General features: G+C 35.8%; 50 protein-coding genes and 1 other RNA gene. All 51 read right to left on the bottom strand.

What is annotated here, in order from left to right; genetic code table 11:
* Positions 1-32 precede the first annotated feature (32 nt).
* A complete protein-coding gene (locus tag DW761_RS03800; protein WP_233509479.1) occupies positions 33-899 on the bottom strand; it encodes a type IV secretory system conjugative DNA transfer family protein in 867 nt (288 codons plus the stop codon).
* On the bottom strand, positions 886-1,461 hold the full coding sequence (locus tag DW761_RS03795) for a hypothetical protein (RefSeq protein ID WP_117455926.1): 576 nt from the start codon (positions 1,459-1,461) through the stop codon (positions 886-888). The genes DW761_RS03800 and DW761_RS03795 overlap by 14 nt, the downstream gene beginning before the upstream one ends.
* The gene (locus DW761_RS03790) at positions 1,461-1,766 is read right to left on the bottom strand and encodes a hypothetical protein (RefSeq protein WP_117455928.1); all 306 of its coding nucleotides are present in this window, start codon (positions 1,764-1,766) and stop codon (positions 1,461-1,463) included. Before DW761_RS03790 ends, DW761_RS03795 begins: the two co-directional genes overlap by 1 nt.
* An 80-nt stretch (positions 1,767-1,846) precedes the next feature.
* Positions 1,847-2,830 carry a serine hydrolase domain-containing protein gene (locus tag DW761_RS03785; protein WP_117516450.1) on the bottom strand — a complete coding sequence of 328 codons (984 nt, stop codon included), beginning with the start codon at positions 2,828-2,830 and terminating at the stop codon, positions 1,847-1,849.
* Positions 2,831-2,920: 90 nt separating this feature from the next.
* Entirely contained in the window at positions 2,921-3,268 is a 348-nt protein-coding gene (locus tag DW761_RS03780; RefSeq protein WP_117456133.1) for a hypothetical protein, read from the bottom strand.
* Between the two features lie 12 nt (positions 3,269-3,280).
* Positions 3,281-4,135 carry a conjugal transfer protein TrbL family protein gene (locus tag DW761_RS03775; protein WP_117456135.1) on the bottom strand — a complete coding sequence of 285 codons (855 nt, stop codon included), beginning with the start codon at positions 4,133-4,135 and terminating at the stop codon, positions 3,281-3,283.
* Positions 4,136-4,144: 9 nt separating this feature from the next.
* Positions 4,145-4,489, bottom strand: coding sequence for a DUF3852 domain-containing protein (locus DW761_RS03770; RefSeq protein WP_117456137.1), 345 nt, complete (start codon positions 4,487-4,489; stop codon positions 4,145-4,147).
* Positions 4,482-4,787, bottom strand: coding sequence for an AbrB/MazE/SpoVT family DNA-binding domain-containing protein (locus DW761_RS03765; RefSeq protein WP_233513015.1), 306 nt, complete (start codon positions 4,785-4,787; stop codon positions 4,482-4,484). Before DW761_RS03765 ends, DW761_RS03770 begins: the two co-directional genes overlap by 8 nt.
* Positions 4,750-5,166 (bottom strand): hypothetical protein, encoded by a 417-nt coding sequence (locus DW761_RS03760; protein WP_117456139.1) that lies wholly within the window; start codon positions 5,164-5,166, stop codon positions 4,750-4,752. The genes DW761_RS03765 and DW761_RS03760 overlap by 38 nt, the downstream gene beginning before the upstream one ends.
* Positions 5,159-6,100, bottom strand: coding sequence for a DNA adenine methylase (locus DW761_RS03755; protein WP_117456140.1), 942 nt, complete (start codon positions 6,098-6,100; stop codon positions 5,159-5,161). Before DW761_RS03755 ends, DW761_RS03760 begins: the two co-directional genes overlap by 8 nt.
* A 23-nt stretch (positions 6,101-6,123) precedes the next feature.
* The gene (locus DW761_RS03750; RefSeq protein WP_117456142.1) at positions 6,124-6,693 is read right to left on the bottom strand and encodes a hypothetical protein; all 570 of its coding nucleotides are present in this window, start codon (positions 6,691-6,693) and stop codon (positions 6,124-6,126) included.
* Between the two features lie 87 nt (positions 6,694-6,780).
* A complete protein-coding gene (locus tag DW761_RS03745; protein WP_117516448.1) occupies positions 6,781-10,611 on the bottom strand; it encodes a SpaA isopeptide-forming pilin-related protein in 3,831 nt (1,276 codons plus the stop codon).
* A gap of 196 nt (positions 10,612-10,807) precedes the next feature.
* On the bottom strand, positions 10,808-11,536 hold the full coding sequence (locus DW761_RS03740) for a CAP domain-containing protein (RefSeq protein WP_117456146.1): 729 nt from the start codon (positions 11,534-11,536) through the stop codon (positions 10,808-10,810).
* Positions 11,537-11,714: 178 nt separating this feature from the next.
* On the bottom strand, positions 11,715-12,296 hold the full coding sequence (locus tag DW761_RS03735; RefSeq protein WP_117456148.1) for a sugar O-acetyltransferase: 582 nt from the start codon (positions 12,294-12,296) through the stop codon (positions 11,715-11,717).
* Between the two features lie 611 nt (positions 12,297-12,907).
* On the bottom strand, positions 12,908-13,153 hold the full coding sequence (locus DW761_RS03730; RefSeq protein WP_117456150.1) for a heavy-metal-associated domain-containing protein: 246 nt from the start codon (positions 13,151-13,153) through the stop codon (positions 12,908-12,910).
* Positions 13,154-13,229: 76 nt separating this feature from the next.
* A complete protein-coding gene (locus DW761_RS21810; protein WP_158552369.1) occupies positions 13,230-13,403 on the bottom strand; it encodes a FeoB-associated Cys-rich membrane protein in 174 nt (57 codons plus the stop codon).
* A 20-nt stretch (positions 13,404-13,423) separates the two neighbouring features.
* Complete coding sequence (gene feoB, locus DW761_RS03720; protein WP_117456153.1) at positions 13,424-15,841, bottom strand: ferrous iron transporter B; 2,418 nt, start codon at positions 15,839-15,841, stop codon at positions 13,424-13,426.
* Positions 15,842-15,917: 76 nt separating this feature from the next.
* Complete coding sequence (locus DW761_RS03715; RefSeq protein WP_117456156.1) at positions 15,918-16,139, bottom strand: FeoA family protein; 222 nt, start codon at positions 16,137-16,139, stop codon at positions 15,918-15,920.
* Positions 16,140-16,159: 20 nt separating this feature from the next.
* Positions 16,160-16,372, bottom strand: a complete 213-nt coding sequence (locus DW761_RS03710; protein WP_117456158.1) for a FeoA family protein — start codon at positions 16,370-16,372, stop codon at positions 16,160-16,162.
* A 542-nt stretch (positions 16,373-16,914) separates the two neighbouring features.
* Positions 16,915-17,217 carry a MazG nucleotide pyrophosphohydrolase domain-containing protein gene (locus tag DW761_RS03705; protein WP_117453070.1) on the bottom strand — a complete coding sequence of 101 codons (303 nt, stop codon included), beginning with the start codon at positions 17,215-17,217 and terminating at the stop codon, positions 16,915-16,917.
* Between the two features lie 308 nt (positions 17,218-17,525).
* Positions 17,526-17,908: a transfer-messenger RNA gene (gene ssrA, locus DW761_RS03700) on the bottom strand.
* A gap of 52 nt (positions 17,909-17,960) precedes the next feature.
* Positions 17,961-18,410, bottom strand: a complete 450-nt coding sequence (smpB, locus tag DW761_RS03695; RefSeq protein ID WP_178695168.1) for an SsrA-binding protein SmpB — start codon at positions 18,408-18,410, stop codon at positions 17,961-17,963.
* 26 nt (positions 18,411-18,436) lie between these two features.
* Positions 18,437-20,605, bottom strand: coding sequence for a ribonuclease R (gene rnr, locus DW761_RS03690; protein ID WP_117453068.1), 2,169 nt, complete (start codon positions 20,603-20,605; stop codon positions 18,437-18,439).
* 58 nt (positions 20,606-20,663) lie between these two features.
* The gene (gene secG, locus DW761_RS03685; RefSeq protein WP_117453067.1) at positions 20,664-20,894 is read right to left on the bottom strand and encodes a preprotein translocase subunit SecG; all 231 of its coding nucleotides are present in this window, start codon (positions 20,892-20,894) and stop codon (positions 20,664-20,666) included.
* 95 nt (positions 20,895-20,989) lie between these two features.
* The gene (locus DW761_RS03680; protein ID WP_117453066.1) at positions 20,990-21,433 is read right to left on the bottom strand and encodes a chemotaxis protein CheW; all 444 of its coding nucleotides are present in this window, start codon (positions 21,431-21,433) and stop codon (positions 20,990-20,992) included.
* Positions 21,426-23,441, bottom strand: a complete 2,016-nt coding sequence (locus DW761_RS03675; protein ID WP_117516447.1) for a chemotaxis protein CheA — start codon at positions 23,439-23,441, stop codon at positions 21,426-21,428. Before DW761_RS03675 ends, DW761_RS03680 begins: the two co-directional genes overlap by 8 nt.
* A 17-nt stretch (positions 23,442-23,458) precedes the next feature.
* Positions 23,459-24,385 carry a diguanylate cyclase domain-containing protein gene (locus tag DW761_RS03670; protein ID WP_117516446.1) on the bottom strand — a complete coding sequence of 309 codons (927 nt, stop codon included), beginning with the start codon at positions 24,383-24,385 and terminating at the stop codon, positions 23,459-23,461.
* A gap of 23 nt (positions 24,386-24,408) precedes the next feature.
* Positions 24,409-24,888: a chemotaxis protein CheD gene (locus tag DW761_RS03665; RefSeq protein WP_117453063.1), complete on the bottom strand. Its 480-nt coding sequence runs from the start codon at positions 24,886-24,888 to the stop codon at positions 24,409-24,411.
* Positions 24,881-25,504, bottom strand: a complete 624-nt coding sequence (locus tag DW761_RS03660) for a chemotaxis protein CheC (protein WP_117453062.1) — start codon at positions 25,502-25,504, stop codon at positions 24,881-24,883. The genes DW761_RS03665 and DW761_RS03660 overlap by 8 nt, the downstream gene beginning before the upstream one ends.
* A 5-nt stretch (positions 25,505-25,509) precedes the next feature.
* The gene (locus DW761_RS03655) at positions 25,510-25,881 is read right to left on the bottom strand and encodes a response regulator (protein ID WP_117516445.1); all 372 of its coding nucleotides are present in this window, start codon (positions 25,879-25,881) and stop codon (positions 25,510-25,512) included.
* Positions 25,878-27,572 carry a methyl-accepting chemotaxis protein gene (locus DW761_RS03650; RefSeq protein ID WP_117516444.1) on the bottom strand — a complete coding sequence of 565 codons (1,695 nt, stop codon included), beginning with the start codon at positions 27,570-27,572 and terminating at the stop codon, positions 25,878-25,880. Before DW761_RS03650 ends, DW761_RS03655 begins: the two co-directional genes overlap by 4 nt.
* A gap of 16 nt (positions 27,573-27,588) precedes the next feature.
* Positions 27,589-28,062 (bottom strand): chemotaxis protein CheD, encoded by a 474-nt coding sequence (locus DW761_RS03645; protein WP_117453059.1) that lies wholly within the window; start codon positions 28,060-28,062, stop codon positions 27,589-27,591.
* Entirely contained in the window at positions 28,059-28,649 is a 591-nt protein-coding gene (locus DW761_RS03640; RefSeq protein ID WP_117516443.1) for a chemotaxis protein CheC, read from the bottom strand. The genes DW761_RS03645 and DW761_RS03640 overlap by 4 nt, the downstream gene beginning before the upstream one ends.
* Positions 28,646-29,011, bottom strand: coding sequence for a response regulator (locus DW761_RS03635; protein WP_117453057.1), 366 nt, complete (start codon positions 29,009-29,011; stop codon positions 28,646-28,648). The genes DW761_RS03640 and DW761_RS03635 overlap by 4 nt, the downstream gene beginning before the upstream one ends.
* Positions 28,983-30,008: a CheB methylesterase domain-containing protein gene (locus DW761_RS03630; RefSeq protein ID WP_117516442.1), complete on the bottom strand. Its 1,026-nt coding sequence runs from the start codon at positions 30,006-30,008 to the stop codon at positions 28,983-28,985. Before DW761_RS03630 ends, DW761_RS03635 begins: the two co-directional genes overlap by 29 nt.
* Complete coding sequence (locus tag DW761_RS03625) at positions 29,998-30,813, bottom strand: CheR family methyltransferase (protein WP_158553740.1); 816 nt, start codon at positions 30,811-30,813, stop codon at positions 29,998-30,000. The genes DW761_RS03630 and DW761_RS03625 overlap by 11 nt, the downstream gene beginning before the upstream one ends.
* A complete protein-coding gene (locus tag DW761_RS03620) occupies positions 30,806-31,210 on the bottom strand; it encodes a chemotaxis protein CheW (RefSeq protein WP_117516440.1) in 405 nt (134 codons plus the stop codon). The genes DW761_RS03625 and DW761_RS03620 overlap by 8 nt, the downstream gene beginning before the upstream one ends.
* Positions 31,207-33,558, bottom strand: a complete 2,352-nt coding sequence (locus DW761_RS03615; protein ID WP_117516439.1) for a putative bifunctional diguanylate cyclase/phosphodiesterase — start codon at positions 33,556-33,558, stop codon at positions 31,207-31,209. Before DW761_RS03615 ends, DW761_RS03620 begins: the two co-directional genes overlap by 4 nt.
* On the bottom strand, positions 33,548-33,988 hold the full coding sequence (locus DW761_RS03610) for a hypothetical protein (protein ID WP_117516438.1): 441 nt from the start codon (positions 33,986-33,988) through the stop codon (positions 33,548-33,550). The genes DW761_RS03615 and DW761_RS03610 overlap by 11 nt, the downstream gene beginning before the upstream one ends.
* Positions 33,989-34,144: 156 nt before the next feature.
* Positions 34,145-35,443 (bottom strand): phosphopyruvate hydratase, encoded by a 1,299-nt coding sequence (gene eno, locus DW761_RS03605; RefSeq protein ID WP_117516437.1) that lies wholly within the window; start codon positions 35,441-35,443, stop codon positions 34,145-34,147.
* 88 nt (positions 35,444-35,531) lie between these two features.
* Positions 35,532-35,720: a hypothetical protein gene (locus DW761_RS03600; protein ID WP_117453050.1), complete on the bottom strand. Its 189-nt coding sequence runs from the start codon at positions 35,718-35,720 to the stop codon at positions 35,532-35,534.
* 67 nt (positions 35,721-35,787) lie between these two features.
* Entirely contained in the window at positions 35,788-36,354 is a 567-nt protein-coding gene (nusG, locus tag DW761_RS03595; protein WP_117453049.1) for a transcription termination/antitermination protein NusG, read from the bottom strand.
* A 15-nt stretch (positions 36,355-36,369) separates the two neighbouring features.
* Complete coding sequence (secE, locus tag DW761_RS03590; protein ID WP_117453048.1) at positions 36,370-36,546, bottom strand: preprotein translocase subunit SecE; 177 nt, start codon at positions 36,544-36,546, stop codon at positions 36,370-36,372.
* 12 nt (positions 36,547-36,558) lie between these two features.
* Positions 36,559-36,708 (bottom strand): 50S ribosomal protein L33, encoded by a 150-nt coding sequence (gene rpmG / locus DW761_RS03585; RefSeq protein WP_117453047.1) that lies wholly within the window; start codon positions 36,706-36,708, stop codon positions 36,559-36,561.
* A gap of 52 nt (positions 36,709-36,760) precedes the next feature.
* On the bottom strand, positions 36,761-37,363 hold the full coding sequence (locus DW761_RS03580; RefSeq protein ID WP_117453046.1) for an RNA polymerase sigma factor: 603 nt from the start codon (positions 37,361-37,363) through the stop codon (positions 36,761-36,763).
* A gap of 19 nt (positions 37,364-37,382) precedes the next feature.
* Positions 37,383-38,105, bottom strand: coding sequence for a 23S rRNA (guanosine(2251)-2'-O)-methyltransferase RlmB (rlmB, locus tag DW761_RS03575; RefSeq protein WP_117453045.1), 723 nt, complete (start codon positions 38,103-38,105; stop codon positions 37,383-37,385).
* A gap of 4 nt (positions 38,106-38,109) precedes the next feature.
* Entirely contained in the window at positions 38,110-38,490 is a 381-nt protein-coding gene (locus tag DW761_RS03570) for a Mini-ribonuclease 3 (RefSeq protein WP_117516436.1), read from the bottom strand.
* Positions 38,490-39,824 carry a cysteine--tRNA ligase gene (cysS, locus tag DW761_RS03565; protein WP_117516435.1) on the bottom strand — a complete coding sequence of 445 codons (1,335 nt, stop codon included), beginning with the start codon at positions 39,822-39,824 and terminating at the stop codon, positions 38,490-38,492. Before cysS ends, DW761_RS03570 begins: the two co-directional genes overlap by 1 nt.
* A gap of 278 nt (positions 39,825-40,102) precedes the next feature.
* The gene (locus DW761_RS03560; protein ID WP_117453042.1) at positions 40,103-40,282 is read right to left on the bottom strand and encodes a hypothetical protein; all 180 of its coding nucleotides are present in this window, start codon (positions 40,280-40,282) and stop codon (positions 40,103-40,105) included.
* Between the two features lie 117 nt (positions 40,283-40,399).
* Positions 40,400-41,413: a type I glyceraldehyde-3-phosphate dehydrogenase gene (gap, locus tag DW761_RS03555; RefSeq protein ID WP_117453041.1), complete on the bottom strand. Its 1,014-nt coding sequence runs from the start codon at positions 41,411-41,413 to the stop codon at positions 40,400-40,402.
* A 250-nt stretch (positions 41,414-41,663) separates the two neighbouring features.
* A complete protein-coding gene (locus DW761_RS03550) occupies positions 41,664-42,968 on the bottom strand; it encodes an esterase/lipase family protein (protein ID WP_117516434.1) in 1,305 nt (434 codons plus the stop codon).
* Between the last annotated feature and the right edge of the window lie 73 nt (positions 42,969-43,041).

The raw sequence follows: 43,041 nt of genomic DNA, 5'->3' as shown, positions 1-43,041 counted from the left end.
AATGGATAGGGTAGCTGACAACCAGCAATTTACTATGCGACTTCTTGTCGCACCTCATGTTCAGGATCTAAGGTTATCAGTGTGAACCCCTGTTCACGCAGATTACAGAGAATGAGTTTCAGAAGATATGATTTTCCCTGTCCTGAGTTACCAAGAATCAGGATATTGGCATTTGTCTTATCATCACTTCGTCTATTAAAATCTACGATGATATTAGAACCGAATTTATCGGCTCCTAGATAGATGCCATGTGGATCTGTCTTACCAGAATAATTGAAAGGGAACAGATTCGCTACACTTGTTGCAGGCAGTACCCTCTCAAACTGTTCTTTGAACATATCTCTACCGCTTGGCATAACTGCGTGAAATCCTTCCTTCTGTCGTAATATCAGCCTGTCTACGTTCAGCTTACTTCGTACCAGTTCTGTAAGTGTTTCCGTCTGTAATAGTTTCAATGCTTCATAATCATTTGCAGTAAGTTCCAAATATACAGCACAATGGATGAGCGGTTCTCGAGAGCGATGCATATTCGCAATTAGATCCATAACATCCTGTAGATTGCTTTGTGCAGTGATGGACTCCTGCAGATCCTGTGTGTTTCCTTGCTTCATACGGTTCTTATTAGCGGCATTCCCAATAATCTTTTTTTCTTCTGCAGGAGTCACCTGTCTGGCATAAACATGAAGTGTTAAGCCATCTTTTTCGCCAAGATAACGAAGAAGCGCTTGTTCTTCTGTGGCTGTTGGGTATTCTCTTAATGCCCACACACAGCGATATGTATTGCCACAGATATAATACTCACTATAAAACCGAATCACAGAGGGAGAGATCATGTCCAAAAATTCTTGGATATGCACTTCTTCTGGGGGAATTACCTTTTTCTTTTTAAACAGTTTCATCTGTGTACCACCTCTCTCCATCAATATCTTCAAAACGATCTGTTGTCACATTCTGTTCAAAATACACAGCCAGCATTCCTTTCAGATCATCTTTAGAAGCACGTTTTACTGTTAAATTCTGTAGTTTGATTAGCTTCTCGATTCTATGAATCAGCTGCATGATTTCCACCTGATCATTCGGCTTGATCCGAACAGCAAGCAGGAACAATCGAGCAGTTGCAGTCTGAATCTGGATCTTATCCAGATGTAATAGATCTTTATTTAACAACTGAATCACTTTCTCATTCTTTTCTTCCTCGATTCGCTTTCTTAGAAAAATCTTATTTTCCTCAAAGTTATCCCTGCTGTTCAACGAGATCATTTCCAGATCTGCCAATCCTTTTAACACATTCGTCAAAGCAAAAATCTTACTTCCGATATTCTCATGACTCATTACGGACAGGTTCTGAGGCTGGATAATAAAAAAGACAATCTCATCTCCGCCATACTGCTGTAAGCTGAAGTCTGTGATTGTCTTCGTATTCACCAATTCTCTCGTTGATTGTTTTTTCTTCTTTTTCATCAGTGACCTCCCTTCTTGCCAATCTCCATATCAATTGAATCAACATTTGATAATGACCAATGAAAAAATTGCTGGCTGAAAATAAAAAAGGCACAGGCATATTTGATAAAATCAAAGATACTTGTGTCTTGATATCGTATTGTCAAAAATGCATAACAGGCAACCAATGCAACAGGCAGGTAAAAGTTTACTTGCGTGATTGCCATTACTGAAAAGATAGCACCTATTCCGATGATTCCAATATCTGTCAGATACCAGAGCCATAAAGTTGGCTTTCCTTTCAGATTATCTGGATACATATACATCTTTCTATCATTCCTTTCTGTATATTTAAATAAAGCGACCATATTATGATTGCTAATCTTAATTTATAAACTGTAATTTGTTATTCTAAAACAAATGGCTCAATATATTCTCTTATGAATTGAACTCTATCAAATACCAAAGGCTTGAATGTTGCCGTAACAGAGATTACAATGTTCTTTTCAGTATTAACATATATTACATTTCCACTGTCACCAATGGCAGAATATATTTTCTCTTCTTCGTCTATAATCCACCACAAAAAGCCATATTTCATAAATCCAAATTTTTCATCAGTAGTTAAATATGGTGTAGTTATTTTTTCTATCCATTCGGTTGATACAATTCTTTTGTTATCATAGATACCTTTATCAAGGCACATTTGTCCTATTTTAGCCATATCTTCTGCCGATAAACAGAGCCCAAAACCTGATGATACAATTCCTTTGTTATCGCAAAACCAACCATTTTCTTTTGGCTCTTTTGAAGTCACAAAGCCAATATGTTCCTCTTTGTTTTTTACTGTATAAAGATGTCTTTCTTTTATTTCAAGAGGCTTGAATAAATATTCATTGGCAAATTCCAATGTTGTCATATTACTTACTTTGGTTATTATTGTACTCAATATATGTATGCCGAGTGTTGAATACTTAAACTCACCTATAATACCGCTTTTACCGCCGAGTAAATCAAGGACTGCTTTTGACCAATCCTCACTCGTGCATACTTTTGTCCAAGGCTCCGACTTGTATTTATATGGTGCGGTCATTGTAAGCAAATGATATAAAGTAATATTGTGTATGGTCTTTTCTCCTCTTTTAAGCACATAGTCGGGGAAAAAATCCAATACTTTTTGATGGATACTTTTAATCATACCTTTATCAATAGCAATTCCAATAAGTATGGCTATAATGCTTTTTGTTACCGAAGCAATATGAATGTTATCGTCTGCATTAAAATCATTCCAAGTATCACTATAAATAATGTTGCCGTTTTTGAGCACTACCATTTGGCATATATTAGGTTGTTGTTCTCCTATAACACGATGCAATTCCTCTTTATTCATTTAACTTCATCCCACTTTCAAATTCTAATTTATAGGGTTATTATACGCTTTAACTGTACCATATACAAGGTAAGAAAATTCACATTAATATTATCTTTTTATATGCTCAAAACAAATATCATCTCTTATCAAAGATAATTCTCTCATCATATCCATATATATTGCTCGTAATCTTCCTTTTGGATATTTAAGTTTTTTATGATATTTGTAATTTTCGAACATATAAGAAAGATGTCTTGCTCTATGCTGAGCAATCTCTCTATTAGATTCATCAGGGTAGAAGCAATCAATATAGACTTCTTTAGTATTTAATAGAATCTCTTTCTTAATTTGATCGTAGATTTCAATATCTCCAAAATTACCGAAGTGTGTAATAAATGGGCAAAGTTCATTTCCATCAAGATCAATGGAATAGTTAATTTCATCGATGTAAGCCATATATCTTCTCATTTACTTAACCGCACCTGCAATCGTTCTGGTAATAGACATAGCTGCTTGTGCAGCATACATCGTACTCATCAGATTCGCTTTCGTACTTGTGTCCATTCCAAACTGTCCAGCAATTCTTGGTATCTCTCCTGCAGAGAGGATCAAACCAATTCCCAATAAACAGTTTTCTTTCATGACACCAAGTCCTGCAATTAACATCACTGCCTGTAAAAAAGCAGTAAGACATATACCGATAATCTGTTTACACCATTGAACGAAACCATCGGTATAGCCTCTTGGCACAGAGAACATATATAAAGAGCCTACTGCTATAGTAATCAACAATATTCCTCCACGTTTCAGATTAGCAAAAAATATTTTGATTATAGAATAGCCCATCATGATTAAAATCATGATGGCGAGCAGTGCGCTTAATCCCATATCTGTTAAAAATCCTAATGACATTTTTGCAGTTTCTCCTATTGAATCAGATCCAACTAGAGTTGCCATTCCTGAGGTAAGCTGTACCTGTAATGTGATGCAGAACTTGAACAGACTAATTGGTACCACAGTAAAAAGGGATACAGCCATAAATCCCTTAATATAATTCAAAGCTGTATCCTTGATGCTTCCTCTGCCTCCTTGATACTCTAATGCGCACTCGAAAGCAGCTACCACAAGCCCTACCGCAAACAGCGTCCACCCAAACAGACGCATAATTTCTACGATAGATTTTACCCAATTATAATCAAAAATCTCTGCTCCCATGTTTCCCATCAGTCCAAAAAATTCCCCTAAGGTATCAAGAATCTTTTCATATATCCAATCGATAATACCTCCCAGTACCTTGTCAGCTACAAAATCCCAAATAAACATGGCTGCTCCTTACAGAATCGTCCAAATATAATTTGGTGCTGTTAATGTGAAACATAAACATGCAAACAGGATGGCTGGAGCTGTCCATTCAAACTGTCCCTGCTTTCGATAATCGAAATATGCGGTTCCGAGCTTCACAAAAAAGAATACTGCCAAGACAAGGTCGATGACTGGGAATACGACATTATTGACAACACTTTTTATCTGTCCTTTAGCACTTCCCCATGCACTCTCGATTGCTCCTGATACATCTCCAGCTGCATAACATGGTTTCATAAAAATTACGAACATCAATAATAAAAATATCATGACGAACAAGACCTTTATCCTTTTATCTTTTAAAACTCTAATCATTATACTCCTCCGTTCTTTCTGCCATTTCTACCATCTTTTTTGTAAGCATCAAAAGTGATTTTTTATCTAACTTTCTTGCGGAGGAAATGACCATATTTTGTAATGCTTCAATAGATTCATCATTCAGCTTGACGATATCTAGTTTTGCAATTAAGATACCGTTTCGTACATTTTTGATCTCTACAATATCGCCCTTATGGATATCCGCTTTATCGCGGATATCCTGAGGAATTACCAATCTTCCTTGTGTATCTAATATCTTAAATTGACTCTTCTTCTGATTCGAGCACATTTTCATTGATCCTTTCTGCAATACAATCTGCCATTCTATTTAAATCGACATGCTGCTCCATCAGTGCTTCTATGTATTCACTAGGTAATGCCTTGATGATATTGGCAGATGTTGTCACTGTCAGTTCCTCGCTACCAAGTATGACTTGCAGATCCTGATTTTCTATTCCAGCACTTTTGAATAGACGATGTGGAATGCAGAAGTATTCTTCTTTTTCTAATCTATCTTTTTCATCTCCTTCGATGAAAAAACACTTTTCTGCCAATCTTTCTGGATCATATTGTAAAATCAAACGATCCCCAACTTTCAGAAGCATCTCTTTTGCAACCTGTTGAGGTAACTGAATCTTAAAATCTTCCAAAACATTGATATATATACTATTCATTTTCTTCATCCTCGCTTTCCATAAAATCTAAATCAAATAGTCCCATTTGTTTTCCAACTCTTTCATTATTCTGCGTGTCATAATTAGATATCAAAACTTCTGGGAATTCCGCAGCATTGTCATAGCGCAATGCCATGTTATTTACACGTGAACAACTTTCTATATGAAAGTCTTTATAAATATCACGTATGAATTCACAATCGTTATAACTAAGCAAAAACTTTCCTTGTATATTCGCCAATGTATCTCTTAACCGTGTATGATCCTCTTTTGTAAATAAAACCTGATACATCCCTTCTGTTTCATAATAAGGTGGATCACAATAAAAAAAGGCATTCGGTCTATCATATTGACAGATCAATGCCTCAAAATCTTTATTCTCGATGATGGTATTGCTAAGACGATCAGATATATCCCAAACCATATGGAAAGCATTCCTTACATCATATGGTCTGCATCCATAAGTCTTGCAGCCAGAGCCATAACTGTAACGTATCAGTTTAAAAAACGCCACTGCTAGCTTTACATCCTGTTTTTCAATACGTTCTTTTCTCATAATCTCTATGATTTCTTCTGCCTGTAGCTCTGTAAAATAAACACGAACACGCTTAACCTCATCCTCCAGATATTTATCTTCGATTCGTTGCTTTGAGATAATGTCTTTATACAAGTTAAAGATATAACGTCCATTCTCAGGTAAATAGCCCAGTTCCTCTATGAAGGCCAATGGCTGATCTCTGATGACCGCAAACATATTGGTTAAGTTATTATTAAAATCGTTATATACTTCGAATTTATCTGGCTGCTTACCGAAGAGAACCCATCCACCACCGCCAAACACTTCAATGTAACGATCATAATAATTTGGAAATCTGGAATAGATGAGATTGCGTAATGCTTTTTTACCACCTATCCAGCTGATAATACTGTTCAATAGGCACATTCCTCCTTTCTGATTTATGGGGACATTTGCATGTCCTCGAATAATTCTTCATTATCCATATTTATATCTACATCTTCATCTCTGACAACGCATAAATGCAGATGATGAATATTCATTGTTCTTAACACATTTAAGATAAACTCTGTTTCATCCATTTCATATTCATCAGGGATTGCCAGATAAATATTGATCTTCCCCAGCTTATCTCCATAATAACATTCATTCACTGCACCGAAAATACCGTCAGAAGCAGTATAGATTTCACTTCGGTTATGCTCTGTTTCAATTTCATATCGTGCCGTATCTACTCCTATTTCATATTCTTTTTCAGCGGTTGGTTCTCCTTTCCAATATCTATTGGAAAGACTCACGATAAGTTCGCCATAATCATAACTGTAATCCTCTTGCTCATCATACATGGTTTCATGCTTTACCATGACCTGAATGGAATCCATCTGAATGTTATCTTTTTCATATCTGCACCAGACACCTTCCTCATAATTAGGATCACTGATTTTTAGATAATCCACAGGCAAACGGATCCTGCTAGGATATGCCTCTACCTTTTGATGAATGATTTTCATTTTCTCCACCTTTCCATTTCCATCAGCAAAATAGGAGCAATGATTTTTTTATCACTGCCCCTATCATGAATACATTCATTTACTTTCTTATTGCTTTTTTGACTTTCTATACAAGACAAGAACAGCGATACCTGCACCAAGTACGATGGCTAATAATGGCATTACTTTTGTTTCATCTCCTGTCTGCACAACAGTGATCGGTGTTCTTTTATCCTTCATTACCAAGTGCTGAACCTGCATATCCTCTTCCACCTTAAACTCAATGTCACCTGCTTTTTCGTAGTGTGAAGGAGCACTGATTTCCTTGAGGATATAGGATTTTCCTACCTCAAGTCCTTTGATCTCATGAGGTTCTTTCGTGGACTTCCATGTTTCCACAGTTTTACCTGTTTCTTTATCCACGATAGTTAGTACAGCACCTTGCAGTGCTTCTCCGTTTTCTGCATCCTGTTTTTCCACAATGATTGTCGTAATGCGATCACTCATTTCAACTTTTAGTATTTCTCCACTATCTGCGATCGTGAATTCCACATCCTCAGCTTTGTGGTATCCAGCAGGTGCATTGACCTCATGAAGTACATAAGTCTTACCAACATGAAGTCCAGTAATCTTGTGTGCTTCTTCTGAACTTGTCCACTCATCTATGATATTCTTGCTTTCTTTCTCCAATACCTGTAGCTGCGCTCCAGCAAGAGGCTCTTTCGTATCTGCATCCACTTTCAGGATCTCTGTCTTTGTGATTTCATCTTTCATTTCCACTTTTGTTGCTTCTCCTGACTCATCGATGGTAAATGTAACATCAGATGCAGTAGCGTATCCTAATGGTGCAAGATCTTCATGAAGACGATATTCCATGCCGATAAGCAATCCTTTGATAATATGAGGTTCTTTTCCTGAAGTCCATGACTCAATTAAGTTATCATCTTTATCAAACAACGATAATTCTGCGCCTTCCAGTTCTTTTTCATCTGTTGCATCTACCTTGGATATTTCGGTAGTAGTCTTTTTGTTAGTTACTTCCAGTGAGCGTGTATAAAGCGTCTTATCACTATGGTCGTAACTTAAGTCAATATCGTATACTGTTGTATCTAGATAGTAACCTTCCAATGCTTGGACTTCTTTCAACTCATATTTTCCTAATGGCAAATTCGCTATATTGATCTCACCTGTTTCATCTGTCATATATCGTCCATCTTCTGAAATATCAACAGATACTGGTTCACCCGCTTTATAAAGAACAGTATTTCTTCCATCAAGGCTTACGATATCCTCTTTGGCTGTCAGTTGATAAATTACTCCACTTAAGAATTCTTTGGTATCTTTATCTTTCTTAACCAAATGGATTTCGCCTTTTGGAGCAATATTTGTTACGTTTACTCCTATCTCATATACCTTGGTCGTATTGTCTTTTTTCGTAAATACAACGTCATGAACTTCTTCAGAAAGCACATATCCTTCTAAAGTCAATTTTTCACGCAGCTCATATTCACCCATGTTAATATCTTTAATGGTAATGATTCCTTTGGCATTCGTTTTACCTTCATAAACAGTTTCTCCAGCTTTATACAACTTAGAACCATCGATCATATTGATGATATCTTTCTTTGCAGTTAAGCAATACTCAACATTTTCCATAGGAAGTTTAGTTGTTTGATCGACTTTCTTAATTGTCAAAATACCCTTTGGCAGTCTGTTCTTAACCTTAACAGTTATAATTGGTTCCTGATCTTCGTCCTGATCCATATCTCTGATATTTTCAATCTTGAATGTCACTGGTTTTTCCAGTTCCAAGAACCCTTCAGGAGTCTTGATCTCATCGATGGTATAACTTCCTGACTGCAATTTTAACGGTAATACAACTTCACCCTGTTTTCCAAAAATGGAAACAACCTGATTCTTGCTGTTAGTAGTGAATGTATCAATTTTCACACCACCTACCTTTTGTACAACATAGTTGCCATCTTCATCTTTAATCTTGAAGCTTGCACTGTTCAATGTTACTGCTTTTCCAGTATCATAATCTTCTTTTACGATACGAACCTGTGCAGATAATGGAGCATTGTTTACATTGATCTTCTTGATCTGTTCATCTTTTTTGTAAGACGTATAATTCTTACTGATTGAAATAGTAAAATCAGGTGCTGGTATACGATCTGCAGGACTCTTTGTTTCCTTCACAAGATAAACACCATAAGGCAGATACTTCGTAGTTGCAATTCCTTTTTTATCTGTGGTGATCACATCATAAGTAACTGCTTTATCCCATCCAGACTTATTTACATCTGATTTCAGTTTCAAAGTAAATTCTACATCTTCTAAACCATCATATACTCCAGAAGAGCCATCAATTCCTGATTTGAAAATTTGGATTTTCTGCATGTTAGGTTTATCTGCAGTTGTCTTGTTGACAACCGTTTTTTCCACTGTCTGACCTGCGTAATCTACAGAAACATCGATTTTAGCAGAATTGATCTGAAGACTACCATTATTGTCTACTTCTTCGATGTAATATTTTCCTAATGGAAGATCATCCCATGTAATCATTCCGTTGGAATCTGTTTTTTTATAAGATATGATCTGATCCTTTTCGTAATATTTAATGGTACCTGCAGCATTCGTTATTTTTTCCTTGGCAATCAAAGCATATTGGTTATCCTGCAAATAAGCATCACCATATTTACCATCTGTTTCTGTTGTATCAATGGATTTCTTTAAAACAACTTTACCTTTCTGTTCCTTATTTTCAATCGTCGTAGATGAAGTAATCAGAGAGGTTGTCTGATTCTTGTAATCAAGTGTTACTATATGCTCTTTTGTATTTAGAATATAGCCATTCGTTACTTGTGATTCCACGATACGGTATCTGCCTAAAGGAACTTTTACACTTGCTTTGCCATTTGCTGACGTTGTCAACGTAGCAACTAATTGATCTTTAGTATAAAAAACTTTTGATCCTGCTCTGTTCGTGATGGTTTTATCAGCATATACCTTGAAGACCGTATTGGAAACTCGATCTCCATTCGTATTTGTTTTAATAACTTCGATCTCTCCAGTTGGTTCGTTATTAGTGACTACTACCACATTTTCACTTGCCTTCACGCCTGCTTTGACAGTAAACGATCTTACTGTGTTATCCAACAGGTAACCTTCTACGGTAGATACTTCTTGATACTTATATGTTCCTGTATCTAAATTAACACCTTCATCATCTGAATCCCAAATACCATTTGAATTTGTAGTAACTGTTTTAGTTGAACCATTAGGCATTGTTATTTTAAACTTAACTCCTGCCAATGCATTTCCAAATTCATCTGTTTTCTTCAATCTTACTCCACCTTCATCAGGGAAGATTCGATATGCTTTATATGTAATGATTGAACTTCCATGTTTGGTGCTGAGTAAATCAATATCGCTGATCATAACTTGTTGTTGAGGGCCTGATGGCATCTCAGCAGCACAATGTATGATTTTACCGTTACCCATATAAATCCCCATATGAAGAGCATCTCCTGTATTATCATAAAACAGAATGATATCTCCTGCTTTTACATTTTTAGGATTTGCTTCCTCGGTGGAGTAGGTATAGCTTGTTACACCTAAGCCTTCCAGATAACTATCAATGGAATATGTAGTGAAACGGTCTGCATTAAATTTCAAGCCAACCTGTTTGAATACATAAGAAACGAAACCAGAGCAATCAAAGCTATTCGGGCCTGCAGCTCCCCATACATATGGCTTTCCTAAATGTCTTTGTGCTTCCTTTAATACCTCATCTGCTTTATTGACTTCAAAATATATATTTTCTCCTGCCGCTTGAACTTGCAATGGCATTGAAGAGAACACTGTAGATAGTGTTATGAAGATAGTTGCAATCGTCATCAGCACTTTGTGTATTGCTTTTTTTATTTTGTCTTTCATCGTATTTTCCTCCTAATAAAAAGGGACATAAAGTGTTATTTCAACCTTATGTCCATATACTGTTCAGTTAAATTTTAAGTATAGGGCATAATGCCCTAAAAGAAACCCACCTTGTAGTAATTCATATGATCTCCTTTCCATAAAAAAAACACGACCATTTTTCAGATCGTGCTTCATTATCTATTTTATATGTATTTTACCAGCGTGTTTGAAATACTGAGTAATAGTATCCATTATAATAATAAATCCCAACTGCTGCTTCTGTGTTGTTACTCAATAATAGTTTATTATGAGGTGGCGAACTCACCCATGCAGAGAATGGGTCATCGTAATTCGTTATACATTCAGCTCCATCTCCACTATGCCATAATGCTTCTTTCTGTGCCATTGCGAATGCATGCGAATCACACCTACTTCTAAGTTCAGATGAATATGTAAATGGTTCTTTCCCATTTTGAGTACGATATGCATTTATCTGAGCAAATACCTGATCTGCTTTTGCTTGTTGAATCACTGGCGGTTCTGGTTCTGGATTTTCAACAGGTGGTGTTACTGGTTTGCTAGTTTCTCCTGTATGATTTGAATCTTGAGAAGGTGTGTTGTTTTCTTGATTTGATTCATTCTTATTAGAATTTGATTGGTTATTGTCTTTTTTTTCTGTTTTACTGCTAGTACCGTCGTTTTTTGATGATTCCTTCTTAGGAGCATTAGATTGTTTCTGTTGCTTTTCCTCTTCCTGTTGTTTTTTCTCTTCTTTTTCTGAATCATCTTTTTCTTTTTGGTTATCTTTTGACTTAGTATCATTATCTTTTAATGCTACTGCCGATCCTGCAGGCTTTGCTGATTTCTTATCATTTTGATCATTAGCAGATGTACATCCAACCAGAAGACTTCCTATCATCATCAATACAAATAATTTTTTCATAAAATTCACTTCCTTCTCTTTTTTACATTATAGACTGATTACATTTCAAAAGTCTATTCTTGAAATATCATTTTATTTGAGTTACACTAGACGATTATTGACTTTACACAATATAATAATCTTATTTTATAAATAAAAAAGAAAACTATCAAACTTCTTTACATAGTACCTTATATTTTTATATCCTCTTTGCACTCTGTATACTTACATTTTTTTGATCTTTTATTACCTTACATGGATTACCCACCGCAATCACATTCGCTGGTATATCTTTAGTAACCACACTGCCAGCACCAATAATCGAATGATCACCGATTGATACCCCCGGTAATATCGTAACATTTCCACCGATCCATACATGATCACCTATACGAACAGGTTTTCCAAACTCTTTATTTTCTTGTCTTTCTTTATAATCTAATGAATGGCATGCTGTATAAATCTGTGTATTAGGACCGATCAATGTATAATCTCCAATGATAATTGGACATACATCAAGAAATACACAATTAAAATTAACCATCACTTCTTTTCCTAGATAAATGTTATATCCATAATCGCAGAAAAAAGGCGGCTTTATCCAAAAGTAACCACTTGTATTCATCAATTTTTTTATCATCCGATTTCTCATATTTACTTCATGGAATACTTTTTTATTGTATTTTGTTAGTATACGACTAGCTTTATCTCTATCTAAAACAAGTTGCGGAGAAACAGGATTATAGATAAAACCATTGATCATTTTTTCTTTTTCTGTCATAAATTTACCTCACATTTTGAATTTCATGTATTAAATCTTTTTAGTTAAATATATGAAAAATCATAGGGACAAACAACACTACAAATACACCGATGATACTGACACCGATTACATAAGCTAAGTTCTTTTTTTGTTTATCATCCATATAATTAACCTCCTTATTCATAGTCCTATATTAAAGTATGAAATATAAGTTCACATTTTCAAGTTTATTTATATTTCATATTATAGCACGATGACATTTTTAATACTATATCACTGAAAATCGCGCTAAATTCCAAATAAAAAATGACCAATTATATTTAATGATAACTGGCCATTCTCACACTTTTTTACGACTTTTCACGGAAAAATTGTGTTTTTACGGAAAAATCTTTGCTTTTTATATGCGTTTGTATGCTACCTGTATGATGCCAAAAGCCCTTTAGTTATCGGCTTTTTATATACGCCTATTTATTAAGTGTATTGTACCTGTATGCAAGTGTATGCAATTATGAGTAATCCACCGCGGAAATAATAGAAGTTAACACTTATGAAATAAAATCAGAAATTATTTCATATATATTTTAAACAAGACTATAATAAGAATCTCTTGGGATTTCTAACAGAGCCTATGAAAATAAACCCTTTTTCATATAATCTTCTTGTTTTATAGATATTAATGTATACCCTGTATCATGTATCACTTTTCTTAGTTTATCTTCATCTATAATCGTTTCTGATAATAATTCGATTTCTCCTTTTCTGTGAGAAGTTTTTACTTTTTTGATATTGAAATTTTTACGAATACAATCATTGATATGAGATGCACACATAGAGCACATCATTCCTTCAATTTTCAAAGTTATTTCCATCATATATTAAATATACCTTTCTCGTTTATAATGATCGAAAGGAGTATCCATTTAAGATGAACTACCCCTTTTTGTTGATTTAAGAACTATGATTACAAGAGTGATTCATCTGACAATGCCCACATTGGCCACCGCAGGATGACTTCCCCTGCCTTTTTTCATTTATCATATATCTTATGATCCATATGATAATCATAAGTAAAACAATGCTTATGAAAAGTGTAGATATATGATTTAACAACCAATCTATCATTATCATATCCTCGACTTTCTTTAAACTCTGACTTCTTTGCCTAATTTCACAGGCTCTTTATACGGTTTTATTAACATATAGGTGATAAATAATAGAACGATAACTGCACATATAAGACCAATAATATTTGCATTCCCTACAAATACTGAACCAATTTGGTAGACAACTAATGAGATAGCATATGCAAATACACATTGATATGCAATCGCAAAAGTTGTCCATTTCGTAGAATTCATCTCTCTTTTGATAGCACCCATAGCTGCAAAACATGGTGCACATAATAAGTTGAAGCAGAGGAATGAATAAGCTGCTAATTGTGTCATCCCCTCAAAATCAAGCACCCCAAATACACCAACAACCTCTTCTTTTGCAACCAATCCCATAATTGTAGCGATCGTTGCCTTAATGTTACCAAAACCTAATGGAGCAAAAATCCAGCAAATAGCTCTTCCTAGCATACCTAGTACGCTGTTTTCTAATTCCATATCTAAACTGAAACCAAAGGAACCATCTATCATGCCAAACATAGAGCCTGCCCATATGATAATAGATGATAATAATATGATGGTACCAGCTTTTTTAATAAAGGAGGAAGCCCGTTCCCACATAGAGCGAAAAAGATTGGACACTGTTGGCATATGATAAGCTGGAAGTTCCATGACGAAGGGCGCAGGTTCACCAGCAAACATTTGTGTTTTCTTCAACATGATTCCAGATATAACGATTGCCGCAATGCCGATGAAATAAGCACTTGGTGCTACCCACCATGCTCCATGAAATAATGCTGAAGCGATCAATGCGATGATTGGTACTTTTGCGCCACATGGGATAAATGTAGTCGTCATGATCGTCATTCTGCGATCTCTTTCATTTTCAATCGTTCTTGATGCCATGATTCCTGGTACTCCACACCCTGTTCCAATCAACATTGGTATGAATGACTTTCCTGATAAACCAAATTTGCGGAATACACGATCTAATACAAATGCAATACGTGACATATACCCACAGGCTTCTAAAAATGCCAATAATAAGAATAACACGATCATTTGTGGTACAAATCCTAATACAGCACCAACACCACCTACGATTCCATCAACAATCAAGCTTTGTAACCAAGAAGAGCAGTGTATACTATCCAATAAGTTATTCAACAAAACAGGGACACCTGGTACCCAAATACCAAATTCAGAAGGATCAGGTACTCCTTGTGCATCATCACCTAAAGCAGCATCATATATTGTTGATACATCATATCCTGCTTGTGCAAGGGAATCTCCATAAGTGCCATAGGCTTCATCAAATGCTCCATAGTCTTCTTCTTGGATTGCATCTTTTATATCCTGTGCACCGATAACCTCATCATCTACTGCTTTATCCACCGTTACCACAAATGGTTTTGTCCATACATTTTCTTCGGCATATTTTGTGATTGCCTCATCATAATCATTTGTGCCAATACTAAACAAATGCCAACCATCACCAAAGACACCATCATTTGCCCAATCAGTTGCCCATGTACCAACTGTTGATACAGAAATATAATAAACAAAGAACATGATCACAACAAAGATTGGTAATGCTAACCAACGATTGGTTACCACCTTGTCTATTTTATCAGATGTAGATAGTTTACCGGCTGTTTTCTTTTTATAACAGCCTTTTATGATGGATGCTATATAAATGTAACGCTCGTTGGTAATGATCGATTCGGCATCATCATCCAGTTCTTTTTCCGCAGCCTGAATATCTTTTTCGATATGTGCAAGTACTTCTTTAGATAGATTTAATTTAGCAAGCACTTTATCATCACGTTCAAAGATTTTTATTGCATACCAACGCTGCTGATCCTCTGGCATATCATGTAAAACAGCCTCTTCAATATGTGCAATTGCATGTTCAACAGCTCCTGAAAATGTATGCATAGGAATGGTTCTTCCAACCTTTGCTGCTTGTAAAGCAGCTTCGGCAGCATCCATAATACCATTTCCTTTTAATGCGGATATTTCTACAATTGTAACTCCTAGTTCTCGTGATAATTCCTTTACATTTATTTTGTCATCATTCTTTTTTACGATGTCCATCATATTGATTGCCATTACAACAGGAATACCAAGTTCTGTTAACTGTGTGGTTAAATAAAGATTTCGTTCTAAATTTGTACCATCTACGATATTCAAAATGACATCTGGATGTTCATTAATCAAATAATTTCGTGCAACAACTTCCTCCAATGTATATGGCGATAAGGAATAAATACCAGGAAGATCCGTAATGATAACATCTTCATGTTTTTTCAATTTTCCTTCTTTTTTCTCAACGGTTACACCCGGCCAGTTACCAACAAATTGATTGGAACCTGTAAGTGCATTAAACAATGTTGTTTTTCCACAGTTTGGATTGCCAGCTAAGGCAATGCGAATAGTTTTTTTCTCCATACTTAAATCCTACCTTTCTAAAAATTAGCCTATGCTAACTAAATTCGTTAAAAATTAAGGGCAATGCCCTTGTACGTTACTCTACTTCAATCATATCTGCATCTGCTTTACGAATGGATAACTCATATCCACGAACGCTTATCTCTATCGGATCACCTAATGGTGCAACCTTACGTACATGTACTTCTACACCTTTTGTAATTCCCATATCCATAATTCTACGTTTTACTGCACCTTCCCCGTGAAGCTTTATAACTTTTACATTTTCTCCGATATTTACTTGACGAAGTGTCTTCATTTTCGTTTCCTCCTTAAATTTTAAATGAAAATTTTTTGAGCCATTTCTTTACTGATCGCAATACGCGATTCTTTTACATTGACAATGATATTTCCTGCAATCTCATTAATGATCGTCACATTTCCTCCAGCTACGAAACCTAAATTCTCTAAACGCTTCTTTGTTTCTGGATTGCCTCCAATACGTTTGATCATGTTTTCTTCTCCTACATTCGCAAATGTTAATGGCATCATACTCATCCTTCCTTTTAATTGAATACAACATTCATGTATTTCTTAAGTTAGCCAAGACTAATCTCATGTATATGTTAGCATAGTCTAACTTCAATTGTCAATCAAATTTACATAATTTAGGAAATAAATCAATCATATTGCCCAAAAATAAAATATAATTTTTTAAGTTAACTCTTCAAGTTTTTTCATTTGTTAAGTATCTTCTTTCATATAGTAAAAAATGACCAATTACATTTAATGATAACTGGCCATTCTCACGACTTTTTTACGACTTTTCACAGAAAAATCGTGTTTTTACGGAAAAATATTTACTTTTTATATGCGTTTGTATGCTACCTGTATGATGCCAAAAACCCTTTAGTTATCGGCTTTTTAACGTTGTATGCTATGTGTATTATTTATTCTGCATGCGCATGTGAGGAAAAGCTAACACCTACGTTCGCATGAATTACCTTTCTCGCTCCTTTTAATGCTTTAACATTTGACACCTTATTTACATTTATGGCATAAGATATTTACATCTAACACTGTACATCAGGATTTTACCAGCGCTTCATATTTTTTTCAAACTTTTCAACATAAGCGGATTTTAACTCTTCTGAAGATATATCATAGCATAATAAAATATCATTATAGTACATTAAAACATCAGACAATTCTTCAATTAATTCTTTTCTTACATCTTTACTATTGCTTGCTTTTAAACCTCCATGTTTTTTTACAATATCTATTACTTCGCCAATTTCTCCTACCATCCAAAGTAATTTGTTCTTACCAACTTCTGGAGAGATTCCTTCCCATTTATCTTTATACTTTTCCTGTAAAGTCCTTTGCATTTCTTTCATTTACGGTGGTTTCATCCATTTATCATAACCTCCATAATTTTAAATATGTATATTTTCACTGCACTCATATGTGTATTCATCATATCACGGTATACGTATCTCCTCAATAATCAATCTACCAAATATTTTTCATAATGACATCCAAGTTGGCACTATTCTTTGTAGATACGTGTCCAAAAACAGCTTGTTTTTCAGAAAATATAGATGACATCCACGGTGATGCGACAAATAAAAAAGACGGACAAATCATCGAATAAGCCTTTATTTATCGGCTTTTTTACGATGACATCCGTCCTGGCACTTTTATTTGGTGGAGGTGGCGGGAATTGAACCCGCGTCCAGAAACAGCACCACGTATGAACGTCTACAGTTTAGTTCATGTCATATATTCAACAGGTAATCATGAACAACTCCCATTGAATGTGCCTGATAAATTTTCGTGAAACAGCTCTCAGGCGAAAGACAGCTTCCTTAACCTTCGTATCTTAAGCGCACATCCAAGCACCAAAGGTCAATGCATTGGCAGCGGCTGCGAACCTATGTCGGTTATTAAGCAGCGAAAGCAACTCTCTGGTTTCCACCAAAGATGTTAGCTAATTTAGTTTTTCCAGTTAAATTTATTTTGGTTATAACGTAACCACTCGACTGCAGTTCATACCATACATATCCCTGTCGAAACCAGTACACCCCCGGTTTTAGGAACAGTTGTAGTTTACCACAAAATGCAGTAAACTACAACAACGTTAATAATGATTTTTCAAAGCTTTTTCAATTTCACGTTTTGCGTCTTTTTCTTTTTCCGCATTACGCTTGTCATGAAGATCTTTCCCTTTCGCAAGAGCAATCTCAAGCTTAGCCATACCTTTTTCAAGATATAAAGAAGTTGGTACAACCGTATAACCTTTCAGTTTCACTTTCTGTGTCAGCTTCTGTATTTCACTTTTATGCAAAAGCAGTTTACGATCACGCGTTTCATCATGATTAAAACGATTACCGAATTCATAAGGCGGTACATGCATCATTTTGATGTATGCTTCTCCATCCTTAAAACTGATATAAGCATCCTTCAACTGCGCATGACCTTTACGAATTGCTTTGATTTCTGTACCTTGTAGAACAAGTCCAGCTTCAAAACGCTCCTCCAGAAAATAATCATGACTGGCTTTTCGATTATATGTAATCACTTTTCTCATAAGAAACAACGACCTCCTTTACTACTTTATGCGCGATTCTTTTTACGTATTCTTTGTTTAGGCAGCTCTTTTATATCATTTTTCTTCTTTTTGTTCTTTTTTGTTAAAATCTCAAAATCTATCTCACGTTTAAAGCGGTTTGCGCCAACACATTTCACACGCACTTTCTGACCCATACGATAAATATTAGCTGTATGCTCACCAATCAATGCTTTCATATTGTCATCATAATGATAATAATCATCAATCAAGGTAGAAATATGAACAAGACCTTCTACAGTATTATCCAATTCTACAAATACTCCAAATTTTGTAATACCACTGATAATACCATCATAAGTGCAGCCGATATATTTTTCCATATATTCCGCTTTTTTCATATCATCAACTTCACGCTCAGTATCTACAGCGATTCGTTCACGAACACTTGCCTGATTTGCGGCATCTTCACACCATGCTTCATCCTTTTTCATTTTATCTGGATTTTCACATTGTGTAAAGACATATTTTTTTAACATACGGTGTACAACAAGATCTGGATAACGTCGAATTGGGGAAGTAAAGTGTAAATATTCCTTTAATGCAAGCCCAAAATGTCCCAAGCAGCGGTTATCATATCTTGCCTTCTGCATGCTACGCAACATAAAACTACTCAAAACAGAATAGTTCTCCTGTCCTTTCGCTTCTTTCAATAAGTTAGAAAACTGCGCGGGATAAACAGACTGTATTCCACCCTGGAACGTATATCCCAGTGTCTTGGCAATTCTTGCGAATTCGCGCACCTTTTTAGGTTCTGGTGCTTCATGTATACGATACATAGAAGGCGTTTCCAGCCATTTTACATGTGTAGCAACACATTCATTCGCCGCAATCATAAAGTCCTCTATGATGCGCTCTGCCTGCCCTCTTTCACGTAATATAATATCTGTTGGTTTGCCTTTTTCATTTACAATGATTTTTGCTTCTTTTGTATCGAAATCAATGGCACCAAGTCCTTCTCTGCGTTTGCGGATGATATCAGAAAGAACTTTCATATGCATGCACATTTTCAATAAATGCGGATATTCCTTTTGCGCAGTTTCATCGCCTGCCAGTATGTCATTAACCTTGCGGTATGTCATTCGCTCTGTGGTTTTAATCACAGAAGGGAAAATCCGATAATTCATGACATTGCCTTTTTTATCAATATCCATCATACACGTCATTGCCAAACGCTCTACTCTTGGATTTAATGAACAAATGCCATTACATAATGCATGGGGAAGCATTGGTACAACCCGATCCACAACATAGACGCTGGTACCACGATGATATGCCTCTTTATCTATCGCACTGCCTTCCTTCACATAATGTGATACATCTGCGATATGTACTCCTAATCGATATCCACCTTCAATTTTCTCTACTGAAACAGCATCATCCAGATCCTTTGCATCATCGCCATCAATGGTAATGGTCAATAAAGAAGTCAGATCTTCTCGGTTTTTCTTTTCTTCCTGATCAATTTCTTCAGGAATACTTTTAACTTCCTGCATGACTGCTTCACTAAATTCTGGTACGACATCATGATCTAAAAGAATAGATAAAATATCTACACCTGGATCATATTTATATCCGATTACCCGTTCGATATGGGCTTTAATTGTTTGACCATAGCTGTCAATTGCCACCAATACTTTTGAATCATGCACAACCCGGAAATCCTGAAAGTTTGTAATTTTTATACGACGATTCAGCATTTCTGTATCTGGCAGAAAATATTTCTCACCACTCTCACGAATTTTTACAACACCTACCAAAGTCTTGGTATTATGTTCTAAAACCTCAATGACTTCGCCTTCTACACTTCCATCATAATTATTCCAGGTCTTTGCGTATACTTTATCCTGATCCATACCTAAATGAAGTGCTTCTCTTGCGATATAAAAGCTTTCCTCTCCGGTTTCCACAAATCCAAAGCCTTTCGGATTAATACGCAGAGTCCCTGTTACATACCCTAAATGTTCACTTGTGAAATAACGTTCACGCTGATCTCTTGCAAGGACATGTTCAGCTTCTAATTCATTTAAGCATTTCATCAGTTTTGTAAAGGAAGCTGCATCTTCCATTTTTAATTCTCTGGATAGATGTGATGCATCCATTCCTTTATATTTTTGACTCTGCACGATGTCCAGTATGATTTGACGTATATCCATCGATCATACCTCCTTTCTTTATATTAGTATAGTAAATAAAAAAGACCATATACGGTCTTTATTTCATAATACGAATGATTAATACCAAAGCGAAGAAGATGATACCTGTCACCAATGTCACATTAGACATTACTTTTTCTGCGCCACGTTCCTTTACGTTAGCGAACAGGTTTAGCCCTTCACCACCAGTAAAGGCACCACTAAGACCATCTGATTTTCCACTCTGTAATAAGGAGAGTATTATTAGTACGACCGCTGAAATCATTAACAAAATATCTAAAATGCCCATAATAATCCTCCTTTCTTACGATATTGCTTATTCATTATAACAGAGTTCTAGCAGAATTACAATCATTTTTTATCTCAAAAGTAAACTTTAAAAAATTAGTCCTGCACATATCTGTCATCTAGAAGTTCCCTGCTTAAGTCATGAATAATATTTTTAATATCCACAACATAAACGATACCATATTTACTTTGGCATAACTCATCAACCTTTAACAGCCGGTCATTTTTCTGATATTTGGTTCTGACGGTTATCTCATCTTCATAAATCACCGTAGGAACATCATTCATCTGTAAGATAAATTGATCCTGTTCCAGTTCTACAAGTATCATGCATTTTCTTGTTAATGGAATTTCTCTTTCACAAAGATGAGAGAAGGAAATCACGGGATAAATCATGCCATTGTGACTGCATAGTCCGGTAAATGCATAATGTAAACATGGAACTGGCGTTACTTTCTGTTCTTCAAAGGTTTCAATGACATAATCTAGCGGTATGCCATATAAGCGGTTGAATGCAGAAAAACATAGAAGATCACTCATACACACCCACTTCCTTTCCTAAACAACGATCCAGCAGATATTCAATATTCAAGGACATACAGATACTTCCATCACCTAAAAGACTACAACCCGAAATACCCGTTGCTTTTTTAAAATCAATATTGATGATGGATGGTAATGGTTTATCTACAATATGTTGATATCCAATAATTTTATCCATGACGATACAAGCCTCTCTTTGAGAAGAATGAATATAAATAATAATCTTTTTTGTGGCTGGTGCAGCTTTTTTTATCCCGAAAAATTCATTTAAATCTATCAAAGGGATCGCTTTTCCATTATAGAAGAAAGTCGCAGAATTTTCATCTTCCTGCACAGTTCCATCATCTATATCATATGGAAAATAACGCAGAATATTGTAAGATGGAATAGAAAACTTATGTTCCCCAACCATAAACAGCATGCTTTCCACAATCGTCAAGGTTAACGGCAAATGCATGGTAATTCTGGTACCATGATGCAGACGGGTGGATAAACTGACATTTCCTCGAAACTGATCCACCATGTTTTTCACAACATCCATGCCTACCCCACGCCCAGATATCTCATTTGCCTGCTTTTTGGTTGAAAATCCAGGCATCATGATCATAGATAAGATCTCCTGTTCGCTGTATTCCTGATCCTCTTTTATCAAGCCTTTTTCTTTTGCCGTATTTCTAATTTTTTCTACATCCAGTCCACGTCCATCATCTTCAACATGAATCGTGATTTCTCCATTGTTATTTTCTACTGTCAGTTTAATAACACCTTGTAATGGCTTATTAATTCTTACACGCTCTTCAGGTGGTTCAATCCCATGGTCAATCGCATTTCTTAATAAATGCATCAAAGGGTCAAATAAATGATCAACAATCTCTTTATCTATTTCTATATCTTCCCCTTTAACAACAAAAGTCACCTTTTTATCTTCTTTATGCGATATATCACGAATCACACGATTTAGTTTTGGAACAATCGTTGATATCGGTATCAGTCTGGCACTCATCACAATTTCTTCAAGCTCCATAAAGGCTTTATGAAAGCTTCTTTCAAACATGAATGATAATTCACGATCGTTATCTTGTTCCAGTCTTGTCATCATCACAGATTCCGCAACCATCAGTTCTCCTAATAAATTCTGCATTTTATCCAGTTTTTTTACCTGTACGGGAATAACAGATGATGATATTTCTTCATTTCGTTTATCTTTTGATAATACATTATCTTCATCATTATTATTTTTTTGATTCAGCATCGCCATAAATTCATCACGCTGAATAATTTTACAGGACTCTACAAACAATGCACGATGCAGCATTTCTAATACTTTCTTGCGATTTGTAGATTGAAAACGTATAAAAAATCCAAATTCTTTAATAAATTTTGCCGCATCCGGATTATTTTCCAGTTTTTGTGGAATACTTTCCAGCTTTTCACAATAAGGCATAATCTGTGATATGATCATATAAGCACGGATATTTTCCATACTGGATTCTTTTTCATAACGCAATCGTATGAATACATCCTGTTCATTTATCCTTGTATCTGGTTTAGATGGTTTTGGCAGGACTTCCTGTTTTACTTCATTTGGTTCCTTCATTAATTTTTTCTGAATGGTTCTGGAAGTATGAATCAATTCCTCAGGACTTGCTGGCATATAGTTATCAAGTTTCATATGCTCTAGTTCCCCATGCATAAAATCAGATACATCATATAATAATTCAAACAGTTCACTTTTACAATAAGCTAATTTTGATTCATCATCTCTTAACACTACAAATGCATCTTCAACAATATGCATCAACTCCGCAATACCATCTAATCCCATCATGGATGATGAGCTTTTGGTAGTATGCATAATACGAAAAATGGAATGAATGTCTTCTTTATTGATTGTTTCTTGCTTTTCCGATTCAATTAGTATTTTATCCAATTGCTCAAATAATTGGTTTGTTTCATATAAATATACATCCAGCATTGATTTCTGGTCATCATCAAATATCGTCATAGCTCATTTTCCTGCTTTCATTTATAAATGCCATCATACCAGATGGAGCAGTTCTTTCCACTGCGTTTTCCAGTATATAACGCTTCATCCGCATGTTTTAAGTTATCGTCAAAGTGAAGGGATGGTTCATAAAGTGCCAGACCAATAGATATGGTGCATTTGAAACGAATCCCCTCGCTGCTGAAAGGAAATGCTTCAATGCTTTTGCGTATATGTTCGCTGATCTGATAGATTTCCTCTTTTGATTTACCAAACAAGAATATCAAAAATTCTTCTCCACCCCAGCGTATCACACTCATATCATCCGCAGCACTCTCCAGAATATTTGCAATACCAATCAAGACGATGTCCCCGATTTCATGTCCATAATAATCATTGATATGTTTAAAATCATCAACATCACACATCATCATGCCAATCTGGCATCTGCTGTTTAATAATTCACTTTTTAAGCGTTCGGATACATAGCGACGGTTGAATAAACCAGTCAAGGAATCACGAAAAGCCATGGAATTTAATTTTCGCATATTCGCTTCCATTTCTTCATTCAGTTTCCTTAAATCATCATTTTGCTGTTTTTCTTTTAAATGCACCTTGATCCTGGATTTCAATATTTCATTATGAAAAGGTTTATTGATATAATCACATGCACCTAAGGAAAATCCTTTTACTACATCACTTTCCTGAGCTCTTGACGTCAGAAAAATAATAGCAGCATAATTTTTATCTACTTCTTTTATTTTTTGATATAGATCATAGCCTTCAATATCAGGAAGTACAACATCCAAAAGGATTAAATCAGGTTGAAATGAACAGACTTTTTCCAGAGCTTCTATGCCGTTATTCGCAACTTCAAGGCTTATATTTTCATTTTCGAATATCTTTTTTATCTGTGCACAGATATATGCACTATCATCAACTATTAAAAGTTTCGGTTTTTTCATTTCAGCCTCAACCTTCCTTTCTTTTATATTACATACGTACCATGATTTACTGTTTTTACTTCTAAGGAGCCATCTTTAGCTTTAAACCAGATCGAACGTCCAAAGTTTTTGCCTGTATCCTGTGCCACAATCGGTATGCCTGCAGTTTTTAATACTTTGATGACAGCTTCCACATTTTTAAGTCCGATTCCACTACTTTGTAGTCCATAAGTAGAAAACATTTCTGCCCCGCCTGCAATTTTCGCAACAATACTTTTTTTATTTGCACCTTGTTGAAGCATCTGCTCCAGCAGCTTTGAAATTCCACTGTCCGCAAATTTGTATTCGTTACTGTTTTGTATATCATGTCGTGATGGCAAAAGAATATGAACCATTCCTGCAATATGATTACGAAAATCGTAAAGACATACCCCCACACAGGAGCCCAATGCGTAGGTCACAAGTACATCAGGCATTTTTATGATGCAGGCATCTCCAATACCTACAGTAAAAAGATTACTCATACAATGATCCTAAGGTTTGAAACATAAAATTCAGGGATTCAAAATCCGGGAAGAACAGGATATGACTGACAACAGGAACATCATCCAGCTGGAAACGATTTTCAATAAACAAAAGCTCATCTCCCAAGTGTGCAAATTTAATCATTGGTACACTTAAGATTGCACCTGCCATATCACAGCATACTGCTGGTAAAGATACGTGAATATCCACATGAAGCAGTAATGATAATGCGTTGATATAGGAACAACACATAATATTTCCTATTTCACTGATAGCAGATTTACTAAGTTCATCTAACTCAAAAATATCTTCTACTTTGGCGTCCACAAGCTTTTCAATGATTGTCTTAGCGAATTCTTCATTCAAAAGAAACATAAATGTACCACTTAAATCCCCTGATACTTCTAATAAAATACCAACCTGTATCGTTTCCGCTCCCCCTAGCATATCCGGTACTTTTTGAAATGGTACGATACATACTTTGGGAATCTCCATTTCTAAAGGCTGATCAATCATCTGCGATAAGGAGGTGATTGCATTTCCGGTACCAATATTCCCCAGCTCTTTTAACATATCTCTTTTTTCTTCATCTAAATCAGAATATGATTGCAGCATATCGTCTACCTCCCATTTTCTTCAAGAAAACAGTTTAATACTTCTTCTATTTCTTTATCTTTAAATGGTTTGACGATAAAATCTTTAGCGCCAAGTCTTCCTGCTTCTAATATTTTTGATTCCTGACCAATGGCAGAACACATGATTACAGGAATACTGTTATCATGCTCCATCATATAACGTAAAGAAGTCAATCCATCCATTTCTGGCATGGAGATATCCATAATGACCAGATCCGGCTTATGTTCTTTGAATAATTCAAATGCCTGTAATCCATCTTTTGCTTCTATGATCTGATAACCAGATGCTTCTATGATCTTTTTTAGCTTCATACGCATAAATACAGCATCATCGACAATTAATATGGTTTTGTTCATACATTTAGTCCTTCCTCATCTCGAAGTTCAAATTTATTAACCAGCTCTCTTAACAGCTGTGCCTGTGCTGCTAATTCTTCACTGGCTGCGGCACTTTCTTCTGATGTCGCAGAATTTCCCTGTACGATATCTGAAATCATGCCAATACTTTGGCGAATCTGAATAATAAAGTTTGCCTGCTGGATATTGGATTGTGAAATACGTTCAATTTTATTTGCGACTTCACGTGCTCCTTCCACAACATGCTTCATTGATTGCTCTGCAGAGGATATCAGGGTGCTTCCTTCTTCAACGGAAGTTGTTGATTTCTTAATCAGTTCTGCAGTTGTCTTGCTGGCTTCCGTCGTCTTGGTTGCTAATTTTCTAATTTCTGATGCAACAACACTAAAGCCACGACCTGCATCGCCTGCTCTTGCGGCTTCTACTGCTGCATTCAATGACAATAAATTGGTTTGGAATGCGATATCTTCAATATCTTTTACAATACCTGTGATATCCATGGAGTTTTGTTTTATTTCTTCGATTGCTTCTGTAACACGATCCATCTGTTGACTGCTGGCAACGATTTCATTTTCTACGACATCTGCTAGTTCACTTGCTGCTACGGTATCATCTGCATTATTTTTTACATTTTCAGATATTTCGTTGATACTTGTCGCAAGTTCTTCGATAGAACCAGCCTGTTCACTTGCTCCCTGAGATAGCATCTGAGCACCATTTGATATCTGCTGAGCGCCACCAGATACCTGTTCAGCACTATTAGCAATTTGTAACATAGATTTACTCAATAAAGAGGATATCTGGTTCAAAGATTCGCTTAGTGTGATAAAATCACCTTTAAATTCCACTCCAGCCTGATAATTCAGCTTACCTTTTCCAATCATCAGCATCGTTTTTTCTATTTCATTAACATAGACGCTTAATGTTGTAATCGTTTCCCGCATGCTGTCCGCAAGGGATCCTAATTCATCCTGTGAATGATATTCCAGTTCTGTATGTAAATTTCCATTTGATAGATCTTTTGCAGCTTTTTTCAAAGTTTGTATTGGTTTTGTGATACTTCTTGCGATAATAAACCATAAAGCTGATGTTAAAAGCAGGGTCACGATACTTAATACCACAAGGCTGATCAACATGATAGATGCGCTTTGATTACTTGATAAATAATAAGCATCTGCGGCCTTTTTGGTTTCTGTTTCCAGATCTCTCAAAAAGCTTCTCGCTTCTACTGCCTTAGGACTGTAATCATTTTGATAAACTTTCATCGCATCATCATATTTTTCATTTTCTAAAAGGGTCATGACTTTCTCTCTTGGAATTACCAGTTCTCCATGCAACTGTTTTAATTCTGACATCATGTCATTTTCACCATTTAACTTCATCAGATTTTCCATTGCCTGATCAACGATTGCCATACTGGTTTTGGCTTCTTTTAATTCTTCCGCTGTTGTTTCCGTATTTTTTTCATTTACAATAAGCAGCATATCTCTTGCGACAATGTATTGATTTAAGCGAAAATCCATAGACTCTTTCACAATCTGATAAGATTTGTTATAGAATTCATCAAAGTTGCCGGTAATCTTACGCACACCATAAAGTGCAGTAAACACTGTTGCCAGATATAATATCACAATCACAATAAAGGATATTAGTAGTTTTTTTGTAATTTTCATATTTTTTAATTTGTTCATTTCACGTTTTCCTTCCTTAAATAGTATATAAGTATTTATTTTTCGTCATGATATGAACCAAACCATCTTCCACTTGAAAATGTAATGTTCTTCCATATCTGTCACCAACATCTTCTCCGGCAAGCGGCAGTTTGAGTTCTTCCAGCATGTGATAAGCACTTTTGGTATTGGCGCGACCAATGTCTGCTACGACTTCATCAGGAAACTGAAACAGTGTTGCACCACCTACCAGTTTCACTACCAGATGTTCATGCTGGCAGCCTTCCTTCAGCATCAGCTCATAAAGTTGTTTAAAAGCGGTATCAATATACTTTAAATCATTGTCATTTTGTTGCCTGGCTTTTGGCAGAAGGCTTTGTATAAAGCCAGCAATATGCTTCATCGTATCATAGATACAGATGCCCATTCCACTTCCCAGTGCATAGGATGTGATCACTTCATCATCTTTCGCAATGATCAGTTCTGCCGGATGTGCAATAATCTCTTTCATTCCCTCACCTCCAAATACGTAAGTACCTGCAAGATGCTTTTTCTAGAAAGCATAAGAATTAAATCGTATGTATGTGATATTTTTAAACTATGTATTAAATAAATGGCCTCATCATCCAGCATCAGCATATTGGATAATGCTTCGTTGATAATGGATTCTTTCATATCTCTTGAAATAGCCGGCTGTCGAATCTTCAAATGCAGATTGGAATAGGATGCTACCGCCGAAAGATATGACGATATCAAAATACTGCTTATTTCCATTAGTACTTCCAATACTTCATCGTTTTCTGATTGTTCATCGATCCAATGAATAGAAGCGATATCCTCACGAATATTTTTTTCATCCATCAAAAACAACGCAAAGCCATTTAATTCTTTTTCAAGTGGAAAAAGGATACCAATCGTCTGTTCGTATGCATCTTTCCACTGGATAAATGTCTGTTCATCAATGATATTGACCTGAGAAGTTGTGGTTAAAATCTGTCTGCCCAGTAATGAGGACAGGGAGGTTGCGGCAGAGCCAATCCCAACATTTCCAAGTTCTCCTACAATATCCTGTATGATGTTTTCTTTATATGCTTTCATTGTTCTGTAATAGAAGCAATGGTACGGATGAGTCGTTCCTCCTGAAATGGTTTCACAATAAAATCTTTGGCTCCTTTACGTAAAGCATCCGCAATTACTTTTTCCTGTCCCATCGCTGAACACATGATGATTTTCGCATTTTCGTCCAGCTTTAATATTTCATTTAATACTGTGATTCCTGATTCATTGGGAAGTGTGATATCCAATAAGACAACATCAGGATGATGCGCCTGATATTGTGTTAATGCTTCTACACTATCCTTTGCAAATATGATATCCTCATAATCATGCTTCTTCAGCATGCCGCTAATCAGTTTTCTCATAAATAAAGCATCATCTACGACCATAATTTTCTCTTTCATTTGCGATCTCCTTATTTTTTCTTTTAAAACGACCATCCAGTCCATTCAAAAATGAACCAATCTGTTGTAATGGCAGCTCTATACAATGCGCCTGTATTGCTTTCGCAACTTTTGGCATACCATATACATCACAGCTGTCCTTATCCTGTATGATGGTAAATGCACCTTTATCCTTCATTGCCTTTAATCCTGCTGCCCCATCTTCTCCCATACCAGTCAATAAGACACCACAAGCAAGGCATCCTGCTTCTTTTGCGACTGATTCAAATAATACATCAATGGATGGACATACACAATTTATCTTCTGACTATTGGTATAATGTAAATGAAATCCATCTTTTTGCCGCTGTATCGTAAGGTGGCGTTTTTCTTTTGCGATATATACAACACCATTTTTTACCAGCTCATTTTCTCTGGCACCTACCACATGCGACGAACATTGTTTATTTAAATAGTCCGCAAATCCCTGTAAATTTTCATCATTCATATGCTGTACAATAATTACCCCATAACTTTGTGCTCGAAATACTTTTAATATCGTTTCAATTGCCCGTGGTCCTCCGGTAGAAGCACCAATCGCAATGATATGGGTACTATGTAAATCTTCTAATACGTTTTGTTTTGCCGGCATGCTTAGAAACTTGATTTTCACAATCAAAGAACGGATAAAGGATACAGTTTCATGTTCTAGCTTATAGATAACCTGTAAATCCTGTAGTTCATGTGCATATACCGTTTTATTGACTTGTCTGATCAGCACCAGCACAGGCAGCTCTGCATTTTTTATTTTATTTATTTCGATGATATCCAATGATGTTAATATTTCCCCATCATATATAACACATAAGCTGGAATATAATTTTTGATAACGATTTAAACTAGATAATACTGTGATTCTATGTACCATAATGCCTTTTTCCTGCGATAGAATATCAAATAAAAGATTTTCTTTTCCCTGATTTTTTTGATAAAGCAGAACATGAATATCATTCACCATGTATGCTCTCCTTTACCTGATAAATAGAAGCTCCATGGTACTTAAATAATACATGATTCTGTAGGATCATTTCTGCCATTCCCAAAATCAAAAATCCTTTTGGCTGCAGGCTGTTATAAAAGCGTTGATAAATCTTGTTTCGTGAACGTTCATCAAAATAAATCAATACATTTCTACACATGATCAGATGAAACTTTCGTTTATCATAAGGTTCCATAATATTATGATATTCAAATGTTACCTGCTTTCTGATACATTCTTTTAACTGAATCGTTCCATCGCTTAATGAACGACAAAACCGTTTTCTCCATAACTCTGGTAGATTCGCAATAGCTTCTTTAGGATAAATTCCTGTCTTTGCTTGTTCTAAAGCAACGGTGTTGATATCTGTCGCATAGATATTGATAGGGGGAAGTACCATTCTACTCAAACGTAATTCTTCTAAAATCATCGCCAGGGTATAGCATTCCTGTCCATAAGAGCATCCCGCGATCCAAACAGAAAATGGCTTACTCACGCAGAGTTTGGGTAATATTTCTTTTTTGATAAATTCAAAATGCTGAGGTTCTCGCATAAAGAAAGAATAATTGGTTGTTAACTTGTTTAACATTTCTTCTTTCATCTTTCCACTTTTATCTGTACGTAATAATGAAAAATACTCCTGAAAGCTATTGACCTGATACTTTTGCAGAATATTCATAAGACGATACTCAATCAACACGCGTTTTTTACGCATATTCAATCCATAAGACTGATACAATAATTCACATAAATATTGAAACTCATCATCCCTGATTTTAACCAACACCATCACCTCCCCATGCTTTAATGTCTAAACGATAAATCCTATGTCCCTTTATATTACATGAAAACTCAAATACCTCATCAGGCTGATGTACCCATGTATGATCACTAACAGCAATTTCTCTTTCAATACGATGTGCACCAATACCGATTTCATCATTCCCCAATGATAAAATCATAAAATATTTTAATGCTTCCCTGCTTTCCCCAAAAAATGGCAAAGATTCATCCAAAATCAATACTGCTTTGTTGTTTCGTTGAAGTACGCCTTTTACATGAGGAATCGCCATAGGCAATGGCGTAATCTCACATGCAGGTATGACTTCTACGATTTGTTCTCCTGGAACTGCAATAATTTTTTCTCCCAGATGACATGCGATATACAAATGTTCACTCATGATACATCTTCTCCTTCAAAGTTTCCCCATAAATCAAGCTGATTGATTTCATTTGGGCGAGCATAATAAAATCCCTGTGCAATTTCACAACCGATGGTTTTTAGGAAAGCTACATGTTGTCTTGTTTCAATTCCTTCTGAAACAATTGTCATATCCAGCTGCTTTGCCATACGGATAATATTGGTTAGAATAATTTTTTCTCGTTTATTCATCTGTGTCTGAAAGAAGGTATGATCCAGCTTTAATACATCCATTGGCAAATCCTTTAATAAGCTTAAAGAAGAAAAACCAGTGCCAAAATCATCGATAGATAACAAGAAGCCTTCTGCTTTCAACTCTTTAGAACGCTCTATCGCAATGCTTTCATTCTCAAGGAAAGCACTTTCTGTAATTTCTAATTCAATCAGACTGCGATTGATCTGATAGGTATCGCATATTTCTACAATTTGTTTGACGATATCATTGTTTTTTAAATCTACTCTGGAAATATTGACAGATACCGGCAATGGTTTTTTCCCTTGTTTGATCCATGTATTGATCTGTATACAAACCTGTTCTAATACATACATATCTAAATCGATAATGAAATGGTTCTTTTCAAACAATGGAATAAATTCAGAAGGATAGATCATATTGCCATCCTGCCTTCTCCAACGGACCAATGCCTCAACTCCCACACATTGATTTGTATAGATATTGACTTTGGGCTGATAAAACACAATGAATTCATGATTTTTCAAAGACTGCCGCATAATGGAAGATAAGCGGTGTTCTCTGATAAATTTTTCTTCCAGTTTTCCATTATAAAATGCAATACAGCTTTCATGAGAATCTTTAATTGATTTTCTTGCGGTATTGGCATAATCAATCATCTGTGCAATATCCATGGTGATATCGTTGATTAGATAAATACCCAGCATACAGCTGATATTCGTAATAAGATCATAGCGTATATTATAACGTTCGATTTTTTTAATCAATAAATTTAAGCGCTGTTTCAATTTCTCTATATCTTCATAATTTAACAATAAAATAAAGATATCCGCATCAATTCTTGCGAAGCATTCCTCATCTTCCATATACAGATTCAGGATTTCCACAATTGCGACCAGAATTCTATCGCCATAAGCATATCCATATTCCGAATTGATATATTTAAAGTTTTTGATATCCATGGTAATCAATGCATATTTTTTCTGATTTCCCACGCTCATGTTTTCTACAGCTTTTTGATAGAACTTCTTCAAATTCCATGCTTTTGTCAAGGTATCCTGACTGGATTTTTGATGATGCTGACGCAGCATACGCATCTGTAGAATCGCAGTATTTATAATTTTAATCAATAGAAAGAAAGTCGCAATTTCCTGACTTGTCCATATCCGTTCCTTTTCACAGTCAATCATACAGATATAGCCAATGAATGCTCTATTTTCCTGCAGTTTTCCCTGCATCAATGATCTTGCGCCACGTATCTTCTCTCGTAGTGCAACAAAGGAATCATAATGAAACATATCCGATAACTGATTACATGCTAATACATCTTCATACATAAAACAATTTTGATAATTGTCCCCGACAAACAGCGGCAATGTATTTAAATTTTCATTTTCTACCAGCATACTTTCCGGACGACATTCATATAACACTTTATATGCATCATCTTCCCGTTCTATTTCATAGATATACTGTGTATGGAAATAGGCACATATTTTTTTCAAAATAAGTGGGATCGTTTCAATCATATCTTTTCCATCATACATCTCATACATGATATCTGCCGCAAATTCCATGTCTGCCAGTTTGGTATTGATTTTCGATGTCGCAAATGGCTTTGGGAAGTTCAATGGGTATGGTTGATCTGTGTCCATACAGAATAATACATGGGTATGTAATGCTTCTTCATAACATGTACTAGCTTTATGCAGCAATTCCATGAATCCTGTTTCCTTTTGCACATGATAAACTCCTACATGCATATGTTTTTGCATATGTTCAGCATGTTCACAATTCAGTTGATGATATTGCTTGATCAGCTGTTTTAATTTACGCTCCATATCTTCTTCATTAAGATATCCTACTGCATAAACAAAAAACGCAGCCGGCCCTACTCTTACAAATAAATCTGTTTTGTCGAAAATCTTCGTTAAAGAATAAGCAGCCTCTGCGACCATCATACTGTTGTCAAGTTCTTCCTCACTCATGAATTGTTTATAATCAATTTCTATCAATAATGCCGTATCCACGCCATCTCCTGCACCATTTTTCAGATAGCGATCCATTTGTGTATCCGCTGCACACGGCAAATAGAATTTTGTTAAGGCATCCATTCGTTTTTGTTTATTTTCCATATACAGCCTCCCTATCTATGATTTGATGCTGATGAAGCAGTTCAACAAGATCTAATTGATATCCGATTTTTTGTGTATCCAATGGATAACAGGTTTCTATATAAGAAAAAGGTGGACGCTGCATGTAAAAAGGTAATGTACATGGTTCGTCCAACAATATAACATTTAACACTTTTGCGACAAACAAGATATAGTCCCAATCATCACATTGAATTAATATTGCATAATTCACCATTTCTTTATCCTGTTTCAATAAGTCATACAAAAAATAACCAGAATATTCTACTCCCTCAAGTAGATACTGATTTTCATTTTTTCCCTTTACCTGCTCCATGGCATAAACTTTTTTTACCATTTGAATTGGTAGTAATACGATTACATTTCCACATGTAACTGCTAATGCCTGCCTATCCTGTTCTCCATTTTTCATACGCTCACCAATCTTACCCAATTGTCATATATATGTTTAACTATATTATACATGATTTTCAGAATAATAGGGATTTTTTTTCAAATAATTCCGTTATTCTGTAAAAAAAGCATACAAAAAAAGACTGAGCATAATTTATGTTCAGTCTTATGGATACTAATGTTTATAAATATTGTAGAATGCAGATTTTCCTGGGAATACAGCTACATCACCTAGTTCTTCTTCAATACGGATCAATTGATTGTATTTCGCAATACGATCTGTTCTTGACATAGAACCTGTTTTGATTTGCCCTGCATTGAATGCTACTGCGATATCCGCAATGGTTGTATCTTCTGTTTCACCGCTTCGATGTGAAACAACGGCTGTATATCCATGTTTTTTCGCAAGCTCCATTGCATCAAAAGTTTCTGTCAATGTGCCAATCTGATTAACCTTGATCAAGATAGAATTAGCAATATCTTTATCAATACCTTCCTGTAAAATAGCAGGATTGGTCACAAATAAATCATCACCAACTAATTGAATCTTTTTACCCAAGTGTTCACTTAGTTTTCTCCAGCCATCCCAATCACGTTCTCCTAAACCATCTTCAATAGAGATGATTGGATATTTTTCCACAAGTTCATCATACCATGCAATCATTTCATCTGTTGTCTTAGAACCCTGTCCTGACTTATTTAAATCATACATTTTGGTTTCGGTATTATAAAATTCACTTGCTGCCACATCCATTGCAATACAGATCTGTTCACCAGGTACATATCCAGCTGCCTGAATTGCTTCCATGATACATTTTAATGGTGCTTCATTATCTTCCAGATTTGGAGCGAATCCACCTTCATCTCCAACCGCTGTGACCTGACCTTTATTCTTTAATACTTTCTTTAACGCATGGAATGTTTCTGCACCCATACGAATAGCTTCTTTCACGCTGCATGCCCCAACTGGCATAATCATAAACTCTTGGAAATCTACAGAAGAATCTGCATGACTTCCACCATTTAATACATTCATCATTGGTACCGGAAGCGTTTTTGCGTTGATACCGCCCAAGTAGCGATATAATGGAAGATCATAATATTCTGCAGCAGCATGCGCAACTGCCAAAGAAATACCAAGGATGGCATTAGCACCATATTTTGATTTATCCTTTGTACCATCTGCGTCAATCAATGCCTGATCAATTGCTGCCTGATTTCTTACATCTAAACCAATCACCACATCTGCCAAAATATCATTCACATTTTCTACAGCTTTTAAAACACCTTTTCCTAAAAATCTTGATTTATCTCCATCGCGTAATTCTAAGGCTTCACGCTCTCCTGTGCTGGCACCACTTGGTACCATCGCTCTGCCCATAAAACCACTTGCTGTTGTTACTTCTACTTCAATTGTAGGATTTCCTCGAGAATCGAGAATCTCTCTAGCGTGTACATTTGTAATTGTTGACATATATGTATCCTCCTTTATCTAATCACAGTATAACACAGCATTTTTCATTGCGAAAGAAGTTTGCTCAATCTAACACACTTTCACACATTTAACGTGATGTTCGTTTTTTCTTCTTTCTGGGTGTAATGAGAAGTAATCCAATCAAGATTAATACGATTGGCCAGTACATCATCGCAAGCTGTGTCATATCCTGAAGAATGATCTGTACATCCAGATCTGGTTGAAGCAATAAAATAGCTCCTGTTAATGCAAGGATCAAACCGATCCTTTGTTTCATGTTCATCACTCCCTATGATGCAGTATATAAAGGATTTTATGCAAAAGATGTCAAAAAAAAGAAGAATCTATTTAGATTCTTCCAATAAATCGATTTTTTCTAGATCAGCATAACTTAAATCTGTTGGTGTTTCTCTACCAAACAGAATTGTTAAGACTGTTGCTGTCTGATTTTCATCATCCAATGCTTCAACTGTACCTTCTACATTCGCAAAAGCACCATTCAATACGCGAACACGATCTCCAACTTCAAAGTCAACCTGAACCTTGCGTTCACTCATACCTAAACGGCGTAAAATAGATTCCATTTCTTCTTCCGCAACTGGGAATGGTTTTGCTCCACCACCACTTGAACCGATAAATCCTGTTACACCTGGTGTATTACGTACAATGTACCATGCTTCATCTGTCATGATCATTTCCACAAACAAATAACCGCTGAAAAGATTATTTGTCTTTTCAACTTCTTTACCATTTTTGTATTCGATTTCTTTTTCTTCTGCTACAACGATACGGAACAGATAATCCTGTAATCCCATCGTTTCTACACGTCGCTGTAGATTTTCCTTTACACGATTTTCGTGTCCAGCATACGTATTAACTACATACCATTCTTTTTTAATTTCCTGTGCCATAAAATCCTCCTCGCATTACATTCCGATTAATGAAAGGAAACCTGAAGATACAAGCTGACATAAGAAAAAGAAAAGTGCCAGAATTGCTGTGAATACAATTACTGTCATACTGTCTTTTGCCAAATCCTTCATCTTTGGCCAGCGGATTCTTTTTGCTTCTGTCATGATACCATTGATACTAAACCATTTCATTCAGATCACTCCTTATTTCGTTTCTTTGTGAATCGTGTGTTTTCCACATTTTGGACAGAACTTTTTTAATTCGATACGTTCTGTATGGGTCTTTTTATTTTTTGTTGTTGTATAATTCCTTGATAAGCATTCGGTGCATGTCAATATTACTTTATCACTCATAAAAACACCTCGTTTTCGTGCTTATTAACTTTATCATAAAGTGGGACGATAGTCAATCAACGTATCGTCTTTTCTTTCGCTTTCGTATCTTGCATAAGGTATTATCCACCTTTTTCTTAGGGATATTCAATTTTTCCGCAATCTGATCATAAGAATAACCAAGCGTTCTTAAGCTCAGGATATCAACTTCTAATGGATTCAATCGTTTTTGTGTATATAACACATTTTCTTTGATATGTTCTTCCTGTTCATCTTCTTCAGCAGGTATTTCATCCACAATCATATCCATCAACCGATAATTTGTTTCACCCTCCTGAATATGCATATCTAAACTGACCATATACTTATCCTGTCTTCGACTATAGGTGTTCATTGAACGAATCATATCCACGGTTGTATGTTTTAAAACCTTGAAATAATAATTATGGAAACTTGATTGATCAGCTTTGTAGTCGTCAATTGATTCATGAAGCTTCAATAAGGCGATTTGATAAAAATCTTCCTGATCTTGATATCTTGGGTACGTACGTAAAATATGACGCAGCCATCTTCTTATTTCAACTTGATATTTATTAACCAGAAATGCAAATGCTTTTTCATTTCTCTGGCGTATCATGTAAATCAGTTCGTTGTCATTGAGTTCCTCTATCTGCATCTATTTACCTCACTTTACTTTATAACGGATGACGTTTACTGTGGATTTCATACAGCAGTATTCCACAAGCAACACTGGCATTTAAACTTGTGACGCTGCCTTCCATTGGAAGACGTACACAATAGTCACAATTCTTCGCAACTAATGGACTAATGCCAAAGCCTTCTGAGCCAATGATTAAAACAAGTGGTACATCATATTGTCCTTCACGATAATCTCTGGAATTTTCAAGGTCTGCCCCTACGATCCAGAAACCCTGCTTTTTCAAATACTTGATTGTCTGTGTCAGATTGGTTACCATACTGACTTTTACTGTGTCAATAGCCCCTGTACTTACTTTCGCAACCGTTGGTGTTAATTTCACATTGCGATGCTTTCCAATAATCACGCCATCCACACCAACACAATCACAGGTTCTTAAGATTGCGCCTAAATTATGTGGATCTTCCAGGCCATCCAATAATACCAATAAAGGCATCTTCCCTTTTGGTACACTTTCTAATATTTCTTCTAATTCATATGTTTTATAGTCGTCAATTTTAGCCGCAATTCCCTGATGATTGCCACTCAACATGGTATCCATCTTTTTCTTACCCATTGTTTTTAATGGAATCTTTTTTTGTTTGATAGCGTCCACTAATTCTGTATCGCGAATACCTTCTGCCATGATGATTTCATATATTTTTTTATCATCCTGTAACAGCTGTTTGACAACATTTTTTCCATATACATATTGTGTCATAGTCCTATTCTCCAATTTCTTTTATCGCCTGCCAAAGCTCGTTTAGACGTGTTTCTTGTTTCGTAAGATACAAATAGCCAAAAAGTGCTTCCAGTCCTGTGGATAAGCGGTAGGTCTGTACACTGGCGTTTTTCGCATGAGAGGAAATATTCGTATTTCTGCCACGCAGTATGATATTCCATTCCTCTTCTGTGAAGAAGTCTTTCTCTTTTAATTTCATCAAAAAATCAGCCTGTGCCTTTGCGCTTACCCATGCGACACTTTTTTTCTGTAAGACATTTGGCTTTTGATAGCCCAGTTCTAATAACATTTCTCTTACATACAGCGACATCACGGCATCGCCGATATAGGCAAGTGATGTTCCATTGTATTCTTTAATATCCATTAAAGGATTCCTCGCTCCATCAATTCTTTACGATAGCCATCTGCTGTATCAAAATCTTTTTCTTTGACTGCTGCTTTCCATTTTTGATGAAGTTCTTTATCTTCCTGCGTTAATGTTAATCTTGGAATATCGATCCCTAATACATCCATCATCTTTTCGATTGCACGTGTTTGTAAAGCAAGTTTTGCAAAATCAACATCACGTTGACGAATTGTTTGATTTAATACCTTCACTGCTTCAAATACTGCCGCAAATGCATTTGGTGTATTCAAATCATCCTGCATGGCATCCATAAAAGGCGCATAAAGTGCTTCATCATATGCTTCATCTACTTCTTTATCCGCAAGACCCAGTTTCACATATGCCTGTTTCAAGGAAGTTTGTACCTTGTTTAATTCTTTCTTAGCAGCTTCAATTGCTTCTTCATTGATATTTAATGGACTGCGATAATGTGTTCCCAGCATTAACCAGCGAAGTACATTGCCTCCAATCTTCGCAATCATATCCTTTGCCCAGATGACATTACCTAACGATTTACTCATCTTTTCACCATCAATATTTACCATACCATTGTGTACCCAGTAATTAGCGATTGGTGTTTCATATGCTGCACGGCTTTGTGCAATTTCATTTTCATGATGAGGGAATTTTAAATCCATACCACCACCATGAATATCGATTAGATTTCCATCAAATTCCTGATTGATCATCACAACGCATTCTGTATGCCATCCAGGACGCCCTACAGACCATGGAGAATCCCATTTGATTCCTTCCTCTGTACGTTTCCACAGAGTAAAATCCAATGGATTTTCTTTTTTGCTGTTTTCATCAATACGGGCACCTACCATTAAATCATCGATTTGCTGGTGGGACAGGTTTCCATAAGATGGTACACTGTTTACACGGAAATAAACATCGCCATCTACTTCATAGGCGTTGCCTTTTTCAACAAGCAGCTTGATAAAAGCAATAATCGCATCCATTGTATCAGTAACTTTAGGTGCCGCATCTGGCATCATTGCATGCAATGATAATCGGTCTTGATTATATGCTTTAATAAATTTATCTGTAATTTCTTTTTCTGTAACGCCACATTCTTTAGCGACCTTGATGATTTTATCATCCACATCTGTATAGTTTGATACCATCTTTACATCATAGCCTAAAGCCTGAAAAGTACGTTTTAATGTATCAAATACCACAATTGGTCTTGCATTTCCAATATGTGGATAGTTATATACGGTAGGTCCACATACATACATATTGACCTTGCCTTCCTGCATTGGTTTAAAATCTTCAATTTTTTGATCCATACTGTTAAATAGTTTCATATCCATATCCTCCTTGTGAAATAAAAAAAGCTCTTTAATGTAAAGACGCATAACGCGCGGTTCCACTTTACTTGAAAGAAGCTTTCCACTTTTACACGTTAACGCCGTATTACGTATTCTTCTACTTTATCGAAAAATCCCTGAAAGGTGCATTCAACAAGTCGTTTTTCGCTTTCACCATCATCGAAAATCGCTGTTTAGTGACTGTCTACTTCTCCTTTGTCATCAGTTTGACTTTTTTATACTATACCAAAATATGCCATTATTTTCAATTGTTTCTACTTGTTTTCTTCTTTCTTTTCTTCCAGCTCTTTACTGATTGCCGCAAACTGCGCTAAAAAATCTTCATCTAAGCCATTCTTTTTTAAACCATCCACATAGACTGCATCTAAATCATCCAATACATCCAATCCATTATTGCCTTCTTCATTTGTATTTAATTTTGTTTTTAATGCCATGATTTTCACCTCGATATATCTGTTGATAGTTTACACCAGAAATGATGATTTGAAAACCCCTTTGCACAAAAAAAACCAGGCATTTCTGCCTGGTAAACACTTACTTTATTTCTAGAATTAAGCCAATTCTGAGAAGTATTTAATTGTTCTAACCATCTGGCTAGTGTAAGAGTTTTCGTTGTCATACCAAGATACAACCTGTACCTGAGTATTTCCGTCTTCCATTTCGATAGCCATAGTCTGAGTAGCATCGAATAAAGAACCAAAACGCATACCAACGATGTCGCTTGAAACGATTTCATCAGTGTTGTAACCGAATGATTCGTTAGCAGCAGCTTTCATAGCAGCGTTGATTTCATCAACTGTAACTTTTCCTTTAACTACAGCAACTAAGATAGTTGTTGATCCTGTAGGAGTTGGAACACGCTGAGCAGAACCGATTAATTTACCGTTCAATTCAGGGATAACCAAACCGATAGCTTTAGCAGCACCAGTAGAGTTAGGAACGATGTTTACTGCAGCTGCACGTGAACGACGTAAGTCACCTTTTCTCTGAGGTCCGTCTAATGTCATCTGATCACCAGTGTAAGCGTGAACTGTAGTCATGATACCACTCTGGATAGGAGCTAAATCATTTAATGCTTTAGCCATAGGTGCCAAGCAGTTTGTAGTACATGAAGCAGCAGAAATAACTGTATCTTCAGCAGTTAAGATATCGTGGTTAGTGTTGAATACAACTGTTGGTAAATCATTTCCAGCAGGTGCAGAAATAACAACTTTACGAGCTCCAGCTTCGATGTGTGCGCTAGCTTTTGCTTTTGATGTATAGAATCCTGTACATTCTAATACTACGTCAACACCTAATTCTCCCCAAGGTAAGTTTTTAGCATCAGCTTCAGCGTAGATAGTGATTTCTTTTCCATCAACTGTGATTGAGTTTTCACCAGCAACTACTGTGTCAGCCTTTTCGTATCTTCCCTGTGAAGAATCGTATTTTAATAAGTGAGCCAACATTTTAGGAGAAGTTAAGTCGTTGATTGCAACTACTTCATATCCCTCAGCTCCGAACATTTGTCTGAATGCAAGACGTCCGATACGTCCAAATCCATTAATAGCAACTTTTACTGTCATCTTCAAAGTCCTCCTTTTTAACCACCCTTATTATACGTACTTCCTACCTAAATGTCAATTGAGAATTATTTCACGATACGCTTTTTTTTACAAATTTTCTGTATTTTACAAGCACTTCTTTTCAAACATGAAAACATCATTCATAAATTTAGCTTTTATGTTCATATTTTCTACCATTTTCCATATATTTTATAATTTCTGTGAAAGCGTTATCAATCCTTTATCTGTATTTCCCGGGTAATCTTACTTTCTAATATCCTTTATCTTTCAGTTCTTTTACAATATCCACATAGGTTTCACATACCTGAAATCCTTTATAATCTTCTCTGGTCAGATCGATGATATCACCATGTGATATTCCACGATAATGTTCATTCTCAAAAGTTTTACGAAAGTTTCCCCATTTGGCACTTTCCTCACTAACCAGACCATCACTTTTTCCATCCACAAGTTTGATAAACAGATATGGAATCGTTAATAGTATATGAGAAAAGGCACCATGCATGAAACTCATATAGCTTTGATAATAGACATTTGGATCATCTTTGATATCTGTGTTGAATTGCTTTGCCCATGTTGTGGAAAACTGATGTGTGACTGTATAGAAATCAGGATATTCATCACCAATGCGATGAAAGAAACCATCAAAGATTGATGATAAACGCCGATAGATACCATCAGGTACAATTTTAATCAAAACATCCACAAAGCGACATCCTCTGTGTGGAGTAGAAATCGTTGTCAATGATGCCACATGTTCTCCCATGCCACAGGCATGAATCACATAACGTGCATCTAGTCCACCTTTGGAATGTGCGATGATATTTACTTTATCACAATGCTGTTGTTCACAGATTTCAAGAATACGATGCTGAATCTGTTTCCCATTATGCTCAACAGTCGCAAACGCTTCCTGATTCCCATAATAAATGATGGCTCCATTTTCACTTAATACTTTAGGAATCCTTCCCCAGTAGTTTACATATTTAAAATCACGAAAGCCTACACCATGCAGCATCAATATTGGATATCGGGTTGCGCATATTTGTTTATTTGCGCGTAATGCCCGAATATCGACCATATATAACTCATGATCCCATTCTTCTTTTGCTTTATAGCGAAGATAGCATAATACCGGAATATGAACGATAGGAATGAATAATACAAGACAGATTAATCCTCGTTTGATAATTCTTAACCGTTTGCTGAAAATAAAAATCAACCCTGCCCCACACAGAATATATAGATATAAGAAACAAAGCATCCAGATGATATCCGCAATATACCATGCCATATTCATAGGAGCCTTCCAAATGATAATGATGGACAATAGATAGCCCCATAATCCATATGCGATCATTTTGCGGCCTTTCATTAATATTTGTATACGCTTATGTTTTTTCTTTATGACAGATAATATCCCCCATACGATATTGATTAGCAACAATACCAACATACCTGCAATCTGCCAAAATGTGCATTGTGCGATGATCCATGGCAAATGCGCACAAACGAGTAAAACTGCCATTTGAAATAAAAGTTTGATATAACGCATACGCTTTCCTCCTGTCGTATTTACATGATACTCTTTTTTTTATGCTTTGTCTAAGATGTATTAAATGAATGCC

Origin of the sequence: Absiella sp. AM29-15 (assembly GCF_003434225.1) — a bacterium.
Classification (GTDB): domain Bacteria; phylum Bacillota_I; class Bacilli_A; order Erysipelotrichales; family Erysipelotrichaceae; genus Hoskinsella; species Hoskinsella hominis.
Note: the sequence above shows the minus strand (reverse complement) of the source record. Positions and strands in the feature narration are given on the sequence as shown.

Bases quoted from the DNA above. Each gene is read 5' to 3' on its own strand.
- DW761_RS03620 (WP_117516440.1), bottom strand. From the start codon at position 31,210: ATGAGTGAACATTTGTATATCGCATGTCATCTGGGAGAAAAAATTATT.
- secG (WP_117453067.1), bottom strand. From the start codon at position 20,894: ATGGGCATTTTAGATATTTTGTTAATGATTTCAGCGGTCGTACTAATA.
- DW761_RS03550 (WP_117516434.1), bottom strand. From the start codon at position 42,968: ATGCGTTATATCAAACTTTTATTTCAAATGGCAGTTTTACTCGTTTGT.
- DW761_RS03760 (WP_117456139.1), bottom strand. From the start codon at position 5,166: ATGAATAGTATATATATCAATGTTTTGGAAGATTTTAAGATTCAGTTA.
- DW761_RS03665 (WP_117453063.1), bottom strand. From the start codon at position 24,888: ATGAGTAATCTTTTTACTGTAGGTATTGGAGATGCCTGCATCATAAAA.
- rlmB (WP_117453045.1), bottom strand. From the start codon at position 38,105: ATGACACAATATGTATATGGAAAAAATGTTGTCAAACAGCTGTTACAG.
- DW761_RS03635 (WP_117453057.1), bottom strand. From the start codon at position 29,011: ATGAAAGAGAAAATTATGGTCGTAGATGATGCTTTATTTATGAGAAAA.
- DW761_RS03780 (WP_117456133.1), bottom strand. From the start codon at position 3,268: ATGGCTTACATCGATGAAATTAACTATTCCATTGATCTTGATGGAAAT.
- DW761_RS21810 (WP_158552369.1), bottom strand. From the start codon at position 13,403: ATGATAGATTGGTTGTTAAATCATATATCTACACTTTTCATAAGCATT.
- DW761_RS03655 (WP_117516445.1), bottom strand. From the start codon at position 25,881: ATGAACAAAACCATATTAATTGTCGATGATGCTGTATTTATGCGTATG.
- DW761_RS03790 (WP_117455928.1), bottom strand. From the start codon at position 1,766: ATGTATATGTATCCAGATAATCTGAAAGGAAAGCCAACTTTATGGCTC.
- DW761_RS03735 (WP_117456148.1), bottom strand. From the start codon at position 12,296: ATGACAGAAAAAGAAAAAATGATCAATGGTTTTATCTATAATCCTGTT.
- DW761_RS03600 (WP_117453050.1), bottom strand. From the start codon at position 35,720: ATGAAACAAAGGATCGGTTTGATCCTTGCATTAACAGGAGCTATTTTA.
- DW761_RS03705 (WP_117453070.1), bottom strand. From the start codon at position 17,217: ATGAAAGAAATGCAAAGGACTTTACAGGAAAAGTATAAAGATAAATGG.
- DW761_RS03710 (WP_117456158.1), bottom strand. From the start codon at position 16,372: ATGATGCCATTAACATTTGCGAATGTAGGAGAAGAAAACATGATCAAA.
- cysS (WP_117516435.1), bottom strand. From the start codon at position 39,824: ATGAAACTATTTAACAGTATGGATCAAAAAATTGAAGATTTTAAACCA.
- DW761_RS03680 (WP_117453066.1), bottom strand. From the start codon at position 21,433: ATGAGTGATCTTCTATGTTTTTCTGCATTCAACCGCTTATATGGCATA.
- DW761_RS03730 (WP_117456150.1), bottom strand. From the start codon at position 13,153: ATGATGGAAATAACTTTGAAAATTGAAGGAATGATGTGCTCTATGTGT.
- DW761_RS03670 (WP_117516446.1), bottom strand. From the start codon at position 24,385: ATGAAAAAACCGAAACTTTTAATAGTTGATGATAGTGCATATATCTGT.
- DW761_RS03795 (WP_117455926.1), bottom strand. From the start codon at position 1,461: ATGAAAAAGAAGAAAAAACAATCAACGAGAGAATTGGTGAATACGAAG.
- DW761_RS03570 (WP_117516436.1), bottom strand. From the start codon at position 38,490: ATGGATATTAAAGAATACAATGGAACATCACTTGCCTATATCGGCGAT.
- DW761_RS03640 (WP_117516443.1), bottom strand. From the start codon at position 28,649: ATGAAAGCATATAAAGAAAACATCATACAGGATATTGTAGGAGAACTT.
- DW761_RS03660 (WP_117453062.1), bottom strand. From the start codon at position 25,504: ATGCTGCAATCATATTCTGATTTAGATGAAGAAAAAAGAGATATGTTA.
- DW761_RS03560 (WP_117453042.1), bottom strand. From the start codon at position 40,282: ATGGCATTAAAAACAAAATTAAATACAAATGAAGAAGGCAATAATGGA.
- DW761_RS03610 (WP_117516438.1), bottom strand. From the start codon at position 33,988: ATGAAAAATGGAGAACAGGATAGGCAGGCATTAGCAGTTACATGTGGA.
- DW761_RS03580 (WP_117453046.1), bottom strand. From the start codon at position 37,363: ATGCAGATAGAGGAACTCAATGACAACGAACTGATTTACATGATACGC.
- DW761_RS03775 (WP_117456135.1), bottom strand. From the start codon at position 4,135: ATGTTTATTTGGGATTTTGTAGCTGACAAGGTACTGGGAGGTATTATC.
- DW761_RS03765 (WP_233513015.1), bottom strand. From the start codon at position 4,787: ATGAAAATGTGCTCGAATCAGAAGAAGAGTCAATTTAAGATATTAGAT.
- DW761_RS03615 (WP_117516439.1), bottom strand. From the start codon at position 33,558: ATGGAAAATAAACAAAAACGAATGGATGCCTTAACAAAATTCTATTTG.
- nusG (WP_117453049.1), bottom strand. From the start codon at position 36,354: ATGGCACAGGAAATTAAAAAAGAATGGTATGTAGTTAATACGTATGCT.
- DW761_RS03800 (WP_233509479.1), bottom strand. From the start codon at position 899: ATGAAACTGTTTAAAAAGAAAAAGGTAATTCCCCCAGAAGAAGTGCAT.
- rnr (WP_117453068.1), bottom strand. From the start codon at position 20,605: ATGGATATACGTCAAATCATACTGGACATCGTGCAGAGTCAAAAATAT.
- DW761_RS03740 (WP_117456146.1), bottom strand. From the start codon at position 11,536: ATGAAAAAATTATTTGTATTGATGATGATAGGAAGTCTTCTGGTTGGA.
- gap (WP_117453041.1), bottom strand. From the start codon at position 41,413: ATGACAGTAAAAGTTGCTATTAATGGATTTGGACGTATCGGACGTCTT.
- DW761_RS03715 (WP_117456156.1), bottom strand. From the start codon at position 16,139: ATGAAGACACTTCGTCAAGTAAATATCGGAGAAAATGTAAAAGTTATA.
- DW761_RS03645 (WP_117453059.1), bottom strand. From the start codon at position 28,062: ATGAAAGAGATTATTGCACATCCGGCAGAACTGATCATTGCGAAAGAT.
- rpmG (WP_117453047.1), bottom strand. From the start codon at position 36,708: ATGAGTGATAAAGTAATATTGACATGCACCGAATGCTTATCAAGGAAT.
- DW761_RS03650 (WP_117516444.1), bottom strand. From the start codon at position 27,572: ATGAACAAATTAAAAAATATGAAAATTACAAAAAAACTACTAATATCC.
- DW761_RS03750 (WP_117456142.1), bottom strand. From the start codon at position 6,693: ATGAAAATCATTCATCAAAAGGTAGAGGCATATCCTAGCAGGATCCGT.
- DW761_RS03785 (WP_117516450.1), bottom strand. From the start codon at position 2,830: ATGAATAAAGAGGAATTGCATCGTGTTATAGGAGAACAACAACCTAAT.
- feoB (WP_117456153.1), bottom strand. From the start codon at position 15,841: ATGGAGAAAAAAACTATTCGCATTGCCTTAGCTGGCAATCCAAACTGT.
- DW761_RS03770 (WP_117456137.1), bottom strand. From the start codon at position 4,489: ATGATTAGAGTTTTAAAAGATAAAAGGATAAAGGTCTTGTTCGTCATG.
- smpB (WP_178695168.1), bottom strand. From the start codon at position 18,410: ATGAGAAAAGTGATTACATATAATCGAAAAGCCAGTCATGATTATTTT.
- DW761_RS03675 (WP_117516447.1), bottom strand. From the start codon at position 23,441: ATGACGATATTTGATGATGACCAGAAATCAATGCTGGATGTATATTTA.
- secE (WP_117453048.1), bottom strand. From the start codon at position 36,546: ATGAAATGGTTTAGTATCAATGGTATCATGACAGAAGCAAAAAGAATC.
- DW761_RS03630 (WP_117516442.1), bottom strand. From the start codon at position 30,008: ATGGTGAATGATATTCATGTTCTGCTTTATCAAAAAAATCAGGGAAAA.
- DW761_RS03745 (WP_117516448.1), bottom strand. From the start codon at position 10,611: ATGAAAGACAAAATAAAAAAAGCAATACACAAAGTGCTGATGACGATT.
- eno (WP_117516437.1), bottom strand. From the start codon at position 35,443: ATGTCAACAATTACAAATGTACACGCTAGAGAGATTCTCGATTCTCGA.